A 43,655-nucleotide genomic window follows, 5' to 3' on the forward strand; every position below is an offset into this window, starting at 1 on the left:
GAACAGCACGGTGCCCGCGGGCACCGTGCTGTTCCAGCGCGGCCAGCGCCGGGTCGATTACTTCTTTGTCCTCGAGGGCCGCATCGATGTCTACGATATCGGCGACGATGGCCAGCCACGCATCGTGGTCACCCACGAGCGCCACCAGTTCACCGGCGAGGTAGACCTCTTCAGCGGCCGGGAAACCATGGTGAACGGGCGCACGGGTGCCGATTCGCGGCTCGTCCGCGTCGACCCGGCCAGCTTCCGCCGCCTCGTGGCGGGCGAGCCGGATATCGGCGAGATCATCATGCGCGCCTTCATCCTGCGCCGCGTGGGGCTGATCCAGAGCGGGCAGGGCGGCGTGCTGCTGGCGGGCTCGGCGCACGCGGCCGATACGGTGCGCCTGCGCAGCTTCCTCATCCGCAACGGGTATCCGCACCGCCTGCTGGATACCGACCTCGACCAGGACGCCGCCCACCTCATCGAAGGCTTCGGCCTGCGGCCCGACGAATGCCCGGTGGTGATCCTGCCCGACCGCCGCGTGCTGCGTTGCCCGAGCACGCCCGAGCTGGCCGACATCCTCGGCATCACCATCGAGATCGACGCAAGCCACGTCTACGACGTGGCGGTCATCGGCGCCGGCCCCGCCGGCCTCGCCGCCGCCGTGTACGCCGCCTCCGAAGGCCTCGAGACCGTGGTGCTCGAAGCCCTGGCCCCGGGTGGGCAGGCGGGCACCAGTTCGAAGATCGAAAACTACCTGGGCTTCCCCACGGGCATCTCGGGCCAGGCCCTGGCCGGCCGCGCCCAGGTGCAGGCCATGAAGTTCGGCGCGCACATGGCCATCGCGCGCGAGGTGCGCAGCATGGATTGCTCGGCCCACCCCTACCGCCTGCACCTGTGCAACGACACGGTGGTGACCGCGAAATCGGTGGTCATCGCCACGGGCGCCCGCTACCGCAAGCTGGCGCAGGTGGATTACGAACGGTTCGAAGGGCAGGGCATCCAGTACGCCGCCACGGCCATGGAGGCCACGCTGTGCGAAGGCGAAGAAGTGGTGGTGGTCGGCGGCGGCAACAGCGCCGGCCAGGCCGCGGTGTTCCTGGCACGCACGGCGAAGCACGTGCACGTGCTGGTGCGCGGCGAAGGCCTTGCCGCCACCATGTCGGATTACCTGGTGCAGCGCATTTCGCAATCGCCGCGCATCACGTTGCACCCGTATTGCGAGATCGACCACCTCGACGGCGACACCTATTTGCGCGAGGTAGGCTGGTATTGCGTGAAGACCGATGCGCAGCAGCGCATCAAGGTGGCCGCGTTGTTCGTGATGATCGGCGCGGAACCTAACACGGCGTGGCTGCAGGGTTGCCTGGACCTGGACAAGAAGGGTTTCGTGCAGACGGGGCGGGACGCGGATGGCTATGCCACGCCGTCGCCGTATGCCACGACGTTGCGTGGGGTGTTCGCGGTGGGTGATGTGCGGTCGGGTTCGGTGAAGCGCGTGGCCGCGGGTGTGGGCGAGGGCTCGGTGGTGGTGCACGCGATCCACCGCTTCCTGCATCCCTCCCCGGTGTAGGAGCGCGCTTGCGCGCGATGCTCTTTGTTAAAGCATGCATTCGCGACAGCGAATGAACCGATAAAAAAAGCCCGGCATGTAGCCGGGCCGTTTAAGAGCATCGCGCACTAGTGCGCTCCTACATGGGGCGGTGGTTAGACGTCGACCGAGGCGGCGTGTTCGCGCGTGGCGGAGAAACGCACCTGTGGCCAGCGTTCGACCGCCAGCTGCAGGTTCACGCGCGTCGGCGCGAGGTACACCAGCTCGCCTGCCGCGTCGATCGCCAGGTTCGCTGCGTTCTTCTCCTTGAACTCCTCCAGCTTCTTCTCGTCGCTGCAATGCACCCAGCGCGCCGTGGCCACGCCCACCTGCTCGAAGCTCGCGTCGACGTTGTACTCGTCCTTCAGGCGGTAGGCGACGACATCGAACTGCAGCACACCCACCGCGCCCAGGATCAGGTCGTTCGACATGAGCGGGCGGAAGAACTGCGTGGCGCCTTCTTCGGAAAGCTGGGCGAGGCCTTTGTGCAGGGCCTTCATCTTCATCGGGTCGCGCAGGCGTGCGCGGCGGAAGAGTTCCGGGGCGAAGTTCGGGATGCCCGTGAACGACAGGCCCTCGCCTTCGGTGAAAGTATCGCCGATGGTGATCGTGCCATGGTTGTGCAGGCCGATGACGTCGCCGGGGTAGGCGCGCTCGACGATCTCGCGGTCGCTGGCCATGAACGTGAGTGCGTTCGCGATGCGCACTTCCTTGCCCGTGCGCGTCTGCTGCATCTTCATGCCGGCGGTGTAGGTGCCCGAGCAGATGCGCATGAACGCCACGCGGTCGCGGTGGGCCGGGTCCATGTTCGCCTGGATCTTGAACACGAAGCCGCTGAGCTTCTCTTCTTCCGGCAGCACTTCGCGCGTCAGCGTATCGCGCGAGCGCGGCGACGGCGCGTGTTCGACGAAGAACTCGAGCAGCAGTTCCACGCCGAAGTTGTTCACGGCGGAACCAAAGAAAACGGGGGTTTGCTTACCGGCCAGGTAGGCATCGGCGTCGAACGGGTTGGATGCGCCAAGCACCAGTTCGAGTTCGTCGCGCGCCTCTTGCAGGGCGGCTTCGCCGATGCGGGCGATGAGCTCGGGGTTGTCGAGGCCGCCCTTGAAGATCGTCGAATCTTGGCGGGTGAAGTTCTTGCCGGGTTCGAAGATGTGCACTTCGTCGAGCAGCAGGTGGTACACGCCCTTGAGGCGCGAGCCCATGCCGATGGGCCACGTCACCGGCGCGCAGGCGATGCCCAGCACCGATTCCACCTCGTCGAGCAGCTCGATCGGCGAGCGGCCCTCGCGGTCGAGCTTGTTGATGAAGGTCATGATGGGCGTGTCGCGCAGGCGGCACACTTCCATGAGCTTGATGGTGCGTTCTTCGACGCCCTTGGCGCAGTCGATGACCATGAGCGCCGAATCCACCGCGGTGAGCACGCGGTAGGTGTCCTCGGAGAAGTCCGCGTGGCCCGGGGTATCGAGCAGGTTCACGATGGCCCCGTTGTAGGGGAACTGCATGACCGAGGACGTGACCGAGATGCCGCGCTCCTTCTCAAGCGCCATCCAGTCGGACGTGGCGTGGCGGGCGGCCTTGCGGCTCTTCACCGAGCCGGCCATCTGGATGGCACCGCCAAACAGCAGCAGCTTTTCGGTGAGCGTGGTCTTGCCGGCGTCGGGGTGGCTGACGATGGCGAAGCTGCGCCGCCGCTTGGTTTCGGAGAGGTGGCTGGACATGGGGTGGCCGGGCTTGAGGGCTAACCGCGCATTCTAGCAGGGGGTGGGGGATGGGAAGTGGGAGCGTGGTCCGGCGAGCGGTCGAGGGGGCTGGCGGCGCGACGATGGCGATATGGCCAGCGCAGCACCTCCCGTCGCCTCGCGCGCCCGCCGGCCGTGCCGCCCCCACTTCCCACCCCCCAACCCCGCTCTCAGGCGCCCCCGAACGCCTCATCCAGCCACCCCGGCACCGGAATCCCCTTCTCCCGCAGGACCGCCGGGTTAAAAAGTTTCGCCTGATACCGCATCCCGCTGTCGCACAGCGCCGTCACCACCGTATGCCCCGGCCCGAGGTGCCGGGCCAGGCGGATGGCGCCGGCGATGTTCACGCCGCTGGAGAGCCCCACGCAGTAGCCCTCGTCGCGGAGCAGGGCGTGGACATGGGGGATCGACTCGGCGTCGGGGATGGACCAGGCCAGGTCGATGGGGGCATCGAGGAAGTTGGCCGTGAGGCGGCCATTGCCGATGCCCTCGGTGATGGAGCTGCCCTCTGCCTTCAGCTCGCCCGTGAGGACATGGCTGGCCAGCGCGGAGCCGGCCGGGTCGGCCAGGGCCACCACGATGCCGGGCCGGCGGGCCTTCAGGGCGCGGCCCACGCCGGCCAGGGTGCCGCCGGTGCCCGAGGCGCAGGCGAAGCCGTCCACGGTGCCGGCGGTTTGCTCCCAGATCTCCACGCCGGTGTGGGCCTCGTGCCACTCCCGGTTGGCCAGGTTATCGAACTGGTTGGCGAACCAGGCGCTGCCGGGGGCGGCCGCGTTCAGCTCGTCCGCGATGCGACGGGCCGTGGCGGCGTAGTGGTTGGGGTCGCTCCAGGGCGCGGCCGGCACCAGCCGGACGCTGGCGCCCGCGGCGCGCAGGGCGTCGATTTTCTCGCGGCTCTGGGTGTCGGGCATGACGATGATGGCGCGGTAGCCCCGGCTGTTGCCCAGCAGGGCCAGCCCGATGCCGGTGTTGCCCGCGGTGCCCTCGACCAGGGTGGCCCCCGGCCGCAGCAGGCCGCGGCGCTCGGCGTCGTCGAGCAGGCCCAGGGCCGTGCGGTCCTTCACGGAACCGCCGGGATTCAGGAACTCGGCCTTGGCCAGGATCTCGCAGCCCGTGGCGGCCGAGGCGCCCCGCAGGCGCAGGAGGGGCGTGCCGCCGATGCCGGCGCTGAGGGTGGGGTAGGTAGCCATGCGGGCCATGTTAACTGCGCCGAACGCTTCGTGGCCCCGTGCCCGCTGTGTCCCCGTGCTGCTTTTGCCCCTTGTGCCCCTTGTGGGAGCGCGCTTGCGCGCGATGGGGCTTGCACCAGGGCCATCGCGCGCAAGCGCGCTCCCACAGCGGTTTTCCGGCCTTTTCGTGGCCTGCGTCACGCTATCCGCAAGTTCTTTGGATGTTTAGACGTCTATACGGCTGTTGACATGGCCCGGATCGGCGCGTATCGTCGATTCCACTCATCGAGACCGGCTGAGGGACAGGCCCTTTGAAGCCGGGGCAACCTGCGGATTTCCGCGACGGTGCCAACTCCTGCGGTGCGTGGTTCGCCACGCAAGCCGATAGATGGGAATGCCCAAGCCGGCGTGCATCCGCGCACCGTGCCTGGCAGTCCGGCTACAGGTCGCCGCAGGGCTCGATCCCGACAGGAACCGCCGGACATGCCAGCAGAGCCCCTCACCGTGATCCCCCTCCACGAAGCAGCCGCCGCTGCCGCGCCCCGCGGCGCCGCCGACCTCACCGAGCAGCGCGGCACCCGCCGCGTCACGTTCGTGCCGAAATACGGCAGCGAAGCCGTCAGCGTCGATGTCCGCTACCTGTGGTGCGGCGCGCCGAACGCCCCCACGGTCATCGTGCAGGGCGGCATCTCGGCCACGCGCGATGTCTGCGCCGGCCGCGAGCGCCAGGGCTGGTGGCAGGAACTGGTCGCGGAGGGCGGTGCCATCGACCTCGCCCAATGCCGCGTGCTCTCCATCGACTGGCTCGTGCCCGACGATGTCGGTGGCGTCGATTCCATCTCCAGCGAAGACCAGGCCGCCGCGCTTGCCGCGCTGGTCGACGAGCTGGGCATCGCCCGCGTGCATGCCTTCATCGGTTCGTCGTATGGCGCCATGGCGGGCCTGGCCTTCGCCGCCAACCACGCCGACAAGGTCAAGGCGCTGGTGCTGCTTGCCGGTGCACACCGCCCGCACCCGCTCTCCACCGCGCAGCGCTCGGTGCAGCGTGGCATCGTGCGCCTGGGTCTCGCGTCGGGCCGCACCGACGAGGCGCTCGCCCTGGCCCGCCAGCTGGCGATGACGACGTACCGTGGCAGCGAGGAGTTCTCGCGCCGCTTCGCCGCCGGCCCCGAGCTGCGCGATGGCCGCTTCTACTTCCCGGTCGAGGATTACCTCGAACACGCCGGCCGCCGCTTCGTCGAGCGGTTCGACCCGCGGCGTTTCCTCGCCTTGTCGGAGTCGATCGACCTGCACGACATCGCCCCCGAGCGCGTGCACGCACCGACCACGCTGGTGGGGTTCCCGTCCGATCGCCTGGTGCCGCTCGCCGACCTGTGCGAACTGCAGCGCCGCATCGGTGCCACCGCCACGCTCGAGGTCGTCGATTCGCCCTACGGCCACGATGCCTTCCTGAAAGAAACCGTGCAGCTCGCCCCCGTGCTGCGTCACGCACTCAACGACTGTTTCGGAGCCTGTTGACCCATGACCCGTGAATCCCGCCTTTGCACCCGCGCCGTGCGCGCCGGCATCGAATCCGATACGCAGCATGGCGCCGTCGTGCCGCCGCTGCACCTCTCCACCAACTACGCGTTCGAAGGCTTCGGCCGCAAGCGCGCCTACGATTACTCGCGCAGCGGCAACCCCACGCGCGATCTGCTCGCCGAGGCGCTCGCCGAGCTGGAGGAGGGTGCCGGCGCCGTCGTGACCAACACCGGCATGTCGGCCGTGGCGCTGGCCCTGGAGCTGGTGCCTGCCGGGGGCCTCGTCCTCGCCGCGCACGATTGCTACGGCGGCACGTGGCGCCTGCTCGATGCATGGGCGAAGAAGGGCCGCTTCAGCGTCCGATTCGTCGACTTCACCGACCCGACCGCGCTCGCCGAGGGCCTTGCCGCCAAGCCGGGCCTGGTGTGGATCGAAACCCCGTCGAACCCGCTGCTGCGCATCACCGACGTACGCCACGTGGCACAGGCCGCGCATGCCGTCGGGGCGCTGGTCGTCGTCGACAACACGTTCCTCTCGCCTGCGCTGCAGCAGCCGCTGAAGCTCGGTGCGGACGTGGTGCTGCATTCCACCACCAAGTACATCAACGGGCACAGCGACGTGGTCGGTGGCGCGGTCATCGCGGCCGACCCGGCGGTGGCCGAGCAGCTGAAGTGGTGGGGCAACTGCAACGGCCAGACCGGTTCGCCGTTCGACAGCTTCCTAACCCTGCGCGGCATCCGCACGCTGGCGGTGCGCCTGCGTGCGCACGAAGAGAACGCGCGCCGCGTGGCCGCGCGCCTCGATGCGCACGATGCCGTGCAGCGCATCTACTACCCCGGCCTCGCGTCGCACCCGGGCCACGCGCTGGCCCAGCGCCAGCAGAAGGGCTTCGGCGCCATGCTCAGCTTCGAGCTGCGCGGTGGCGATGCCGCCATCGAAGCCTTCGTCGATGGGCTGCAGTACTTCTCGCTCGCCGAATCGCTCGGCGGCGTCGAGAGCCTTGTCGCACACCCCGCCACCATGACCCATGCGGCGATGGCGCCGGAAGCGCGTCGTACGGCGGGCATCGCCGACAGCCTGCTGCGCCTCTCCATCGGCATCGAGGATGGCGACGACCTCATCGACGACCTCGAAGCCGGCCTCGCCCGTGCCGCCGCGGTGGCCAACGCCGCCACGTCGAAACGCAAGGTTGGCGCATGAACGCGGTGGCGGCTTCCCTGGCGCCCGAGGCGCCGCGCACCGCCGTGGTGCTCCTGGGCACGGGTGTGGTCGGCCGCGCGCTGCTCACGCTGCTGGGCACGCCGGCGGCGGGGTCGCTCCGCCTCGTCGGCGCGGCCAACTCGCGTCGCCAACACGTCTTTGCCGACGGCCTGCGCCCGGCCGATGTGCCCGACGCGCTGGCGAAGGCCCGCGATGGCCGCGACAACGCGCCCTTGCTCGCGGCGCTCGACGCCACCGGTGCCGGGCGCAAGGTGGTGATCGATGCCACCGCGTGCACGAAAGAGGCCACCCGGCATGCCGAGTGGCTGGAACGTGGCTACCACGTGGTCACGGCGAACAAGGCGCTCGCCGGTGGCCACCTGCAAGGCTGGCGCGCGCTGCAGGCCGCTTCGGCCGGTGGCGCCGTTTACGGCGACGCCGCCACGGTTGGCGCGGGCCTGCCCGTGCTCTCCACGCTGCGCCGCCTGCGCCGCTGCGGCGACAGCCTGCTCACGCTCGAGGGTGTGTTCTCCGGCTCGCTGTCGTGGCTGTTCAACCAGTACGACGGCTCGCGCCCGTTCTCCGCGCTGCTCGGCGATGCCCGCCGCCTCGGTTTCACCGAGCCCGACCCGCGGTCCGATCTCTCGGGCGAGGACGTGGCCCGCAAGCTGCTGATCATCGCCCGCCACGCCGGCTTCGCGCTGGGCAGCGACGAAGTGGAGGTGGAAAGCCTCGTGCCCGAGCCGCTGCGCGACCTTGATACCAAGGCCTTCCTGGAGCGGCTGGGCGAACTCGACGAGCCGCTGGCACGGCGCCACGCGGAGGCGAAGGCCAAGGGCAAGGTGCTGCGCTACCTCGCCCGCCTGAACCAGCGCGGCCGCGCCCGCGTGGGCCTGGTCGAAGTCGGCCCCGACCACCCCGCCTCGCGCCTTTCCGGCACGGACAACCAGTTCGCGCTGACGACGACGCGCTATCACTCGACGCCGCTGGTGATCCAGGGGCCGGGGGCTGGCCCGGAAATCACGGCGCAAGCCCTGCTGGGCGACGTGCTGGCGCTGTGACCGGGGCCATGTAGGAGCCCACTCCCGTGGGCGAATCGCGCGCAAGCGCGCTCCCACAGATACAGCACAAACGAAAAGGCGCCCGGTGGGCGCCTTTTCTTTTAGCGGTGGCCGGTGGCTTTCCCGGCCTCGTCCGCGCTGGGCGGTAGCACCGGTTCGCCGTCGGGCGATTCCTCGTGGTGGAACTTAGCCGCTTCCACCATCGGGGTGCGCCAGCCCGAGGCGACGCCCCAGAAGTAGAACACCACGCCGATGACCGCGACGACGCCGAGATCGACGCCATAGGGGATGTAGTCGTGGCCGCCGAAGGTCTTGCTGCCCGCCCACGACACGGCCGCGAGGACCGGCAGGTACACGATGAGCCACCACGCACCGCTGAGGTGGCGGCGGAAGTCGTCCCAGCCGCTCTTGGCGGTGTAGTAGAAGTACAGCGGAAGGGCGATGACCATCAGCAGGATGATTTCGCCCGTGAGCGGCCACTTGGCCCAGTACAGCAGCTCGGTAGCGAAGATGAAGGCCAGGGCGGCCAGCACGGGCAGGCCACGGATGCGCAGCGGGCGCTTCAGCTCGGGGGCGGTGCGGCGCAGTGTCATGACGCTGACCGGGCCAGTGAGGTAGGAGATGATGGTGGAGACCGAGATCACCGCCGCCAGCGTGCCCCAGCCGCGGAAGAAGAACAGGAAGATGAAGCTCACCACCAGGTTCAGCCACATGGCCGGGCGCGGGATGCCGAAGCGCGGGTGGATGTGGCCGAAGATCCTGGGCAACTGGCCGTTGCGCTCCATGGCGTAGATCATGCGGGCCGTGGTCGCGGTGTACGTGGCGCCCGTGCCGCTGGGGCTGATGAAGGCATCGGCGTAAAGCAGGATGGCCAGCCAGTTGATGAGCAGGGCGGTGGCCAGCTGCGCGAACGGCGAGGCGTACTGCAACGCTGCCCAGCCCTGGCCGAGCTGGTCGGGCGGCACGGCGCCGATGAAGGCGACCTGCAAGAGGACGTAGACCACCGTGGCCAGCAGGATCGAGCCGATGACGGCGAACGGCACGCTGCGCCCGGGATTGTGCGCTTCGCCCGCCAGGTTCACCGGGCTCTGGAAGCCATTGAAGCTGAAGACGATGCCCGAGATGGCGACCGCGGTGAGGATCGACGAGATGTCGATGGCGTGGGCGCCGCCATGTGCACCGACGTGGAAGTTCTCGGGATGGAAGCTGGTGTACATCAGGGCGATGCCGGTGGCGGCAGGCACCACCAGCTTGAACACGGTGATGGCCGTGTTGCTCTTTGCGAAGAGCTTCACGCTCCAGAAATTGAGGAAGAAGTAGACCATGACCAGCACCGCGGCGATCGCCAGGCCCGGGTGGGTGAGTTCACCGTGGTCGGAGCCGGGGGCGACGTAGTAGAGCTCCTTGGTCCACTGCGCCCATTCCCACGGCCACGAGGCCATGTACTGTACGGAGGCCTCGGCTTCCACCGGGATGACCGAGACGATGGCGATCCAGTTGGCCCAGCCCGCGATGAAGCCCACGAGCGAACCATGCGAATAATGGCCGTAACGCACCATGCCGCCGGATTCGGGGAACATGGCGCCGAGTTCGGCGTACGTGAGGGCGATGAACAGGATGATCACCGCGCCGATGATCCAGGCGTAGATGGCGCCGGGGCCCGCGAGCTGGGCGGCGTGCCAGGCGCCGAACAACCAGCCGGAGCCGATGATCGAGCCCAGGCCGGTCAGCATCAGGGCGAAAGCGCCGACGTCGCGGCGGATATGGTGTTGGGACATGGGAACTCCGGTCGGACGGGGCGGGGGCTAACCCGGCCCAGGGCGGCACAAGAGCCGGATGATGACAGCCCCGGGCCCCCCTGTCAGCCAGAGAACCCCTACGCAAATCATGGCCACATCGATATACACTGGCCGATGCGGTAGGGAAGAAGGGGTTCGGATGCGATCGAAGGTAGTCGTCAACGGCATATGGCTCATCGCCATATCGGCATGCGGCATTGCCGCAGCCGAAGAGCCGTGGAGCGACAAGGGCCGGCAGATCGATTCGGAGTCATACGACCGTACCGCCAAGGGTTTTTACTTCACCCTCTACCCTGGCGAGGACCCGGTCGAATCCGTGCGGCGCTGCGCCATCACCATGCGTGAACTGGGGCACCTGGCCTCGGTTTCGTGCTTCGCCTACACCAGCCGGCAGCGCTTCGACACCCGCAAGGGCAAGCTCCGGGTCTGCTACACGGCGGTGGCCAACTGGTGGGGCGAGGACGAACCGGTGCGGGTGGAGACCGTCGAACGCCTGCCCAGGGTCTGCCCAACGAAGTAGCGGCAGACGCATCGCGCGCAAGCGCGCTCCCACGGGGGGAGCGGCGCCCCGTTCAGCATTCGATGACGTTGACCGCCAGCCCGCCGCGCGAGGTTTCCTTGTACTTGTCCTTCATGTCGCGCCCGGTATCGCGCATGGTGGCGATGACCTTGTCGAGCGAGACGTGGTGCTTGCCGTCGCTCTTCAGCGCCATGCGGCTGGCGTTGATGGCCTTGACCGCGCCCATGGCGTTGCGCTCGATGCAGGGGATCTGCACCAGGCCGCCGATGGGGTCGCAGGTGAGGCCCAGGTTGTGCTCCATGCCGATCTCGGCCGCGTTTTCCACCTGGGTGACGCTGCCGCCCAGTGCCGCGGCCAGGCCGCCGGCGGCCATGGAGCAGGCCACGCCCACCTCGCCCTGGCAGCCCACCTCGGCGCCGGAGATGGAGGCGTTCTCCTTGTAGAGGATGCCAATGGCCGCCGCGGTGAGCAGGAAGGTGATGACGCCATCCTCCGATGCCCCGGGGCAGAAGTGGCGGTAGTAGTGCAGCACGGCCGGCACGATGCCCGCGGCGCCGTTGGTCGGCGCAGTGACGACGCGGCCACCGGCGGCATTCTCTTCGTTGACGGCCAGGGCGTAGAGGTTCACCCAGTCGAGGATGGTGAGCGGATCGCGCAGGGCGGCCTCGGGCTGGCCGCGCAACTCGGCGGCCATGGCCGGGGCGCGGCGGTTCACCTTCAGGCCACCCGGCAGGGTGCCGGGCGAGCGCAGCCCGCGGGCGACGCAATCCTGCATGGCCTTCCAGATGGTGAGCAGGCCGGCGCGGGTCTCGGCCTCGCTGCGCCAGATGGCTTCGTTGCGCATCATCAGCTGCGCGATGGTGAGGTTGTTTTCGTTGCACAGGGCCAGGAGCTGGTCGCCCGTGGAAAACGCGAACGGCTGTTCGCTGGTATCGGCCACGATGCGGTCCTCGGCCGCCTCGTCGGGGTTCACCACGAACCCGCCGCCGACGGAGTAGTAATCGCGGGTGGCGAGTTCGTTGCCCTCGGCGTCGTACGCCGAGAAACGCATGCCGTTGGTGTGGAACGGCAGCTTCTGGCGCTTGTTGAACACCAGGTCGGCCTTCTCGTCGAAGGCGATCTCGTGGCGGCCCAGGATGCGGATGCGCTTGCCCTTGCGGATGCGCTCGAGCGTTTCCGCGATGGTGTCGGGGTCGACCCGGTCGGGCCATTCGCCCTCGAAGCCCAGCAGCACGGCCTTGTCGGTGCCATGGCCGCGGCCGGTCATGGCCAGCGAGCCGAACAGCTCGCAGCGCACGCGCGCCACGCGCGCCAGCACGCCCTTTTCTTCAAGCCAGTGCTCGGCGAACCGCGCGCCGGCGCGCATGGGGCCGACGGTGTGCGAGGAAGACGGGCCGATGCCGATCTTGAAGAGGTCGAAGACGCTGACTGCCATGGCTGGGGGTGGGGTTGGCTATGGGGAATAGCCGGCTATTCTACGCCCGACGGCCACGCCACCCCATACACCCCCGCATGCACACGTTCACACTCTTCCAGCGCGACGACTGCCACCTCTGCGACCAGGCGCTTGCGCTGCTGGCGCAGGCGCGTTTCCCCGACTTCACGTCGGCGTGGATCGACGATGACGAGGCGCTGGAGGCGCGCTACGGCACGCGCGTACCCGTGCTGCGGCGCAGCGACGGCGTGGAGCTCGACTGGCCCTTCACCGAGCAGGCCGCGCGCGACCTGGCCCGCTGACGCGCCTGCTCCCCCCTGTGGGAGCGCGCTTGCGCGCGATGCCCTTTCGACAAGGCTCGCCCGAAACATCGCCTGCAAGCAGGCTCCCACAAATAGCCTCATCACCAGGCTCAGCGCTTCAGCCGCTTAAGGATCTCCTCGCGCGCCTCGCGCAGGATCGAGTCGCGGTCGAGGCTGGCCACGATGTCGGCCACCGCGCGCTTGGCGCCGTGCTCGCCCCACGACTTGCCGGCGACGAGGTAATGCTCCGCGGCCCGGCCGATCAGCACGGTGGCGTACCAGCCGAGCGCGCCCTGGGCCGCGGCGGTCACCACCACCGATAGCCCGCCGCTGAGGCCCTTCAACGCCGATGCCACCAGTTGCACGCCCCACACCGCGCCCATCAGCGCCGCGAGCTGCGTGCTGATGACGGCGACGAGGCGGCCGGATTCCGCGCGCGTCAGCGGCAGGCCGTACACGCGGCTGAGCTGCACCACCATCGCCGCGTCCAGGCCGCCGGCCAGGAGCAGGTCGGCCACCGGGATGGGGTTGAGCGCCACGGCCACCGCCTTCGCGATGCAGTATTGGCGGATGACGCCGGAGGCGACGTCACGGCGCGCGACGGCGATGCGCGCCGTGACCTGGTCGGTGAGCCTGCCAGCGAAAAGGCCGGCATGGATGGCGGCAAGCGCCTTGCCTTCGCGCTCGGCGACGGCGAGCAGGCGCTGCTTCAGCACGGCAACCTCGGGGCCACGTGTTTCGCTCGCGGTGTGTTCGCGGCCGTGCGCGTCCACTTCGACGACGAGGCGCGGCGCGGGCCGTGCGGCGACGGCGAGCACGTCCTCGCGGCGCACCAGGCCGGCGGCATGCTCGCGCAGCCGCGCCAGCAGGCCCTCGCACTCGTCGTCGTTGTAACGGTCGGCCTTGTTCAGCACCAGCAGCAAGGGCCGCGCCGTGGCGGCGAGGATGCGCAGCGCATCGCGTTCCTCGCGCGTAAGGTCGCCATCGGCCACGAACACGATGAGGTCGCTGACCTCGGCCACCTCGTACGCCAGCTTCTCGCGGGCCTCGCCGCCGAGCTCGTTGATGCCCGGGGTATCGATGAGCACGAGGCCGGCGTGCGCCGCTTCGTCCAGACGCACCGCATCGGCTTCCGTCGTCGTGCCGTGCAGCACGCCCATCGCAAATGCATCGCGCCCGAGCAAGGCGTTGCCCAGCGCCGATTTACCGGCGGAGACGCGGCCGAACACGGCCACGTGCAGTTCTTCGCGCTCGATGCGCTCGAGCATGTCCTCGACGCGGCGGAAGTCGGCCGCCATGGCCGCGCGTACGTCGGCAGGGATGGTCGGGTCGTCGAGCAGGCCGCGCAGGCTGGCCCCGACGGCACCGCCACGGGCGTCCGCTGCGGGCACGCCAGGCGTGCCGCGGCGGCGGAAGCGGCCCGTGAGGCCGCGCAGGCGATCGCGCCAGCCCTCGGCCATGCTTACTTCGGCAGGAGGTTCAGCGTGCCATTGACCAGCACGTCATCGGCGATGGTGCTGGTGTCCTTGTAGTCGCCGCTGCCCACGCCGTAATCGAGGCGCTTCATGCTGCCGGTGACCGACAGGCGCGCGCCACCCGCGGCGGGGTTGAAGACGACCTTGAGCGCGAGCGGCTTGCTGACGCCGTGCAACGTGAGCGTGCCGTTGGCCACGACGTTGCCCTTGGCATCCTTGGTGAAGCCGGTGGTCACGTAGTGGGCCTTGGGGAATTTCGACGCATCGAAGAAATCGGCCGTGGGCAGGGCCTTGTCACGATCGCTGTCGCCGGTCTTCGCAGTGGCGACGTCGACGGTGACGTCGAACTTCGCCGTGGCGAGGTTGGCCGGGTCGTAGCTGATGGCCGCGTCGAACTTGCCGAACGAGCCATCGAACTGCTGGCCCTGGAACTTGCCGCTGAAACCGAGCGTGCTGCCGGGGCCGACCGTGTAATCCGCCGCGGTGGCGGCGAAGGGCAGGGCCAGCGCAAGGGCCAGCGCGGCGAGGCGGCGGGTGGGCGACGTCATGGCGTATCTCCGGGAGGGGTGGGGGTGTTCCGCTTCGCACGCCCGAACGGCAGCATGCGGCGGAGGGTGTCGTCACGGTCGATGAAGTGGTGTTTCAGCGCGCCGCCCACGTGGGCGACGAGCACCAGCAGCAGCAACCAGAACAGGTAGACATGCACCGTGCCGAGCGTGTTGGAGAGCTCTTCGTTCTTTTCCACCAGCGCCGGCAGGTTGAACTGCTTGAAGTATTGCAGCGGGAAACCGTGGGCCGAATTGAACGCCCAGCCGCTGAGCGGGATCGCCACGATCAACAGGTAGAGGAAGCCGTGCACCACGTGCGCGGCCAGCTGCTGCCAGCGCGGCGCGGGTTCATCCGGCGGGCGGCGGTCGAGCATCTTCCACGCCAGGCGCAGCACGAACAGCGCCAGCACGGTGAGGCCGATCGACTTGTGCAGCGCGAACATGTTGATCTTGTTGAGCGACGGCTTCAGGCCATCCATGTAGAACGCGAACGCGCCATTGCCGAGGATCAGCAGCGCCATCAGCCAATGGAACGTCTTGGCGACGGTGCTCCACCGCGTGGGTTCACTGCGCAGGGGCATCGGGGGTGTCCTTGTCGTGGCTGGCGGGGCCCTTGCCGCCGCCGATGGCTTCGATTTCCAGCCATACCGACACCGGGGTGCCGATGGAGCCGGTGTTGGAGGTCATGCCGAACATCGTGCGGTCGAGCACGATGTTGGCGGAGAAACCGGCGACGGTGTGCATGCCGTAGATGGTCCTGCCCACGCGGTTCACCCGGAAAGGGATGTCGAGCGGCACCGTGGTGCCGCGCAGGGTGAGCTTGCCGTGCAGCACGCCTTCGTCGTTGGTCTTTTTTTCGACCGAGTCGCTCACGAAGCGCGCGTTGCGTTCGCGGTCGGTGTCGAGCAGGCTGCTGCCGCGCACCGCCTTGTCCCACGCCGGGTCGCCCATGTCCACCGAGGCCAGGTCGATCGTCGCCGTGACCGATGAATCGGGCCAGTTGTCGGGATCGAAACGGATATCGCCGTCGGTGATGCGCAGGCGGCCAAACGACCGGGAGTAACCGTTGTGGTCGACGTTGAACACCACCGCGCTGTGCACCGGGTCGATGCGGTATGCCTGCGGCGCGGCGTGCGCGCTCGCGGCCATGGCAAGGGCGAGGATGCCGAGGGAAAGGGGATGTCGCATCAGGGGGCCTGCTCCATCGCGGGGCCGCCCCGGGGGCGGCCGATGGGAAAGAGTGTGGCCGACGGCGCCGGCCTTGTCAGCCCGCGCGCCGCGAACGGATCGTTCACTCAGCGATCCCGCAGGGCATCGGAGGTGAGTTCCGCCAGCTGGCGCAGCCGGTTGCCACGGGTATCGCCCAGCAGGTCGCGCAGCCGTTCGCCCGCCGCGGCCTGGTCGAGCTGGTGGCGTTCCGCCAGGGTGGCGGCGAGCGCCTTGCCCAGGCTGTCGAACACCAGCGCATAGGCGAACGCGTGCAGCACGCCCCCGCCGAGCGTGCCAAGGCCAGGGAACGCCTTGAGCGCGTTGCCGGCCACCGCGAGCACGACGGAGGTGCCCGTTCGAAAGGTCATGCGGACCTGGCCCAGCAGGGCTTCGACTTCCACGTCGGTGACGCGCACGCCGTACAGATCGGCCAGCGCGCGGACGAGCCCCGCCGCCAGGGCGCCCTGGATCACCAGGTCGGTGCCCGGCGCCACCGCGGCCATGGCGCCCACGATGGCGCGGCGTGCATAGCGCGTGACGATGCGTTCGGCGTCCGCGGCGCGCTGCGCCTGTTCCACCGCGGCGGTACGGTCGTGCAGGCCCGCGAGCACCGCGTTTTCGCGGGCGGGTTCGAGCGACGCCGCGCCCGGCGCCACCAGCCGCGCCAGGGCATCGAGCAAACCGCCGACCTCGGGCTTGCGCTGGCGCCGCACGTCCTCGGTGCTGCCATCGGCGAGGCGCCGGGTGAAGCGTTCCTCGCCGCCTGCGCTCAGCATTACCACCGCATCCGGCACGCCACCGCTGCTGGCGCGCAGGTGGCGCGTGATGCGCTCGCGTTCGGCGTCGTCCCACTGGTCGGCCTTGTTGACCGCGAGCACCAGCGGCTTGCCGAAATCGCCGAGCCAGCGCAGTTCCTCGCCCTGCGTGCGCGTCAGGTCGCCGGCGCAGACATACACCACGGCATGCGCGCGCAGCGCTTCCTCGCGTGCCATGCGCTCGCGCGCGTCGCCGTCGGCCTCGGCCGTGCCAGGCACGTCGGCGATGGCCCATGCGGTGCCGTCGGGGGCCGTGCCCTCGTAGTGCGCCACGTCGCGCGTGGTGCCGCCGCGTGCATCGCTGCGCACCGCGGCGCCCGGGACAAGCGCGCCAATGAGCGTCGACTTGCCAGTCGATATCTCCCCGAACACCGCGATGTACAGGCGGCCACCAAGGCGACGTCGATCAAGTTCGCCCAATTCACTACGAAGTTCCTCAGTGTCGGCACCGGCGTCGCGTAACGCGGCAAGGCGCCCCTCCAGCGAGGGGCGGTCGGGTGCGGCGACCGGTGCGCGTGGCTTGCGTGGCCGCAACCACCACGCACCGACCGCGACGCCGCCGGCCAGCAGCAGCGCGAGCACCGCGCCGAGCAGCCAGCGCAGCGCCTCGGGCAGCGCCATGTAGCGCTGCGCCAGGGCAAGGCCGCGCTCCAGCGTGGCCAGCAGGAGCCAGGCGAGGGCGGCGATACCGATGGCCGCGATGAGCAAGCGAAGTCGGCGTGACATGCCGCGCATTCTACGGGCAAGCGAATCAGGGATGCCCTACATCATTGCCGTGGCGATGCATGCCATCATCGGGCGCTGACAAGGAACCCAAAGCGTATGCATCACACGCGCATGGCGAGATGGACTCTCGCGGCGGTGGCCCTCGCCATCGTCTTCATCGCCCGGGCCGCGCCCGCGGGCATGCCGCCCGTCCCCACGCCGCAGTTCCGCAGCTATGGCCTGCACGAGGGCCTGCCCAGCAGCAAGGTCAACGCGGTGGCCCAGGATGCGCAGGGCTTCCTCTGGGTGGGCACCGCCTCGGGCCTTGCCCGGTTCGATGGCGTGTCGTTCACCACGCCTGCGCTGGGCACCGGTGGGCACGCCCTGCCGCCCATGCCGGTCACCACCCTGCTCGTCGACGGTGGCGGCCGTGTGTGGATGGGCGGCGCGGAGCTGGGCCTGGCTCGCTACGACCCGGCCACCGGGGCGTTCGTGCACTGGCGCGACGGCGTGGGCGACGGCGACGTGCGCGCCCTGGCGCAGGGCCGCGACGGTAGCCTGTGGGTTGGCACGGCCCGGGGGCTCGACCGCATCGACGGGGAGGGCGGCAGCCTAGGCCACCACGACGTGGGCACCGTCCATGCCCTGCAGGCCGACGGCGATGGCCGCCTGTGGGTGGGCGGCGAGCGTGGCGTGGCGATCATCGAGCCCGATGGCCAGGCATCGCCCGCGCCGTTCGGCGACGGCCCGGTGCCCCGCGTGCTTGGCATCGACCTGCGCCGTGGCGACGCCATGCTGGCCACCGCCGGCGGCCTCTACCGCCGCGCGGCCGACGGCACGTTCCGCCGCGACCGGCGCGTGCCCGCCACGCCCGTCTACAGCGCGCTGGCCGATAGCCACGGCACCACCTGGATCGCCAGCCTCGAGGGCCTGCTCATGCTCGACAGGCACGGCCGCGTGCACGCCGTGGCGGGGGCGTGGCTGGCGCAGGGCGGGTTACCGGGGCGCTCGGTTCGGGGCATGGCCGAGGACCGGGAGCACGGGCTGTGGTTCGCGCTCAACGATGGCGGGCTCGGTTACCTCGGCCCGAGCTGGGAGGACTTCACCCGCTTCGCGCATGTCGCCACCGACCCGCTAAGCCTCCCCGGGCGCACGGTCACCGCGGTGGCGGCGCACGGCGAGAGCCAGCTCTGGGTGGGTGGCCTGCGCGGCTGGGTGCGCGCGTTCGACCCCGCGTCGGGGCGCACGGGCCAGGCCTATGACATCGGCAGCGCGCGCGTCCAGGCGTTGCTCGAAACGCAAGCGGGCGACCTGCTCGCCGGCACGGTCGATGGCCTCACCCTCATGCGCGGGGCGCGTGCCATGCCCTGGCTGCGTGGTGCCATCGACAGGCCCGTCACCAGCATGACCCAGGCGCCCGATGGCACGGTGTACGTGGCGGCGGTGGGCACCGGCGTCTTCGCCGTGGATGCCGGCCTGCGCCACGCCGTGGCGCTGCCGTTCGACGAGCCGCGGCGCGGCGCGCTCGATACCCGCCAGGTGGAAATCGTCGGCGGCGAGCTGTGGCAGGCGAGCCTGGCGGGCCTGGCCCGGCGCGACCGGCGCGACGGTGCCATGCATTTCATCGAGGGCGTGGCGCCGGGGCGGGTCAACGCCTTCGAGCCCGACGACGACGGCTTCTGGGTCGTGCGCCCTGGCCTGCTCGAGCACTACACGTGGGAAGGGGGGCACGCATTGCTCGATCGATCGCTGGGCGGCGCGCAGGGGTTCCCCGCGGCGGACATCCTCAACATCCGCCGCGATGCCACGGGCCGGCTCTGGCTGTACGGCCAGACAGGCGTGTGGCGGTTCGATCCACGCAGCAGCCTGTTCCGCCCGTTCGGCCTCGCCGATGGCCTGGCCAACGGCGAGTTCACCCATGCCACCACCGTGCGCCTCGGCGATGGCACGACCTATGGCGCCACCCTTGGCGGCCTGGTGGGCTTCCGGCCCGACCGCCAGCGCGACCACTCGCGCAAGCCGGGCGTGGCGCTGCTGGGCGCTAGCGTGTTGCGCGGCGGCGTGCGCACCACGGTGCCTGCCGACGATGGGGTGCTGCGCCTTGCGTGGGATGACCGCGAGCTCACGGTGCGCGCGCGGGCGCTCTCCTACGTCAACCCCGACCGCAACCACCTCGCGTTCCGCCTTGGCGACGGCCGCTCCGGCGCCCTCGTGCAAACCGGCAAGGAGGGCGAGGCGCATTTCGCCCCCCTGGTGCCCGGCCGCTACCGCCTGGCCATCACCGGCAGCGGGCGCGATGGCATCGATGGCGCGCTGGCCGCGCCGCTTTGGGTCATCGTACCCCCGCCGCCGTGGCTAAGCGGGTGGGCCTGGTTCACCTATGGCTCGGTGGCCTTCGTCGTGGCCATCGTGGCGGTGCGTGCCGCCCGCGTGCGCATGCGCCAGGCCATGCGCGTGCAACTGGCCGAGCAGCAGCGTCGGCTGGCCGAGGAGGCCAACGCGGCCAAGACGGAATTCATGGCCACGCTGGGGCACGAGATCCGCACGCCGATGACCGGCGTGCTGGGCATGGCCGAGCTGCTCGCGCGCACGCCGCTGGATGCCTCGCAGCAGGCCTATGTCGAAGCGGTGCGGCATTCGGGGGCATTGCTGTTGCGCCTGGTCAACGACGCACTCGACCTCACGCGCATCGAAGCGCGCCGCCTGGTGCTCGAGCCGGAATGCGTATCCCCGCGCGCCGTCGCCTCGGCCGCCATCGACCTCGCCGCGGCCACCGCGCGTGACAAGGGGCTGTCGTTATCGCTGGCCGTCGATGCGGCCGTGCCGCGCACGGTGTGTGCCGACCCGGTGCGCCTGCGCCAGGTGGTGCAGAACCTCGTGAACAACGCGGTGAAGTTCACCGAACGCGGCGGCGTGTCGGTCCAGCTTGGGCACGGCCCGGCGGGGCTGGTCGTCACGGTGCGCGACACCGGCCCGGGCATGGACCGCGAGCTGATGGGGCGGCTGTTCGAACGCTTCGAGCAGGGCGGCACGAAGCAGCGCGGGGAGGGCTCGGGCCTTGGGCTCGCCATCTGCCATGAGCTGTGCACGCTGATGGGTGGCCGCATCACGGTCGATAGCGTGCCCGGCGTCGGCAGCGCCTTTGAAGTCGTGCTGCCGTTGCCGCCCTGCGGCTGCGCCGGCGGTGCGTGCGCCGCCCGCGAGGAAGGCGCCATCGCTTCCGTCGGCCGCCGCGTGCTGCTCGTCGAGGACGATGCCGTCGTGGCCGAAGTCATCGCCGGGCTGCTCCGCCAGCGCGGGCACGAGGTGCTCGTGGTGGGCGATGGCCTGCTCGCGCTGGCCGAACTCACGCGGGCGCCGTTCGACGTCATGCTGCTCGACCTCGACCTGCCGGTGATGGACGGGTTCCAGGTGGCGCGGATGGTGCGCCGCATGGAGGGCATGGCGGCCATGCCCATCGTCGCCGTGACCGCCCGCTCGGCGGGGGACGAGGGCGAGGCCACCCGCGCCGCGGGCATGGATGCGCTGCTGCGCAAGCCGCTCACCGGCGATGCGCTGGCGGCCGCGCTGGAAGTGCTACCCGAAGCGGCGGAAGTAGGCGAGGGCGCCCACCACCAGCAGGCTGGTGGGTAACAAGTTCGCCATGAGTGGCGGCACGCCGTACACCGTGCCGAAGTTCACCATGGCGCCGGAGAGGAAATACCAGCCGATGGCGAGGATGATGCCGATGAAAAGCCGCTTGCCGAAGCCGCCCGAGCGCAGCGAGCCGAACGCGAATGGCATGGCGCACAGCACCAGCACCAGCACGTTCAGCGGGAACACCACGCGGCCCCAGAACGCCACGGCGTAGGCGCCGGGGTTCTGGCCGTTCGATTCCAGGTAACGCATGTTGCGGCGCAGGTCGGACATCGACAGGTATTCGGGGTGGATGATCGATTGCTCGAGCACGTGCGGGTTGAGCCGCGATTTCCACGCCTGGCTGGGCGCCGTGCTGCTGTGGATGCCGGTGTCGTCGCGGGTGCTGGTGCGCACGTTGGTCATCACCCACTGGCTGCCGTCGTGGATGGCGCTGTCGCCGTGCGAGAACTCCGCCACCTGGCCATCGGGCGTGAAGGTGAAGACGCGCACGTCGACCAGCTTCACCGTGGTGCGGTCGCCATCCTGCGTGGCGATGGCCGACTTGGCGTTGATGATCTTGCCGCCGTCGCGCGCCCACAGCCCGCTGCTGGTGGAGCCCAGGTTGCTGGAGCGCATGCGCACCTGGATGGCCTGGGCGTGCTGGTCGCCGTAGGGCGCCGCGGTTTCGCCCATGACCACCACCAGCGCCGTGACCACGGCGATGACGCCCGCGGCGGAGACGGCGATGCGCAGCTTGGACATGCCCGCCGCGCGCAAGGCGGTGAGTTCGCCCGTGGCCGCGAGGCCGCCCAGGCCCAGCAGGCCGCCGATGAGCGCCGCGTTGCTGAACATCTGGTAGAGGCGCCGGGGCACCGTCAGCATGATGTAGGCGATGGCGTCGTAGAGCGTGAAGCCGTTCTTGCCGATGTTGCCCAGCTGGCGCACGAACTGGGTGAGCGCGTCGAAGCCCGTCAGCACCAGCCATACCAGCAGCAGGGTGCCGAGGACGCTGGCGCCGATGAGGCGGTCGGCCCGCTTGATCGTCAGCGTGGCCATCACGCGGCTCCCTTCATGCGGCGGGGCGCGTTCTGCTTCCAGAAGAACCAGGCGGCGATGGTGAACACGATGGCGTGCAGCAGCCAGATGGGCACCGAGGTATGCAGGTGGCCCTTGATGATCTGCGCGCGGGCGATGAGCTGCCACACCACGTAGAGGAAATAGGCCAGCACCGCGACGAGGAGGCGGCCGTAGCGGGCGTCGCGCGGCGCCTGCCGCGACATGGGCAGCACCATCATCATCAGCACGAGGGTGGAGACGGGTGCCGCGAACCGCGAGACCAGCTCGCCCAGGGCCTCGGGCGTGCCGGCCTTGAACAGCTGGCCCGTGGTGGATTCGTGGGCCGGGTCGGTGTCGTCGTCATCGTCGGTGATGTTGGAGAGCGAGACGTCGTTGCGTTCGTACTTCATGCGGCGCCAGTTATCGCCCGCCAGCGGGATCTCGAACTGCCAGCCATCGAACAGGGCGAGGAAGCGATCCTGCCCGTCGCTTTCCTGGTACATCTGGCCGTGGCGGGCGTTGACCACGCGCACCTGGGGGTTGCCGTCGGAATCGACCCGGTCGGTGGCCAGGAAGGTCTTGCCCAGCACCGTACCGTCGCGGCTCAGCGTATCGACGAAGATGATGCCGCCCTTGCCGGGCAGCTCGGTGAACCGGCCGGCGTCGAGGCCGGCGGCGATGACCGACTTGTTGGCGGCGGCGATGACCTGGTCGGCCGTGCGCGAGGCCCAGGGGCCCGCCCACAGCGACAGGATGCCCACCAGGATGGTGGACAGCACGGCCAGCAGGGTGACGGGGCGTAGCATGCCCCGGGGGCCCATGCCCGAGGAGGCCAGGACGTGCATCTCGCTTTCGCGGTACATGCGGCCCAGGGCGATCAGGGTGCCCAGGAAGGCGGCCATGGGGAGCAGGGTGGAGAGCAGGTCGAGCATCTGCAGGCCCAGCACCTCGAACATGATGCTGGGCTGGATGCTGCCGTTGGCCACCTTCTGCAGCACGCCCGCGAAGGCGCCGCCGGCGAAGATCACCAGCAGCACCACGGCCGTGGCCAGGATGCCGTAGGCAAGTTCGCGCAGGAAGTAGCGGTCGAGGATGCTGAGCATTTGGTAGAATTCGCGGTTCGTGCCGCGTCAGTCCTGGCCGGCAAACCTTAAGTCTAGCTTGTCCGCGTCCCGGACGGCTTTCGCAGGACAGTAAGTCATGACGGTTCAGTTCAGCCTTGGTACCACCGCTCCCGAAGCCCTCGCCACCCCCGTGGCGGCGGTCGGCGTCTACGAGAATGGCGTGCTGACCAGCGCGGCGGCACGCATCGACACCGCCGCCGGCGGCGCCATCAAGCGCCTCGTCGAGGCCGGCGACATCACCGGCAAGGTCGGCAACCTCGTCACCCTCCTGCACCCGCCGGGCGTCGCCGCGGCCCGCGTGCTGGTGGTGGGCCTGGGCGCCCAGAAGACCTTCGACGCGACCCGCTACCAGCGCGTCACCCTCGAGGCCGCCCGCGCCATCGGCCGCCTGCCGGTCACCGAGGCGGCCAGCTGGCTCACCGAAGTGGACGTGCCCGGCCGCGATGCCGCATGGAAGCTGCGCACCGCCGCCCTGGCCACCGACCACGCCGCCTACCGCTACACGGCCACGCTGAAGCCCCGCGACAAGGCCCAGCCCGAGCTCGCCGCCGTCACCTTCGCCGGCCCGGCCGATGCCGCCGCGGGCCTTGACCAGGCCGGCGCCATCGCCGAGGGCGTCCGCTTCGCCCGCGAGCTGGGCAACCTCCCCCCCAACATCTGCAACCCCGACTACATCGCCGACCAGGCCCGGGCCTTCGCCGATGCGCACGAGGGCGTCACGTTCGAGGCCCTGGGCCGCGACGACATGGAGCGCGAGGGGTTCGGCTCGCTGCTGGCCGTGGCCCGCGGCTCGGCCAACGAGCCGCGCCTGGTCATCCTGCAGTGGCATGGTGGCAAGGAGGGCGAGCGCCCCTACGCCTTCATCGGCAAGGGCATCACCTTCGATACGGGCGGCATCAGCCTCAAGCCCGGCCCGGGCATGGAGGAGATGAAGTTCGACATGGGCGGCGCCGCCGGCGTGCTCGGCGCGTTCGTCGCGGCCGTGGCGATGAAGCTCCCGGTCAACCTCGTCTGCGTGGTCCCGGCCGTGGAAAACATGCCGGATGGCAACAGCTACCGCCCGGGCGACGTGCTCACCAGCCTCGCCGGCATCACCATCGAGGTGCTGAACACCGACGCCGAGGGCCGCCTCATCCTGTGCGACGCGCTCACCTACACCGGCAAGCGCTTCGACCCGCACACCATGATCGACGCCGCCACGCTCACCGGCGCCTGCGTCGTGGCCCTGGGCAAGCACGCCACCGGCCTCATGACCAAGGACGAAGCCCTCTCGGCCGAGCTGCTTTCGGCGGGCGAACTCACGCTCGACCGCGCGTGGCGCCTGCCGCTGTGGGACGACTACCAGTCGCAGCTGGAATCCGGCTTCGCCGACGTGGCCAACATCGGCGGCAAGTACGCCGGCGCCATCACGGCCGGCTGCTTCCTCGCCCGCTTCACCGAGGGCCGCCGCTGGGCGCACCTCGATATCGCGGGCACGGCGTGGGAAGAAGGCCGCAAGGGCATGGCCACCGGCCGCCCGGTGCCGCTGCTGGCCCAGTGGCTGCTCGACCGCGTCGCGGGCTGATACCACCCCATGCCGCGCGCCGACTTCTACCTGATCGACAAGCCGCGCTTCCGCGAGGATCCGCTCCTGCTGGTCTGCGAACTCGCCAGGCGCGCGTTCGCGGCCCAGCAGCCCACGCTCATCCTCACGCGTGATTTCGAGCAGGCGGAAGCCATCGACGAGTACCTGTGGGCGTTCGACGAGGACGCGTTCATCCCCCACCAGCTGGCGGGGGATGACGACGATGCGAACACCGCGGTGCTCATCGTGCCGCCCGGCGTCGAAACGGACGACCGCCCCATGGTCATCAACCTGCGCGATACCTGCGCCACCGGCCGCTTCGACCGCGTGCTGGAGGTAGTGGCCGCTGATCCGGCCGAGCGCGAAGGCTCACGGGCGCGGTGGGCGGAGTACAAGAAGGGCGGGTTCGAGGTGAACAAGCACGATATGTAGTGCTTGTGTAGGAGCCCACACCCGTGGGCGACAGCTCCTCGCGACGAGCTGTCGCCCACGGGTGTGGGCTCCTACGATGGCGGTTAACCGCCCAGTTTCGCGGCCGTATCGCGCATGGCCTCAGCCTGCCGCGTCCAGTCAGCAATACGCTGGCGCTCCTGCGCCACCACTTCCGCCGGGGCATTGGCCACGAAGTTGGCGTTGCCGAGCTTGGCTTCGCACTTCCTGATCTCGCCTTCCACGCGGGCAATTTCCTTGGCGAGGCGGGCCTTCTCCGCACCAACGTCGATGAGGCCGGCCAGCGGGATCAGCGCGCGCATGCCGCCGACGACGGCCACCGCGGCGGCGGGCTCGTCACCCTCGACCCACGTGGGCGAGTCGACGCGGCCCAGGAACGCCAGCTGCGCGGCGAACTTGGCCGAGCGGGCCCGATCGGCCGCGTCGCCATCGGCGAACAGCAGCGGGATGACCTTGCCCGGCGCGATGTTCATCTCGGCGCGGATGCGGCGCACGCCGGTGAGCACACCCTTCACCCATTCGATCTCCGCGGTGGCGGTGGCATCGCCCGCGATGTCGTCCGCCTCCGGGTAGGGGCGCAGCATGATCGTCGCGCCCTCGATGCCCAGCACCGGGCGCACGTTCTGCCAGATTTCTTCGGTGACGAAGGGGATGAGCGGGTGCAGCGCGCGCAGCAGCGTCTCCAGCACATGCACCAGCGTGTAGCGCGTGGAGGCGATGGCCGTTTCATCCGTGCCGTTGAGCGCGGGCTTCGACAGCTCGAGGAACCAGTCGCAGAACTCGTTCCACGTGAACTCGTAAAGCGCCTGGGCCGCCAGGTCGAAGCGGTACACCGCCAGTTGTTCCTTCACCGTGGCCAGCGTGTCGCGCAGGCGGGTGAGGATCCAGCGCTCGGCTTCGGTCGACGGCGCCACCGGGTGCACCGGGCCCTCGCCCAGGTTCATGAGGACGAAGCGCGAGGCGTTCCACAGCTTGTTGACGAATGCCTTGTAGCCGGCGGCGCGCTCGAGGTCGAACTTGATGTCGCGGCCGTGCGTGGCCAGCGAGGCGAAGGTGAAGCGCAGGGCGTCGGCACCGAAGGACGGGATGCCCTCGGGGAATTCCTTGCGCGTGGCCTTGTCGATCTTCTCGGCCATCTTCGGCTGCATGAGCCCCTGCGTGCGCTTGGCCAGCAGCTCGTCGAGCGTGATGCCGTCGATGATGTCGAGCGGGTCGAGCACGTTGCCCTTCGACTTCGACATCTTCTGCCCATCCTTGTCGCGGATGAGGCCGGTGAAATACACATCCTTGAACGGCACCTCGCCCGTGAAGTGGTCGGTCATCATGATCATCCGGGCCACCCAGAAGAAGATGATGTCGAAGCCGGTGACGAGGACGTTGGTCGGCAGGTAGCGGTCGAAGCCGCGCTCGGCCTGCGCCCGTGGATCGGGCCAGCCCAGCGTGCTGTGGCTCCACAGCGCCGACGAGAACCAGGTTTCGAGCACGTCGGCGTCGCGGCGCAGGGCGCCTGTGTAGCCTTGCTCGGCGGCCAGCTTCGCGGCTTCCGCTTCGTCGTGCGCGACGATGATGTTGCCGTCGTCGGTGTACCACGCCGGGATCTGGTGGCCCCACGTGAGCTGGCGGCTGATGCACCAGTCCTGGATGTTGGTCATCCAGTGGCGGTAGGTGTTGATCCAGTTTTCCGGCACCAGGCGCACCTTGCCTTCCTCGACGATCGCGAGGCCGCGCGCGGCGAGCGTGTCCATCTTCACGAACCACTGCCACGTGAGGTACGGCTCGATGACCTGGCCGGTACGGTCGCCGCGCGGCACCTGCAGCTTGTGCTTCTTCGTCTCGACGAGCAGTTCCTGCGCCTCGAGGTCGGCGAGCACGGCCTTGCGCGCGACGTAGCGGTCCATGCCGCGGTATTTCGCCGGCGCCGCGTCGTTGATGGCCGCGTCGTCGGTGAGGATGTTGATCATCGGCAGGTTGTGGCGCTGGCCGATGGCGTAGTCGTTGAAGTCATGCGCCGGGGTGATCTTCACGCAGCCGGTGCCGAAATCCTTCTCGACGTACTCGTCCGCGATGATGGGGATCTGGCGGTCGGACAGGGGCAGGGCGAGCATGCGGCCGATGAGGTGCGCATAGCGTTCGTCCTCCGGGTGCACGGCGACGGCGACGTCGCCCAGCATGGTCTCGGGGCGCGTGGTGGCCACGACCAGCTCGCCCGAGCCGTCGGCCAGCGGGTAGCGGATGGACCACAGCGAGCCGTCCTCCTCCTCGCTCACCACCTCGAGGTCGGAGACAGCCGTCTTCAGCACCGGATCCCAGTTCACCAGCTTCTGGCCGCGGTAGATGAGGCCCTCCTGGTGCAGGCGGACGAAGGTTTCGACCACGGCCTGCGAGGGGCCCGGGTCCATGGTGAAGACCTCGCGGCTCCAGTCGCCCGACACGCCCATGCGGCGCATCTGCCGGCCGATGGTGCCACCGGACTGCTTCTTCCATTCCCACACGCGCTCGATGAAGGCGTCGCGGGTGAAATCGGCGCGCTGCTTGCCCTCGGCGTTGAGCTGGCGGGTGACGACCATCTCGGTGGCGATGCCCGCGTGGTCGGTGCCCAGCTGCCACAGCGTGTCGAAGCCGCGCATGCGGTGGTAGCGCACCAGCGTATCCATGATGGTGTGCTGGAACGCATGGCCCATGTGCAGCGTGCCCGTGACGTTGGGCGGCGGCAGCATGATCGTATAGGGCGTGCCCTTGCCGGACGGCTTGAAGTAGCCGTTGGCTTCCCACTCGGCGTACCACTTCGATTCGATCAGGCTGGGCTCGAAACTCTTGTCCATGCGTTGGTTCCCGGCGCGCGCCCTGCAGGTGCGCGTATTGGCAGGCGAAAAGAGGTCTATTGTAGGCGATACTGGCCGGATGACTGAACACGAAGTGGCCGCGATCCTCGGCGCGGAGGGCCCGTTCGCCCGCGAAGTACCGGGTTTCGCGCCCCGCGAGGCCCAGCAGCGCATGGCCTCGGCCGTGGCCCGTGCCATCGACGACCGCGACGTGCTCATCGCCGAGGCCGGCACGGGCACCGGCAAGACCTTCGCCTACCTCGTCCCGGCACTGGAGTCCGGGCGCAAGGTCATCGTGTCCACGGGCACCAAGGCCCTGCAGGACCAGCTCTTCTTCCGCGACCTGCCGCGCGTGCACCACGTGCTGGGCAGCCGGGCCAGGGTCAGCCTGCTGAAGGGCCGCGCCAACTACCTGTGCCTCTACCGGCTCGACCAGGCCGTGCGCGAGGGCAACCCCGACCGCCACCTGGCCACGCAACTCTCGGCCATCCGCGCATGGTCGGCCCGCACCCGCCGTGGCGATCGCATGGAAATGGCTGATATCCCTGAGGATTCACCTGTTTGGCCGCGGGTTACCTCCACGCCGGAGAACTGCCTCGGCAGCGAGTGCCGGTTCTTCGAGGACTGCCACGTGGTGAAGGCCCGCCGCGAGGCCATGGAATCCGACGTGGTGGTGGTGAACCACCACCTGCTGCTGGCCGACCTGGCCCTGAAGCAGGAGGGCTTCGGCGAGATCCTGCCGGGGGCCGACGCGTTCATCCTCGACGAGGCCCACCAGATCCCCGAGCTGGCCGGCCAGTTCTTCTCGCAGAGTGTCGGCTCGCGCCAGCTCACCGACCTGGGCCAGGATGCCCTGGTCGAGGCCCAGGGCGTCACGGGCGCCACCAGCCAGCTGCTCGAGCCCGTGGAGGCCGTGCAGGACCTGGTGAAGCGCCTGCGCCTTGCCATGGAGCCCCTGCCGCCGCGCGGCGCGTTCAGCGCGCTGGAGCGCGACCCCACGGCGCACGAGCTGCTCGCCGAGCTGCGCGACGTGGTGGCGGCCATGGCCGATCTGCTCGCCGGCCTGGGCGAGCGTTCGCGGGGCCTGGCCAACGTGCACGAGCGCGCGCAGATGCTCAGCCTGCGCCTCGACCGCATCGCCGAGGAGCACTCGGCCGCCGACGTGCGCTGGTACGAGGCGTGGCCGCGCGGCTTCGCGCTACACGCGACGCCGCTCGACCTTGCGTCGCCGCTGCGGGCCATGCGCATGGCCACCGACGCCGCGTGGATCCACACCTCGGCCACGCTTTCCATCGCCGGCGATTTCCAGCATTTCGCCCGCCAGCTGGGCCTCGAGCATCCGCAGACGCTGCACGTCGAAAGCCCCTTCGATTACAGCCGCCAGGCGCTCGCGTACCTGCCGAAGGACCTGCCCGACCCGTCCGCGCGCGACCACACCGACAAGGTCATCGAGGCGATCCGCCCGGTGCTCGATGCATCGGACGGCCGCGCGTTCCTGTTGTTCACCTCGCACCGTGCGCTGCGCCGTGCCGCCGAGCTGCTCGAGGGCCGCGTGCCCTGGCCGCTGTTCGTGCAGGGCACGGCGCCGCGCCACCGCCTGCTCGAGGAGTTCCGCCTGAGCGGCCGCGGCGTGCTGCTTGGCGCCGCCAGCTTCTGGGAGGGCGTGGACGTGGCCGGCGACGCGTTGAGCGTGGTCGTCATCGACAAGCTGCCGTTCGCCATGCCTGACGACCCCGTGCTGCAGGCGCGGCTCGAGGCGCTCGAGGAAGCCGGCATCAACCCGTTCATGGGCTGGCAGGTGCCCACCGCCGTCATCGCGCTGAAGCAGGGGGCTGGCCGGCTCATCCGCGACGTGCACGACCGCGGCGTGCTGGTGCTGTGCGACCCCCGCCTCACGACGAAGGGCTACGGCCGCCTGTTCCTCGCCAGCCTGCCACCCATGCCCCGCACCCGCGAACTCAGCGACGTCGCCGCATTCTTCCTGTAGGAGCGCACCCCGTGCGCGACGCTGTTCGTGTTAGCGCCACAGGCCCTGGTGCTCTTCGCCAAAAGCTGTCGCCCACGGAGTGGGCTCCTACGAGGCACACCTTTGCCCTGAAATGCCCTGGACCGCGCCCGCCCAGCGCCCCGCGCGGCGCCACGATCCCACCTCAACCATGAGGAAGGGGATATCGAATGTTCCGCTGGATGCAATCCATCACCGCCAAGGTGCTCGGCATCGGCGTGCTTGCGCTGCTGATGATGATTCCGCTCAACCAGGCCAACGGCATCGTGCGCGAGCGCGAGGCGATGCGCCAGGCGGCCGTCGAACGCGTCGCCGCCGGCTGGGGCGGCCCGCAGACGCTGGGCGGCTTCGTCCTCGCCGCACCCGTGCGCACCGAGGTGCGCGACGTGCAAGGCCATGTCGCCAGCGTGCGGGACAGCACGCACATCGTGCTTGCCGACGAGCTCACCACCACGGCCGGGCTTGCCGTGCAGGAGCGCACCAGCGGCATGTACGCGGTGCCGGTCTACACGGGTGAAGTCACTGTCCGCGGGCGCTTCCTTCCCGAGGATATCGCCCATGCGGCCGCGGGCAGCGATGGCGTGTTCGACCTGGCCAGGGCCGAGCTGCGCCTGCTCGTCGCCGATGTGCATGGCCTGCAAAGCATCACGGCCGCCACCGTCGACGGCCGGCCCGTGCGCCTCGCCGCGTCCGCCGACAAGATGGGCCCTTACAGCGTGCTCGCCGCGCCGCTGCCCATCGACCCGGCGCGCACCACGCCGATCGACGTCACGCTGACGCTGCGCATCGCCGGCACCGAGGCGTTCTCGACCCTGCCGCTCGCCCGCGCCACCACGGTGCACCTGCGCTCGGCATGGCCCGATCCCAGCTTCATCGGCGCGTTGCTGCCCGGCCAGCCGGGCGTCACCGCCAAAGGCTTCGATACGACCTGGCAGGTCATGGACCTCAATCGCTCATACGGCCAGCACTGGGACACCGCCACCACCGACGTGAACAGCCGGCTCGAGGCATCGTCGTTCGGCGTGCGGATGGTGAAGCCCGGCAGCGTGTACCAGCAGAACGATCGCGCCGGCAAATACGGCCTGCTGTTCATCGCGCTCACCTTCGTCGCGTTCTTCCTTTTCGAGGTGCTGAAGGGCCTGCGCCTGCACCCCGTGCAATACCTGCTGGTGGGCGCCGCCATGGCGAGCTTCTACCTCCTGTTGCTGGCACTGTCCGAGCAGATCGGCTTCGGCGGGGCCTACCTCGCGGCGGCCGCCACGGTGGTGTCCATCGTGGGTGGTTATGCTTCGGCGGTGCTCCGTGCCCGCACCGCCGGCCTGGTGCTGGGCGGCGTCCTGGCGCTGGTTTACGCCATACTGTATGGCCTGATCGGCGCCGAACAGTACGCGCTGCTCATCGGCTCGGTGGTCCTGGTGGTGGTCATCGCGCTGCTCATGTTCCTCACCCGCCGCATCGACTGGTATGCCTACGGCACGCCGGCCACCCGCCAGACGGATACGCCATGAACTTCCTTGCCATCGAAACCTCCACCGAAGCCTGCTCCGTCGCCCTCGTGCATGGCGACGAGGTGATCGAACGCAGCGAGGTCGCCCCGCGCCGCCATGCGGAGCTGGTGCTGCCGATGGCTGACTCGCTGCTGGCCGAAGCGGGCCTCTCCCGCGAGGCGCTCCACGGCATCGCCGTGGGGCGCGGCCCCGGCGCCTTCACCGGCGTCCGCCTGGGCGTATCGCTGGCCCAGGGCATGGCGATGGCGCTCGACGTGCCCGTGGTCACCGTCTCGTCGCTGGAGGCGCTGGCGCTGGAAGCGCCGGAAGACGACGCGGCCATCCTGTCGGTGATCGACGCGCGCATGGGCGAGATCTACGTCGCGGCGTGGCGCCGCGAGGACGACGGCAGCGTGAGCCTGCTCGATCGCGAACGCGTGGATACGGCGGCGGCGTTGCTGTTGCCGGAGGCGCCGGCGTGGCATGTGGTGGGCACGGGCTGGGCCACGTACGAGGCGGTGTTGCGTGAGCGTATCCCGGCACCGATCCGTTCGGCGGAGGGTGCGCGTTTCCCGCAGGCGCGGCATGTGGCGGAGGTGGCGGCAAGGCAGTTCCGCGCGGGCCGCGCGGTGGCACCGGAGCTGGCGCTGCCGGTCTACCTGCGCGACAAGGTGGCCCTCACGCTGGTGGAACAAGGCAAGGCCTGACCCCGCCATCCCCCTGGCTTGTGATTGTGGGGGCCACCTGAATAGTGTGAGCCACCTGACTTGTGTGAGCCACCTGACTTGTGTGAGCCAGCTGACTTGTGGGAGCCAGCTTGCTGGCGATGCTTTTCTCACCGGTTCATTCGCTGTAGCGAATGCGTGTCTTCAGCGGCGTTCGCCGCCTATGGCGTGTGGGCTCGAGGCGAAGAGCCCTTGGTGTCCACCCTCGCGTCCAAGGCTGCGGCTGCGCAGCCGTGTCTTCCATTCGCGCACGGGTGTGCGCTCCTACGGGCCTACGGCCGCTCTCTTGTGCGGAACTCGCCTCGAGGGTGGACACCAAGGACTCTCCCAGGCCCTGAAGTTCCGGCCGGTTAGCAAGGCGCCGTGCCGTTAGTCGACGATAGTGATGATCCGAATGTTCGGAGCCCACTGGAATTTCTGCATCGCGCCCGGGGGCTATGGTTCGAAAGGACACTTGCCTCCTTGACTCAGAAAGTTCGTGCTATGACCAGCCGCCCAAATTGGCCTTTTTGCGGGCTGTGTTCTACTCCATTGCATCCATCGTCTGTCGAACACATCGCCTAAGTACATTGTTTCATCAAGTATTTTTTTGGTGAACTGGAGCAGTGAGTGTTTCGATTGTGGCGTTGTCCCCATTGTCTGATCTGCGCTTCCGATGGGCAGACCGACTTGAGGTCCGCTTGGTGCGGGAAGCGTTGGAAAGGGATGTCTCAACGCTATGTGGCGCAGCAATGTCGCCGCCGCTATGCTCAGTCACATCACCGCTCCGCTGTCCACCGGGACGGGCCAAAGCGGCAGGCGAGAGTCGGAGCGACACAGCATGGCGGCAATCACGACCCACCCCAACGACGTCAAGGAAAGGCTTTCCGCCGCGTATGTTACGGCTGTGGCTGGTGCGGCGGGGTGTCAGGTCTCCAAATTGGAGATCGACAAGCAAAGCATCGACGCAACGCTTAGACCGATCAGTGGTCAACCCGTCTCGGTCGACCTGCAGGTAAAGGCAACCTCTGCTGACTGTATTTCGAATGGCGTCCTGACTTTCGCTCTACCTATCAAGAACTACGATGACCTGAGGCAGACGGTTCGAACGGCACCGATTTACCTTGTGGTCCTTGTTCTTGGAAATCAGAATCCGCCATGGGTCTACACCAATCAAAGCTCGCTTCTTGTGCGACGCTGTGCGTATTGGTTTGACCTCAGCGGTCAGCCTGAGTCGAGCAACTCGACTTCTGTCACGGTCCATATACCGACTACGCAAATCTTCAGTGCGAGCGCAGTGGTGAAGATGATGGATGACGCATACGCGAAGTGCAAAAATGACTAGGATGGATCAGAACATCTTGGACGTCGTCACGTCTCTGACGTTTGCCGACATTAAGGGATGGCTTCAGACGCAAGGTTTCCTGATGGAGGGCGCCTTTGGTCAGTATGCTGCGTTATTTCGGTCCTTCGAGAACGAAGATCGCGCGAGCGACGTTGCCCTGGTTGTCCCGGTTAATCGCGATGTAGCCGACTATGGAAGGCGCATGAGCGAGCTCATGAGTGAGCTCGCCAAGCTGCAAGATAGGGAGATTCAGTCTGTGCTTGCAGATCTATCACTATCTCCTTATGACGTTGTGCGGGTTCGGACGCCGCACGCCGATAGTGCAGGTGCAGTTTCACTCGATGCTGGAATTGGTATCTGCGAGAACGCCAAGGCAGTCCTGTCGTCGGCCGCCAATTTTGCTGCGTCGCCGGAGAAGCGTAAGAGCTGGACTGGCCGAAAATATGGCGACGCTACTGAGTATTTGAGCCGAGTGAAGTTTGGTCAGACTCAGAAGGGCAGTTTTGTATTGAATCTGCTTTCCCCGTGGGCATTCACACCGAATGCAAATAGCCTCTTGCCTGACGATGCTCCTTACGGTAGGGCGGTTATGACGTCTCTGGCGGATGCAATGCTTGCCACAAAGGATGCGCTATCCGGTGTGTCGGCAGTCGAGCGTTTGGTCCAGTCTTACGCTAAGGGGGTAAGCGCAAATTTCTGCCAGGCTCTTTCTGCAATCGCGGAACAAGGTGATGGGGTGGACCTGAGCATTCAATGGGCCGCACGTCGCCCGCTGCAGACCCGCCCATTTCTCAAGGTCTCGATGGCAGATGCTGCAACGTTGACCGATGCAGCGAGAGAACTGCGCGCGGCTGAGCCGGAGTCTGATGTCTGCCTGGAGGGAATCTTTACCGGCATTGAGACGGATGTTGATAGCTTCGACGGGAAAGCCACTTTGCTGACCCGCTATGGGACGTCGACCAGAAAGATTCTGATGGAGTTTAGTAACGAGCAGCGGAACAAGATATATGACGCTGCCAAGAAGAAGCTTTGGGTCCGCGTAACCGGAGAGCTGAAGGCGGAAAGTCGACGCTATATTCTTCTGAATCCGCGAGATTTTGAGATTGTCCAAACTGACGAGCTTCTCTGATCAGGGACGAACGAACGGACTCGAACAGTCACGAACCTGGGCGGCATTTGATCACGCCGTGACATAAGAATTTGGCGGTCGCTCTCCCACCGGATTCCTCAGTGCGAGAGAGAGTTCTCGATTGCCACATTTGAGGCACGTTCCGAAAAAGAGGGCGGCCGAAGGCCAACTAACACATCTGCGCCGAAGGCGCCCTTCGCTACGAACGCTGAGGACCTGTCTGAGCAGCGAGGGTGGGCGTCAAGGGCTCTTCGCCTCAACCCCGCACGCCTTAGGCGGCGAACGCCGCTAAAGACACGCATTCGCGCTAGCGAATGAACCGATCTAATAGCATCGCTTGCAAGCAAGCTCCCACAGATGTGGTGGATGGTTTCAGGCTCAGCGCGAAACGATCGTCGCTTCGATCACCGCGCACACATGCTCGAAACACGCATCGTCCAGCCACGGGCTATTCGTCACCGTCAGCGTCCGCGCCGCGAAATCACGCGCCGCAGGCACATCCTCGCTACCCGCCATCGTCCCAAGGTACGGATAATCCGGCAACGCATGCACGAACATCCGCGCCACGCCATGTCGTGATGCCCACAGCCGCTGCAACACCGCATCGCGCGTCGCCTCATCCGGCAACAACAGCATCAGGTAAGGCCACGTGCCGCCATCGTCCGTGAACACATGCACGCCGGGGATCGATGCCAGGGCGGGCACGCGCGCGCGCGCCTGCGCCGCCGTCGTCTCGATGAAACGCGGCAGGCGGTGGAACGCGCGGGCACCCACGGCGCGGCGCCAGCGGCCCACGCGGTGCAGGGGGAAATTGGCGTCGAAGTGTTCGCCTGCCGCGCCCAGCAGGTCGCCGCGGCCCAGCGCGCGGCGTAGCGGGCCGCCGTAGGCGACGCCCAGGCCGCGTGGGCGATAGAACGCGGCGTAGCCGGCCAGCTCCAGCGTGCGGCGTAGTTCCCAGCCGGGGTGCCAGCCGGCGATGCGGCGCGAGGCGCGGCGGATGCTGTCGCGCACCGTCGCGTCGCGGGCGACGAGCAGGCCGCCTTCGAAGATGGAAAGCCCCTTGCCGGCGGCAAGGCTGAAGAAACCCACGTCACCATGCGTGCCCGCGGCGGCGCCGTCGATGCGCGCGCCCAGGGCCTGTGCGGCGTCTTCGACCACGAACGCGCCGACGGCGCGTGCCACCGCGTTGGCATGCGCCACGTCGGCGACGCGGCCGCCGAGGTGGGTGGGGATGATGGCCAGGGTCTGGTCGCCACAGGCGTCGTCGAGCCGGTCGGGGTCCATGTCGAAGTGCCCGGCGCGCAGGTCCACGAGGCGCACCTGGAGGCCCGCGCGGCGGATGGCCAGCGGCACGAGGGGGCAGGTAAACGCGGGGATCACCACCTCACGGCGTGCGCGGGCGTGGTCGGCAAGGGCGGTGAGTGCCACGGTGAGCGCGGCGGTGCCGGAGCATTCCAGCTGCGCCTCGTCCACGCCGAGCCATTGCGCGGCCAGCGCCGTGAGGGGTGCGGGCACCGCGCCACCCATGTCGGCGAGGCCCAGGGGCAGCCCTGCGGTAGGCGGGGATTCGGGCTCAGGCCGGAACCACATCGTGTTCACCTTCATCGCCCTCGGCAACGGCCAGGCATGCGATGCCCGCGACGATCGCGATGGCGCCCACGATCTGCGTGGGCGTCACTGGTTCGTTGAAGACCCAGTAGGACAGCACCATCACGCTGACCACTTCCATGTGCGAGGCGGCGAACGCGGGGCCGATGGGCGCGTGTTTCAGCAAGCTCATCCACGTGACGAACGCGCCGATGTAGCCGACGACCGCGCCATAGATCCACGGATAGGAGAAGACGCGCAGTGCCCACGCCAGGTTCATTTCCACCGGCAGCGCATGCGTGCCCGCGAGCTTGAAGCAGACAAGGTTCAGCGTATCGAACGCGAGCAGCAGCGCGAAGCCGATGGCATAGAAGCGCTTCATGCGCCGGCCCCCACGATGGCGACCCCGGCGGCGACCAGCAGGATGCCGGTGACGCGCAGCGGGCTCAGCCGCTCACGGAACAGGAAGCGCCCGGCGATCATGATGGCCACGATATTGATGGAGCCCAGCAGCACGCCCTCGGAGAGCGGCACCAGCGACAGGAAGGCGATCCACACCACGAACTCGAGCACATAGCAGGCGATGCCCACCCATATCCACGGCCGCGCCAGCATGTATCGCCAGCGCGCCAGGCCATCGCCCGCACGCTCGTCGCCCGCCGCTGCCTTAAAGGCGAGCTGGCCGCCGGTATCCAGCAGCACGTTGGCGAGCCACAGCGCGAAGGCCAGCCCCTGCATGCTCACGCCGCCATGCGCGCGGGCCGCGCGTCGCGCGCGATGCGGGTGAAGAAATCCGCGCTGCGCTCGATCAGCGTGCGGCGTTCGCGGTCGATCGTGATCATGTGGTAGCTATCGGCAAGCAGCAGCATCTCGACCGGGCCGCGCACGCGGCGGGCCACCAGGTCGGCGTTGGACGTGCTGGCCACGTCGTCGTCGGCGGCGTGCGCGATGAAACACGGCGCCACCACGTCGGGCAGGCGGCGGCGCACGTCGCGCGCCAGCCACCACATCTCGGCCAGCGCATGCCACGGGTTGCCAGGCAGGCCGGCGGCCTCGCTGTCGCCGGCGAACATGGCGGCGCTGACCTGCGCGCGGAGGCGCTCGTCGCGGATGCCGTAGGGGGGCTGCTCGATGAAGCTGCGGTGGCGGCCGATGCCCAGGCGCTTGAAGACCGGCAGCAGGAACGAAAGATGGCGGCCCGTCCAGGGGATGGACCAGCCGTCGTAGTGGAACGTGGCGCCGAACACGCCCACGCCATCGACCCAGCCCGGCCGCACGGCGGCAAGGCGCAGCGCCAGCACGGCGCCCATCGACAGCCCGGCGACGAACAGGCGGTCGACCTTGCCACGCAGGGCTTCGGCAGCGGCCTCGACGCTGGCGTACCAGTCCTGCCACGTGGTGGCGAGCAGGTCGTCCTCGCTGCCGCAATGGCCAGCCAGGCGTACGCCCACGACGGTGAAACCGGCGCGGTTCAGGCCCTTGCCGACCATGCGCATCTCGGTGGGCGTGCCGGTGAGCCCGTGGATGAGGAGGACGCCCTCGCGCCCGCCTTCGAACTGGAATTCGGTCGCGTCGCTCACGCCTGGGCCTCGTGCCTTCGATGGTTCATGGCACGCATGCTCGCAAGCGGTGGTTTCAGCGGGCTTTCCGGCGGCTAGGCGGGGGCGCTGGCAGCCGCGAAACGCAGTTCGACGCGCAGGCCACCGAGCGCCGAGCGGCCGAAGGCCACCCGCGCCGCGTGGCGCTCGGCGATGCTTTCGACGATGGCGAGGCCAAGCCCGGTGCCATCCTCGTCCACGCCGGGGACACGGAAGAAGCGCTCGCCCAGCTGGTCGAGGAAGGCCTCCTCGACGCCCGGGCCGTCGTCATCGACCGCCAGCACCACCTCGACACCATCGCGTGCCACCGAGGCGGTCACCGTGTGGCCGCGGCCCGCGTAGTGGAAGGCGTTGTCGACCAGGTTGTCGATCACCTCCTGGACCTGCAACGCATCGCCGCGCACCAGGCAGGCGGCGTCGGCGCCCTCGTAGCCGAGGTCGACGCCCAGCGCCAGCGCCTGGTGCACGCGCATGCCGACCGCCTCGGGCACCACGTGCGCGAGATCGATGACGGGCATGCCATCGTGGTCGGGCAGGTCGGGCGATTCGGTACGGGTCAGGGCAAGCAACTGCGCCGACGTGCGGGCGGCGCGCGCGGCCAGGCGGTGGACATGGGCAAGGGCGTCACGCTGTTGCGCGGCATCCGCAGGCGGCCCCGCGCGCTCCACGTGCAGCTGGATGCCGGCCAGCGGCGTGCGCAGCTGGTGCGCCGCATCGGCGATGAACCGCTCCTGCAGGCCCAGCATGTTGCGCATGCGGGCGAACAGGTCGTCGATGGTGCGGGTGAGCGGCAGGATCTCCACCGGCACGTCTTCCTCGCCGATGGGCCCCAGGTCGTGGCCGCGCCGGCCGAGCCGCGTGGTGAGTGGCTCGAGCACGCCCAGGCCATGGCTGACGCCAAACCACACCAGCGACAGCACGGCGATGATGAGCAGCGCCTGCATGGGCATGGTGAGCAGCAGGATTTCCCGCGCGCGCTGGTGGCGGTCGCGCAGGTTCTCGGCCACCTTGATGGTCAGCGTATCGCCGGCATCGTGGCGGTTGGCCACGCGCATGACAGCCGCGCGCAGGGCCTTGTGGCCCAGGTCGGTGTCGTACAGCAGCGGCGCCGCATCGACGTCCACGGCGCGGCGCGTGGGCACGGCCAGCTCGGCATTGCCAATGATGCGGCCGTGGCGGTCGCTCACCACCTCGTAGTAGTTGCGCCCGTCGGGGTCGTATTCGAGCAGGAAGCGCGCCTGCGCCGTCAGCTCACCGCGCAGCGCATCGCTGCCGATCATCTCGGCCAGAGTGAGCGCGGAATCGCTGAGGTCGGAATCGTGCACGCGGTTGGAATACGCGAGCGCGATGAAATAGCCCACCACCGTGTCGACGACAAGCACGCCGAGCACGGGAACGAGCAGGAAGGTGAGGAGGCGCCGGCGCAGGCTGGGCCGCGCCGCGCGGCGGGCCGCGGGGCGGCGTTCAGGCATCGGCCGTTTCTTCGAGGAGGTAACCCAGGCCGCGGATGGTGCGCACGTTGGTGCCCGAGCCGTGCAGCTTCTTGCGCAGGCGGTGCAGGGCGATGTCCAGGCCGTTATCGGTCAGGTCCTCGTCCCAGTTGCACAGGGCCTCGACGAGCTGCGCGCGGCTGGTGACCTTGTCGGCGCGCGTGGCCAGGGCCTCGATGAGGCCGAACTCGCGGGCGGTGAGGTCCAGTGGCGTGTCGCCGATCCAGGCGCGGTGGCCGGGGATATCGAGGCGCAGGCGGCCGATGCGGAACTCCGGCGCGCCCTGGCTGGTGCGGCGGCGGAGCAGGGCACGGACGCGGGCCTCGAACTCGGCCAGCGCGAACGGCTTCACGAGGTAGTCGTCGGCGCCCAGGTCGAGCACGCGCACGCGCTCCTTCAGGCCCTCGCGCGCGGTGACGACGAGCACGGGTAGGTTGGCCCCGCGTTTGCGGGCCCGGGCCAGCACGTCGCTGCCATCGATCTGGGGCAGGCCCAGGTCGAGCACGAGGAGGTCGTAATCGTGGTCGCGCAGCGCGTTATCGGCGCTGGCGCCATCGGCGACATGGTCGACGGCGTGGCCACCCTGCTGCAGGGCGGAGCGCACGGCGGCGGCGATGGAGGCGTCGTCTTCGGCGAGGAGAATGCGCATGGTGGGCAAGCATACGCTCCGTGGTGGGGTGGGCGCATGCTGTCGCGGCAGGCTTTCCATTCCCTTTCCTGCAATTGCGAACCATTCGCATCCAAGCTACCATCGTGTGGCTCATCGAACCGCACCAGGGGCCTGGACAACACATGCGCGACACCGTCGACCGGACGCGCCGTGCGTTCTGGCTCAAGCACCTGCACCGCTGGCACTGGATCAGTTCCGCCGTCTCGCTGGTGGTGCTGCTGCTGTTCTCGGTCACCGGCTTCACGCTGAACCACGCGGCACAGATCGAAGCCGCGCCGCGGGTGCAGCGCCATGCCGCGACGCTGCCCGCGCCCCTGCTGCGGCAGCTCGTGGCCCCGGGCCACAAGTCCGCGCCCGTGCCGGCCGCCGTCGCGGCGTTCGTCCGCGAACGAACCGGCGCCGACATCGCCGGCCGCGACGCCGAGTGGAGCGCCGACGAGGTGTACATCTCGTTGCCGCGCCCCGGTGGCGACGCCTGGGCAAGCATCGACCGCGAAACCGGCAGCGTGCAGTACGAACTCACCGACCGGGGCTGGCTCGCCTGGTTCAACGACCTGCACAAGGGCCGCAACACCGGGGCCGCCTGGCGCTGGTTCATCGACATCTTCGCCCTGGCGTGCGTGGTCTTCGCCGCGACGGGCCTGCTCCTGCTCAAGATGCATGCCCGCCAGCGCGGCATGACCTGGCCGCTCGTGGCGCTGGGTTTCGTGCTGCCGCTGGTGCTTGCCCTGCTTTTCATCCACTGACCCGAAGGACCGCCATGCGCCGGATGCTTCCCCTCGCGCTCTGCTGCCTCGCCGCCCCGGTGGCAGCGGCGGACATGAACCTCACCGTCGAGATCCCCACGCTCAAGGTCGCCGAATACCACCGCCCCTACGTGGCCGTGTGGATCGAGCGCGAGGACCACAGCGTCGCCGCCAACCTCGCCGTCTGGTACGACGTGAAGAAAGCCAGCGGCGAAGGCACCAAGTGGCTGAAGGACATGCGCCAGTGGTGGCGCCGCAGCGGCCGCGACCAGGCCATGCCCATCGACGGCGTCTCGGGTGCCACGCGCCCCGCCGGCCAGCACCAGCTGCGCTTCACCGATGGCAAGGCGCCGCTGGGCACGCTTGCCCCCGGGCACTACGAACTGATCGTCGAGGCGGCCCGCGAAGTGGGCGGCCACGAGACGCAGCGGATCGCGTTCGACTGGCCAGCGAAGGCGCCCACGCACCTCGCCGCCCAGGGCACGGACGAACTCGGCCAGATCACCCTCGACCTCAACCCCTGACTGGAGCTTCCCCCATGACGCACCGCTTCGTTCGCGCCGCGCTCGCCGCCGCGCTGTTGCTGCCGTTCGCCGCCCAGGCGCACAAGATGTGGATCGTGCCCTCGGCCACCGTCGTCTCCAGCGACGACGCGTGGGTGACGGTCGATGCCGCCATCTCCAACGACCTCTACTACCCCGACCACTTCCCCGCCCAGCTCGACCAGCTCACCATCACCGCGCCCGACGGCACGGCCGTGAAGCCGGAGAACCCGTGGACGGGCAAGTACCGCAGCGCGTTCGACCTGCCGGTGCCGCAGGCGGGCACCTACCGCATCGCGCTGGTTAACCAGGGCCTGTTTGCCAACTACGAGGTCGACGGCCAGAAGAAGCGCTGGCGCGGCAAGGCCGACGAGCTGAAGGCCGGCATCCCCGCCAATGCGAAGAACGTGCAGGTCAGCGAGATGGCCTCGCGCGTCGAGACTTTCGTGACCCAGGGCAAGCCGGGCGGCGACGCGCTGAAGCCCACCGGCAAGGGCCTCGAGCTCGTGCCGGTCACCCAGCCCAACGACCTGGTGACGGGCGAGAAAGCCACGTTCCAGCTGCTGCTCGACGGCAAGCCCGCGTCGAACCTGAAGGTCACCGCCATCGCCGGCGCCACGCGCTACCGCAACGCGCAGGGTGAGCAGGAAACGCAGACCGACAAGGACGGCCGCTTCAGCTTCACCTTCGCGAACCCGGGCATGTACTGGGTCAATGCCAGCAGCGAAGACGGCAAGACCTCGGTGAAGGAAGCGAAGCAGCGCCGCGTCGCCTACACCGCCACGCTGGAAGTGCTGCCGCAGTGACCTGGCGCGCCGTGCTCGCACTGGCGTGCTGCGCCGTGGCCTCCGCGGCCACGGCCACCGACGTGCGCCGCTTCGAAGGCGAGACCATGGGCACCACCTGGTCGGTCAACGCGGTGCTGCCACCGAGGGCCGACGCGCGCGCGATCGAGCACGGCATCCAGGGCGAGCTCGATCGCGTGGTGGCGCAGATGAGCACGTACGAGGCGGACTCCGACCTCAGTCGCTTCAACCGCGCACCCGCTGGCACGTGGCAGGTGTTGCCGGCGGAGTTCTACGGCGTGCTGCGTTACGCGCTGTCGCTGGCCAGGGCGTCGGGCGGCGCGTACGACCCCACGGTGGGCCCGTTGGTCAACCTTTGGGGCTTCGGCCCCGACAGGCACCCGCATGATGCGCCGGATGCCAGCGCCATCGCGGCGGCCAGGGCCCGCGTGGGCTGGGCGAAGATCCAGCTCGACGATGCAGGCCACCGTGCGCTGCAACCAGGTGGTGTCTACGTGGATCTTTCGTCCGTCGCCAAGGGCTTCGGCGTCGACCAGGTGGCACGCTACCTGTCGGCGCACGGGGTGCAGGGTTACCTCGTCGAGGTGGGCGGCGAACTGCGCGCCCATGGCCGCAAGCCCGATGGCACGCCGTGGCACGTCGGCATCGAGCGGCCGGGCGCGGCGGCCGGCGCGGTGGATAACGTCGACGAGGTGGGGCGCATCGTGTCGCTCGGCGACAAAGCCATCGCCACCTCGGGCGACTACCGCCACTTCTTCGAATCGGGTGGCCGCTTCTATTCGCACCACATCGACCCGCGCACGGGCTACCCCGTGGCGCACAAGGTGGCGTCGGTGAGCATCCTCGCCGACGACTGCATGCATGCGGATTCGCTGGGCACCACCATGACAGTGCTTGGGCCCGACGAGGGCATGGCCTATGCGCGCGAGCATGGCATCGCCGTGCTCTTCGTACTCTACGGCGAACACGGCGCATTCGAGGAGCGCATGTCGTCCGCGTTCGCGAAGGCCATGCGGTGAGGAGCGCCCTGGGGCAGCTTGGCATCGGCGCGGCGTTGCTCGTCGTCGTCGCGCTGTTCGCGTCGCTGCAGGATTTCTCCGCGACGCGGCTGGGCACGCCCCTGCAGGCATCCGGTGCCGCCGTGGCCATGCTGGGTTGGGCCGCGTGGGCAGCACGGGCCGCATGGCCCCGCCGGGGTGATGCCCAGCCGCACGACGCGGGCGGCGTCCTCGTGGTGCACGCATCGCAGACGGGCTTCGCCACCGAGCTCGCCGAGCGCACCGCTGCGGCCCTGCACGCGGGTGGCGTTCGCGTCGACCTGCGCGACATCGCCACGCTCACGGCGGCCGACCTCGCGGCCGCCACGCGTGCGCTGTTCATCGCCAGCACCACCGGCGAGGGCGATGCGCCCGATGGCGCCACGGCATTCCAGCGCGAGGTGATGCGCGGTGCCGTCGATGTCCGCCATCTGTCGTACGCCGTGCTGGCGCTGGGCGATCGCGATTACGACGATTTCTGCGCGTTTGGCCGCGAGCTCGACCGCTGGCTGCGCGAGAAAGGCGCCGCGCCCTGGTTCGATCGCGTCGATGTCGATAACGGCGACGACGGTGCGCTGCGCCACTGGCAACGCCAGGTGGTGCAGGTCGCGGGCGCGGCCGGGCAAGCCGACTGGTCGCGGCCCGCGTACCAGGCCTGGCGGCTCCAGGCCCGCCACCTGCTGAATCCCGGCAGCGCCGGCGGTGCGTGTTTCCACCTGGCGCTGGTGCCTGACGACGCGGCGCACCTGCAGTGGCACGCGGGCGACGTGGTGGAAGTTGGCCCGCGCCGCGCGCGCGGCG

General features: G+C 69.0%; 37 protein-coding genes and 1 riboswitch. Of the genes, 19 read left to right on the plus strand and 18 right to left on the minus strand.

The window, feature by feature from the left end:
* Positions 1-1,555, plus strand: a 1,555-nt coding sequence (locus VI08_RS16515) for an FAD-dependent oxidoreductase (RefSeq protein WP_045830723.1), incomplete at its 5' end; no start/stop codon positions are given.
* Positions 1,556-1,689: 134 nt separating this feature from the next.
* On the opposite strand, the gene VI08_RS16520 is transcribed toward VI08_RS16515, so the two are convergent.
* Positions 1,690-3,294 (minus strand): peptide chain release factor 3, encoded by a 1,605-nt coding sequence (locus VI08_RS16520; RefSeq protein WP_045830724.1) that lies wholly within the window; start codon positions 3,292-3,294, stop codon positions 1,690-1,692.
* A 191-nt stretch (positions 3,295-3,485) separates the two neighbouring features.
* A complete protein-coding gene (locus VI08_RS16525; protein ID WP_045830753.1) occupies positions 3,486-4,505 on the minus strand; it encodes a cysteine synthase A in 1,020 nt (339 codons plus the stop codon).
* A 258-nt stretch (positions 4,506-4,763) separates the two neighbouring features.
* A riboswitch (SAM riboswitch) is annotated at positions 4,764-4,879 on the plus strand.
* Positions 4,880-4,967: 88 nt separating this feature from the next.
* Between VI08_RS16525 and metX the strand changes: the two genes are divergently transcribed.
* From metX to VI08_RS16540, 3 genes are read left to right on the plus strand one after another with little or no spacing between them, the layout of a single operon-like run.
* The gene (gene metX, locus VI08_RS16530) at positions 4,968-6,002 is read left to right on the plus strand and encodes a homoserine O-succinyltransferase MetX (RefSeq protein ID WP_045830725.1); all 1,035 of its coding nucleotides are present in this window, start codon (positions 4,968-4,970) and stop codon (positions 6,000-6,002) included.
* A 3-nt stretch (positions 6,003-6,005) separates the two neighbouring features.
* On the plus strand, positions 6,006-7,205 hold the full coding sequence (metB, locus tag VI08_RS16535; RefSeq protein WP_045830726.1) for a cystathionine gamma-synthase: 1,200 nt from the start codon (positions 6,006-6,008) through the stop codon (positions 7,203-7,205).
* Positions 7,202-8,266, plus strand: coding sequence for a homoserine dehydrogenase (locus VI08_RS16540; RefSeq protein ID WP_045830727.1), 1,065 nt, complete (start codon positions 7,202-7,204; stop codon positions 8,264-8,266). The genes metB and VI08_RS16540 overlap by 4 nt, the downstream gene beginning before the upstream one ends.
* 101 nt (positions 8,267-8,367) lie before the next feature.
* Here VI08_RS16540 and VI08_RS16545 read toward each other — a convergent pair whose 3' ends face one another.
* On the minus strand, positions 8,368-10,044 hold the full coding sequence (locus VI08_RS16545; RefSeq protein WP_045830728.1) for an APC family permease: 1,677 nt from the start codon (positions 10,042-10,044) through the stop codon (positions 8,368-8,370).
* Between the two features lie 160 nt (positions 10,045-10,204).
* Between VI08_RS16545 and VI08_RS16550 the strand changes: the two genes are divergently transcribed.
* The gene (locus VI08_RS16550; protein WP_045830729.1) at positions 10,205-10,585 is read left to right on the plus strand and encodes a hypothetical protein; all 381 of its coding nucleotides are present in this window, start codon (positions 10,205-10,207) and stop codon (positions 10,583-10,585) included.
* Between the two features lie 52 nt (positions 10,586-10,637).
* Here the strand turns inward: VI08_RS16550 and VI08_RS16555 are convergent, their stop codons facing one another.
* The gene (locus VI08_RS16555) at positions 10,638-12,020 is read right to left on the minus strand and encodes an L-serine ammonia-lyase (RefSeq protein WP_045830730.1); all 1,383 of its coding nucleotides are present in this window, start codon (positions 12,018-12,020) and stop codon (positions 10,638-10,640) included.
* A gap of 77 nt (positions 12,021-12,097) precedes the next feature.
* Here VI08_RS16555 and VI08_RS16560 point away from each other — a divergent pair, with 77 nt between their 5' ends.
* Positions 12,098-12,322, plus strand: coding sequence for a glutaredoxin family protein (locus VI08_RS16560; RefSeq protein WP_045830731.1), 225 nt, complete (start codon positions 12,098-12,100; stop codon positions 12,320-12,322).
* A gap of 110 nt (positions 12,323-12,432) precedes the next feature.
* On the opposite strand, the gene VI08_RS16565 is transcribed toward VI08_RS16560, so the two are convergent.
* From VI08_RS16565 to VI08_RS16585, 5 genes are all read right to left on the minus strand, one after another.
* Complete coding sequence (locus VI08_RS16565) at positions 12,433-13,782, minus strand: GTP-binding protein (RefSeq protein WP_045830732.1); 1,350 nt, start codon at positions 13,780-13,782, stop codon at positions 12,433-12,435.
* Between the two features lie 2 nt (positions 13,783-13,784).
* A complete protein-coding gene (locus VI08_RS16570) occupies positions 13,785-14,345 on the minus strand; it encodes a YceI family protein (protein ID WP_045830733.1) in 561 nt (186 codons plus the stop codon).
* On the minus strand, positions 14,342-14,926 hold the full coding sequence (locus tag VI08_RS16575; protein WP_045830734.1) for a cytochrome b: 585 nt from the start codon (positions 14,924-14,926) through the stop codon (positions 14,342-14,344). The genes VI08_RS16570 and VI08_RS16575 overlap by 4 nt, the downstream gene beginning before the upstream one ends.
* A complete protein-coding gene (locus VI08_RS16580; protein WP_045830735.1) occupies positions 14,910-15,533 on the minus strand; it encodes a YceI family protein in 624 nt (207 codons plus the stop codon). Before VI08_RS16580 ends, VI08_RS16575 begins: the two co-directional genes overlap by 17 nt.
* A gap of 107 nt (positions 15,534-15,640) precedes the next feature.
* Complete coding sequence (locus VI08_RS16585; protein ID WP_045830754.1) at positions 15,641-17,095, minus strand: GTPase; 1,455 nt, start codon at positions 17,093-17,095, stop codon at positions 15,641-15,643.
* Positions 17,096-17,206: 111 nt separating this feature from the next.
* Here VI08_RS16585 and VI08_RS16590 point away from each other — a divergent pair, with 111 nt between their 5' ends.
* Complete coding sequence (locus VI08_RS16590; protein ID WP_045830755.1) at positions 17,207-20,707, plus strand: hybrid sensor histidine kinase/response regulator; 3,501 nt, start codon at positions 17,207-17,209, stop codon at positions 20,705-20,707.
* On the opposite strand, the gene lptG is transcribed toward VI08_RS16590, so the two are convergent.
* Both lptG and lptF read right to left on the minus strand, forming a co-directional pair.
* Positions 20,651-21,748: an LPS export ABC transporter permease LptG gene (lptG, locus tag VI08_RS16595; RefSeq protein WP_045830736.1), complete on the minus strand. Its 1,098-nt coding sequence runs from the start codon at positions 21,746-21,748 to the stop codon at positions 20,651-20,653. The genes VI08_RS16590 and lptG overlap by 57 nt on opposite strands.
* Positions 21,748-22,851, minus strand: coding sequence for an LPS export ABC transporter permease LptF (gene lptF / locus VI08_RS16600; RefSeq protein ID WP_045830737.1), 1,104 nt, complete (start codon positions 22,849-22,851; stop codon positions 21,748-21,750). Before lptF ends, lptG begins: the two co-directional genes overlap by 1 nt.
* Positions 22,852-22,948: 97 nt before the next feature.
* On the opposite strand from lptF, the gene VI08_RS16605 reads away from it, so the two are divergent.
* On the plus strand, positions 22,949-24,436 hold the full coding sequence (locus VI08_RS16605) for a leucyl aminopeptidase (RefSeq protein WP_045830738.1): 1,488 nt from the start codon (positions 22,949-22,951) through the stop codon (positions 24,434-24,436).
* Positions 24,437-24,445: 9 nt separating this feature from the next.
* Positions 24,446-24,868, plus strand: coding sequence for a DNA polymerase III subunit chi (locus VI08_RS16610; protein WP_045830739.1), 423 nt, complete (start codon positions 24,446-24,448; stop codon positions 24,866-24,868).
* Positions 24,869-24,951: 83 nt separating this feature from the next.
* Here VI08_RS16610 and VI08_RS16615 read toward each other — a convergent pair whose 3' ends face one another.
* The gene (locus tag VI08_RS16615; RefSeq protein WP_045830740.1) at positions 24,952-27,708 is read right to left on the minus strand and encodes a valine--tRNA ligase; all 2,757 of its coding nucleotides are present in this window, start codon (positions 27,706-27,708) and stop codon (positions 24,952-24,954) included.
* A gap of 79 nt (positions 27,709-27,787) precedes the next feature.
* Between VI08_RS16615 and VI08_RS16620 the strand changes: the two genes are divergently transcribed.
* The 5 genes from VI08_RS16620 to VI08_RS16640 all read left to right on the plus strand — a co-directional run bounded on the left by VI08_RS16620 (position 27,788) and on the right by VI08_RS16640 (position 34,378).
* Positions 27,788-29,695, plus strand: coding sequence for an ATP-dependent DNA helicase (locus VI08_RS16620; protein WP_045830741.1), 1,908 nt, complete (start codon positions 27,788-27,790; stop codon positions 29,693-29,695).
* 188 nt (positions 29,696-29,883) lie between these two features.
* Positions 29,884-31,221 carry a cell envelope integrity protein CreD gene (gene creD / locus VI08_RS16625; RefSeq protein WP_045830742.1) on the plus strand — a complete coding sequence of 446 codons (1,338 nt, stop codon included), beginning with the start codon at positions 29,884-29,886 and terminating at the stop codon, positions 31,219-31,221.
* Positions 31,218-31,907 (plus strand): tRNA (adenosine(37)-N6)-threonylcarbamoyltransferase complex dimerization subunit type 1 TsaB, encoded by a 690-nt coding sequence (tsaB, locus tag VI08_RS16630; RefSeq protein ID WP_045830743.1) that lies wholly within the window; start codon positions 31,218-31,220, stop codon positions 31,905-31,907. The genes creD and tsaB overlap by 4 nt, the downstream gene beginning before the upstream one ends.
* Before the next feature lie 838 nt (positions 31,908-32,745).
* Entirely contained in the window at positions 32,746-33,249 is a 504-nt protein-coding gene (locus VI08_RS16635; protein ID WP_045830756.1) for a DUF4365 domain-containing protein, read from the plus strand.
* A 1-nt stretch (position 33,250) separates the two neighbouring features.
* On the plus strand, positions 33,251-34,378 hold the full coding sequence (locus tag VI08_RS16640) for a hypothetical protein (protein ID WP_045830744.1): 1,128 nt from the start codon (positions 33,251-33,253) through the stop codon (positions 34,376-34,378).
* Between the two features lie 378 nt (positions 34,379-34,756).
* Here VI08_RS16640 and VI08_RS16645 read toward each other — a convergent pair whose 3' ends face one another.
* From VI08_RS16645 to VI08_RS16670, 6 genes are all read right to left on the minus strand, one after another.
* Positions 34,757-35,968: a DegT/DnrJ/EryC1/StrS family aminotransferase gene (locus tag VI08_RS16645; protein WP_045830745.1), complete on the minus strand. Its 1,212-nt coding sequence runs from the start codon at positions 35,966-35,968 to the stop codon at positions 34,757-34,759.
* Positions 35,952-36,347, minus strand: a complete 396-nt coding sequence (locus VI08_RS16650) for a DMT family transporter (RefSeq protein WP_045830746.1) — start codon at positions 36,345-36,347, stop codon at positions 35,952-35,954. Before VI08_RS16650 ends, VI08_RS16645 begins: the two co-directional genes overlap by 17 nt.
* Positions 36,344-36,703 (minus strand): EamA family transporter, encoded by a 360-nt coding sequence (locus VI08_RS16655; protein ID WP_045830747.1) that lies wholly within the window; start codon positions 36,701-36,703, stop codon positions 36,344-36,346. Before VI08_RS16655 ends, VI08_RS16650 begins: the two co-directional genes overlap by 4 nt.
* 2 nt (positions 36,704-36,705) lie before the next feature.
* The gene (locus VI08_RS16660; protein ID WP_045830748.1) at positions 36,706-37,545 is read right to left on the minus strand and encodes an alpha/beta hydrolase; all 840 of its coding nucleotides are present in this window, start codon (positions 37,543-37,545) and stop codon (positions 36,706-36,708) included.
* 74 nt (positions 37,546-37,619) lie between these two features.
* The gene (locus VI08_RS16665) at positions 37,620-39,035 is read right to left on the minus strand and encodes a sensor histidine kinase (RefSeq protein WP_045830749.1); all 1,416 of its coding nucleotides are present in this window, start codon (positions 39,033-39,035) and stop codon (positions 37,620-37,622) included.
* Positions 39,028-39,702, minus strand: coding sequence for a response regulator (locus VI08_RS16670; protein ID WP_045830757.1), 675 nt, complete (start codon positions 39,700-39,702; stop codon positions 39,028-39,030). Before VI08_RS16670 ends, VI08_RS16665 begins: the two co-directional genes overlap by 8 nt.
* Before the next feature lie 143 nt (positions 39,703-39,845).
* On the opposite strand from VI08_RS16670, the gene VI08_RS16675 reads away from it, so the two are divergent.
* The 5 genes from VI08_RS16675 to VI08_RS16695 all read left to right on the plus strand — a co-directional run.
* The gene (locus VI08_RS16675; protein ID WP_045830750.1) at positions 39,846-40,469 is read left to right on the plus strand and encodes a PepSY-associated TM helix domain-containing protein; all 624 of its coding nucleotides are present in this window, start codon (positions 39,846-39,848) and stop codon (positions 40,467-40,469) included.
* A 14-nt stretch (positions 40,470-40,483) separates the two neighbouring features.
* Positions 40,484-40,993, plus strand: a complete 510-nt coding sequence (locus tag VI08_RS16680; RefSeq protein WP_045830751.1) for a DUF2271 domain-containing protein — start codon at positions 40,484-40,486, stop codon at positions 40,991-40,993.
* Positions 40,994-41,007: 14 nt separating this feature from the next.
* Positions 41,008-41,817: a DUF4198 domain-containing protein gene (locus VI08_RS16685; RefSeq protein WP_045830752.1), complete on the plus strand. Its 810-nt coding sequence runs from the start codon at positions 41,008-41,010 to the stop codon at positions 41,815-41,817.
* A gap of 35 nt (positions 41,818-41,852) precedes the next feature.
* Positions 41,853-42,836, plus strand: coding sequence for an FAD:protein FMN transferase (locus VI08_RS16690; protein WP_428992164.1), 984 nt, complete (start codon positions 41,853-41,855; stop codon positions 42,834-42,836).
* The coding region (locus tag VI08_RS16695) for a flavodoxin domain-containing protein (protein WP_232309579.1) at positions 42,833-43,655 on the plus strand (823 nt) is incomplete at its 3' end. The genes VI08_RS16690 and VI08_RS16695, both read left to right, overlap by 4 nt.

Source organism: Luteibacter yeojuensis (assembly GCF_000964085.1).
Taxonomy (GTDB): Bacteria; Pseudomonadota; Gammaproteobacteria; order Xanthomonadales; family Rhodanobacteraceae; genus Luteibacter; species Luteibacter yeojuensis_A.

Coding starts and splice junctions, on each gene's coding strand:
- VI08_RS16640 (WP_045830744.1), top strand. CDS start 33,251: ATGGATCAGAACATCTTGGACGTCGTCACGTCTCTGACGTTTGCCGAC.
- VI08_RS16615 (WP_045830740.1), bottom strand. CDS start 27,708: ATGGACAAGAGTTTCGAGCCCAGCCTGATCGAATCGAAGTGGTACGCC.
- VI08_RS16665 (WP_045830749.1), bottom strand. CDS start 39,035: ATGCCTGAACGCCGCCCCGCGGCCCGCCGCGCGGCGCGGCCCAGCCTG.
- VI08_RS16525 (WP_045830753.1), bottom strand. CDS start 4,505: ATGGCTACCTACCCCACCCTCAGCGCCGGCATCGGCGGCACGCCCCTC.
- VI08_RS16520 (WP_045830724.1), bottom strand. CDS start 3,294: ATGTCCAGCCACCTCTCCGAAACCAAGCGGCGGCGCAGCTTCGCCATC.
- VI08_RS16635 (WP_045830756.1), top strand. CDS start 32,746: ATGGCGGCAATCACGACCCACCCCAACGACGTCAAGGAAAGGCTTTCC.
- VI08_RS16545 (WP_045830728.1), bottom strand. CDS start 10,044: ATGTCCCAACACCATATCCGCCGCGACGTCGGCGCTTTCGCCCTGATG.
- metB (WP_045830726.1), top strand. CDS start 6,006: ATGACCCGTGAATCCCGCCTTTGCACCCGCGCCGTGCGCGCCGGCATC.
- VI08_RS16610 (WP_045830739.1), top strand. CDS start 24,446: ATGCCGCGCGCCGACTTCTACCTGATCGACAAGCCGCGCTTCCGCGAG.
- VI08_RS16685 (WP_045830752.1), top strand. CDS start 41,008: ATGACGCACCGCTTCGTTCGCGCCGCGCTCGCCGCCGCGCTGTTGCTG.
- VI08_RS16680 (WP_045830751.1), top strand. CDS start 40,484: ATGCGCCGGATGCTTCCCCTCGCGCTCTGCTGCCTCGCCGCCCCGGTG.
- metX (WP_045830725.1), top strand. CDS start 4,968: ATGCCAGCAGAGCCCCTCACCGTGATCCCCCTCCACGAAGCAGCCGCC.
- VI08_RS16550 (WP_045830729.1), top strand. CDS start 10,205: ATGCGATCGAAGGTAGTCGTCAACGGCATATGGCTCATCGCCATATCG.
- VI08_RS16585 (WP_045830754.1), bottom strand. CDS start 17,095: ATGTCACGCCGACTTCGCTTGCTCATCGCGGCCATCGGTATCGCCGCC.
- tsaB (WP_045830743.1), top strand. CDS start 31,218: ATGAACTTCCTTGCCATCGAAACCTCCACCGAAGCCTGCTCCGTCGCC.
- VI08_RS16540 (WP_045830727.1), top strand. CDS start 7,202: ATGAACGCGGTGGCGGCTTCCCTGGCGCCCGAGGCGCCGCGCACCGCC.
- lptG (WP_045830736.1), bottom strand. CDS start 21,748: ATGGCCACGCTGACGATCAAGCGGGCCGACCGCCTCATCGGCGCCAGC.
- VI08_RS16560 (WP_045830731.1), top strand. CDS start 12,098: ATGCACACGTTCACACTCTTCCAGCGCGACGACTGCCACCTCTGCGAC.
- VI08_RS16555 (WP_045830730.1), bottom strand. CDS start 12,020: ATGGCAGTCAGCGTCTTCGACCTCTTCAAGATCGGCATCGGCCCGTCT.
- VI08_RS16675 (WP_045830750.1), top strand. CDS start 39,846: ATGCGCGACACCGTCGACCGGACGCGCCGTGCGTTCTGGCTCAAGCAC.
- VI08_RS16670 (WP_045830757.1), bottom strand. CDS start 39,702: ATGCGCATTCTCCTCGCCGAAGACGACGCCTCCATCGCCGCCGCCGTG.
- VI08_RS16655 (WP_045830747.1), bottom strand. CDS start 36,703: ATGCAGGGGCTGGCCTTCGCGCTGTGGCTCGCCAACGTGCTGCTGGAT.
- VI08_RS16645 (WP_045830745.1), bottom strand. CDS start 35,968: ATGTGGTTCCGGCCTGAGCCCGAATCCCCGCCTACCGCAGGGCTGCCC.
- VI08_RS16650 (WP_045830746.1), bottom strand. CDS start 36,347: ATGAAGCGCTTCTATGCCATCGGCTTCGCGCTGCTGCTCGCGTTCGAT.
- VI08_RS16580 (WP_045830735.1), bottom strand. CDS start 15,533: ATGCGACATCCCCTTTCCCTCGGCATCCTCGCCCTTGCCATGGCCGCG.
- lptF (WP_045830737.1), bottom strand. CDS start 22,851: ATGCTCAGCATCCTCGACCGCTACTTCCTGCGCGAACTTGCCTACGGC.
- VI08_RS16605 (WP_045830738.1), top strand. CDS start 22,949: ATGACGGTTCAGTTCAGCCTTGGTACCACCGCTCCCGAAGCCCTCGCC.
- VI08_RS16565 (WP_045830732.1), bottom strand. CDS start 13,782: ATGGCCGAGGGCTGGCGCGATCGCCTGCGCGGCCTCACGGGCCGCTTC.
- VI08_RS16620 (WP_045830741.1), top strand. CDS start 27,788: ATGACTGAACACGAAGTGGCCGCGATCCTCGGCGCGGAGGGCCCGTTC.
- VI08_RS16590 (WP_045830755.1), top strand. CDS start 17,207: ATGGCGAGATGGACTCTCGCGGCGGTGGCCCTCGCCATCGTCTTCATC.
- VI08_RS16575 (WP_045830734.1), bottom strand. CDS start 14,926: ATGCCCCTGCGCAGTGAACCCACGCGGTGGAGCACCGTCGCCAAGACG.
- VI08_RS16570 (WP_045830733.1), bottom strand. CDS start 14,345: ATGACGTCGCCCACCCGCCGCCTCGCCGCGCTGGCCCTTGCGCTGGCC.
- creD (WP_045830742.1), top strand. CDS start 29,884: ATGTTCCGCTGGATGCAATCCATCACCGCCAAGGTGCTCGGCATCGGC.